The 54,368-nt window shown below is 71.0% G+C and carries 60 protein-coding genes (1 of these 60 running past the window's edge); 28 read left to right on the top strand and 32 right to left on the bottom strand.

The genetic code is table 11. From position 1 onward, the window contains the following. Positions 1–1,013, bottom strand: partial view of an FAD-binding oxidoreductase gene (locus K4B79_RS45930; protein WP_232033431.1) — the 5' portion only. It extends 547 nt beyond the left edge of the window; 1,013 of the gene's 1,560 nt are visible here — the first part of the coding sequence; it begins with the start codon at positions 1,011–1,013; the stop codon falls past the left edge of the window. A gap of 477 nt (positions 1,014–1,490) precedes the next feature. Between K4B79_RS45930 and K4B79_RS45925 the strand changes: the two genes are divergently transcribed. After that, positions 1,491–2,327, top strand: coding sequence for a hypothetical protein (locus K4B79_RS45925; RefSeq protein WP_232033430.1), 837 nt, complete (start codon positions 1,491–1,493; stop codon positions 2,325–2,327). Between the two features lie 117 nt (positions 2,328–2,444). Next, on the top strand, positions 2,445–2,624 hold the full coding sequence (locus K4B79_RS45920) for a hypothetical protein (RefSeq protein WP_067435378.1): 180 nt from the start codon (positions 2,445–2,447) through the stop codon (positions 2,622–2,624). 31 nt (positions 2,625–2,655) lie between these two features. Here the strand turns inward: K4B79_RS45920 and K4B79_RS45915 are convergent, their stop codons facing one another. Continuing rightward, the gene (locus K4B79_RS45915) at positions 2,656–2,994 is read right to left on the bottom strand and encodes a metal-sensitive transcriptional regulator (protein ID WP_232033429.1); all 339 of its coding nucleotides are present in this window, start codon (positions 2,992–2,994) and stop codon (positions 2,656–2,658) included. Between the two features lie 211 nt (positions 2,995–3,205). Between K4B79_RS45915 and K4B79_RS45910 the strand changes: the two genes are divergently transcribed. Then, positions 3,206–3,826, top strand: a complete 621-nt coding sequence (locus K4B79_RS45910) for a DUF47 domain-containing protein (RefSeq protein WP_045555910.1) — start codon at positions 3,206–3,208, stop codon at positions 3,824–3,826. 7 nt (positions 3,827–3,833) lie between these two features. Continuing rightward, positions 3,834–4,832: an inorganic phosphate transporter gene (locus K4B79_RS45905; protein WP_232033428.1), complete on the top strand. Its 999-nt coding sequence runs from the start codon at positions 3,834–3,836 to the stop codon at positions 4,830–4,832. Between the two features lie 545 nt (positions 4,833–5,377). Here K4B79_RS45905 and pstB read toward each other — a convergent pair. The 12 genes from pstB to K4B79_RS45845 all read right to left on the bottom strand — a co-directional run bounded on the left by pstB (position 5,378) and on the right by K4B79_RS45845 (position 18,146). Continuing rightward, positions 5,378–6,154, bottom strand: a complete 777-nt coding sequence (pstB, locus tag K4B79_RS45900) for a phosphate ABC transporter ATP-binding protein PstB (protein ID WP_232033427.1) — start codon at positions 6,152–6,154, stop codon at positions 5,378–5,380. A gap of 46 nt (positions 6,155–6,200) precedes the next feature. Further along, complete coding sequence (gene pstA, locus K4B79_RS45895; RefSeq protein WP_232033426.1) at positions 6,201–7,262, bottom strand: phosphate ABC transporter permease PstA; 1,062 nt, start codon at positions 7,260–7,262, stop codon at positions 6,201–6,203. Continuing rightward, entirely contained in the window at positions 7,259–8,263 is a 1,005-nt protein-coding gene (pstC, locus tag K4B79_RS45890; RefSeq protein ID WP_232033425.1) for a phosphate ABC transporter permease subunit PstC, read from the bottom strand. The genes pstA and pstC overlap by 4 nt, the downstream gene beginning before the upstream one ends. Positions 8,264–8,373: 110 nt before the next feature. Then, complete coding sequence (gene pstS, locus K4B79_RS45885; protein WP_232033424.1) at positions 8,374–9,498, bottom strand: phosphate ABC transporter substrate-binding protein PstS; 1,125 nt, start codon at positions 9,496–9,498, stop codon at positions 8,374–8,376. A gap of 246 nt (positions 9,499–9,744) precedes the next feature. Then, positions 9,745–10,167: an NUDIX hydrolase gene (locus K4B79_RS45880; protein WP_232033423.1), complete on the bottom strand. Its 423-nt coding sequence runs from the start codon at positions 10,165–10,167 to the stop codon at positions 9,745–9,747. A gap of 67 nt (positions 10,168–10,234) precedes the next feature. Further along, complete coding sequence (locus K4B79_RS45875) at positions 10,235–11,386, bottom strand: CHAD domain-containing protein (protein ID WP_232033422.1); 1,152 nt, start codon at positions 11,384–11,386, stop codon at positions 10,235–10,237. Continuing rightward, positions 11,367–13,598, bottom strand: coding sequence for an RNA degradosome polyphosphate kinase (locus K4B79_RS45870; RefSeq protein ID WP_232033421.1), 2,232 nt, complete (start codon positions 13,596–13,598; stop codon positions 11,367–11,369). Before K4B79_RS45870 ends, K4B79_RS45875 begins: the two co-directional genes overlap by 20 nt. Positions 13,599–13,911: 313 nt before the next feature. After that, positions 13,912–14,805 (bottom strand): hypothetical protein, encoded by an 894-nt coding sequence (locus K4B79_RS45865; RefSeq protein ID WP_232033420.1) that lies wholly within the window; start codon positions 14,803–14,805, stop codon positions 13,912–13,914. Next, entirely contained in the window at positions 14,802–15,776 is a 975-nt protein-coding gene (locus K4B79_RS45860) for a hypothetical protein (RefSeq protein WP_232033419.1), read from the bottom strand. Before K4B79_RS45860 ends, K4B79_RS45865 begins: the two co-directional genes overlap by 4 nt. Next, positions 15,773–16,822 carry an ABC transporter permease gene (locus K4B79_RS45855; protein ID WP_232033418.1) on the bottom strand — a complete coding sequence of 350 codons (1,050 nt, stop codon included), beginning with the start codon at positions 16,820–16,822 and terminating at the stop codon, positions 15,773–15,775. The genes K4B79_RS45860 and K4B79_RS45855 overlap by 4 nt, the downstream gene beginning before the upstream one ends. Continuing rightward, positions 16,819–17,709: an ABC transporter ATP-binding protein gene (locus K4B79_RS45850; RefSeq protein WP_232033417.1), complete on the bottom strand. Its 891-nt coding sequence runs from the start codon at positions 17,707–17,709 to the stop codon at positions 16,819–16,821. Before K4B79_RS45850 ends, K4B79_RS45855 begins: the two co-directional genes overlap by 4 nt. After that, positions 17,706–18,146 (bottom strand): GntR family transcriptional regulator, encoded by a 441-nt coding sequence (locus tag K4B79_RS45845; RefSeq protein WP_232033416.1) that lies wholly within the window; start codon positions 18,144–18,146, stop codon positions 17,706–17,708. Before K4B79_RS45845 ends, K4B79_RS45850 begins: the two co-directional genes overlap by 4 nt. A 111-nt stretch (positions 18,147–18,257) precedes the next feature. On the opposite strand from K4B79_RS45845, the gene K4B79_RS45840 reads away from it, so the two are divergent. The 5 genes from K4B79_RS45840 (at position 18,258) to K4B79_RS45820 (ending at position 22,901) form a co-directional block, all read left to right on the top strand. Then, complete coding sequence (locus tag K4B79_RS45840; protein WP_067435337.1) at positions 18,258–18,800, top strand: RNA polymerase sigma factor; 543 nt, start codon at positions 18,258–18,260, stop codon at positions 18,798–18,800. Positions 18,801–18,936: 136 nt separating this feature from the next. Then, positions 18,937–19,773, top strand: coding sequence for a zf-HC2 domain-containing protein (locus tag K4B79_RS45835; RefSeq protein WP_232033415.1), 837 nt, complete (start codon positions 18,937–18,939; stop codon positions 19,771–19,773). Continuing rightward, the gene (locus K4B79_RS45830; protein ID WP_232033414.1) at positions 19,770–20,630 is read left to right on the top strand and encodes an ABC transporter ATP-binding protein; all 861 of its coding nucleotides are present in this window, start codon (positions 19,770–19,772) and stop codon (positions 20,628–20,630) included. Before K4B79_RS45835 ends, K4B79_RS45830 begins: the two co-directional genes overlap by 4 nt. After that, entirely contained in the window at positions 20,627–22,174 is a 1,548-nt protein-coding gene (locus K4B79_RS45825; RefSeq protein ID WP_374208593.1) for an ABC transporter permease, read from the top strand. The genes K4B79_RS45830 and K4B79_RS45825 overlap by 4 nt, the downstream gene beginning before the upstream one ends. A 58-nt stretch (positions 22,175–22,232) precedes the next feature. Then, a complete protein-coding gene (locus K4B79_RS45820) occupies positions 22,233–22,901 on the top strand; it encodes an ABC transporter (RefSeq protein ID WP_232033413.1) in 669 nt (222 codons plus the stop codon). Between the two features lie 579 nt (positions 22,902–23,480). Here the strand turns inward: K4B79_RS45820 and mshD are convergent. After that, positions 23,481–24,407 carry a mycothiol synthase gene (gene mshD / locus K4B79_RS45815; RefSeq protein WP_232033412.1) on the bottom strand — a complete coding sequence of 309 codons (927 nt, stop codon included), beginning with the start codon at positions 24,405–24,407 and terminating at the stop codon, positions 23,481–23,483. A gap of 191 nt (positions 24,408–24,598) precedes the next feature. Between mshD and K4B79_RS45810 the strand changes: the two genes are divergently transcribed. From K4B79_RS45810 to K4B79_RS45800, 4 genes are all read left to right on the top strand, one after another. Continuing rightward, on the top strand, positions 24,599–26,422 hold the full coding sequence (locus K4B79_RS45810; protein WP_232033411.1) for a bifunctional metallophosphatase/5'-nucleotidase: 1,824 nt from the start codon (positions 24,599–24,601) through the stop codon (positions 26,420–26,422). Positions 26,423–26,499: 77 nt separating this feature from the next. Then, the gene (locus tag K4B79_RS45805) at positions 26,500–27,714 is read left to right on the top strand and encodes an LmeA family phospholipid-binding protein (protein WP_232033410.1); all 1,215 of its coding nucleotides are present in this window, start codon (positions 26,500–26,502) and stop codon (positions 27,712–27,714) included. A 143-nt stretch (positions 27,715–27,857) separates the two neighbouring features. After that, positions 27,858–27,980 (top strand): hypothetical protein, encoded by a 123-nt coding sequence (locus K4B79_RS48150; RefSeq protein ID WP_269464765.1) that lies wholly within the window; start codon positions 27,858–27,860, stop codon positions 27,978–27,980. Positions 27,981–28,322: 342 nt separating this feature from the next. Continuing rightward, positions 28,323–30,101 (top strand): ABC transporter ATP-binding protein, encoded by a 1,779-nt coding sequence (locus K4B79_RS45800; RefSeq protein ID WP_232033409.1) that lies wholly within the window; start codon positions 28,323–28,325, stop codon positions 30,099–30,101. A 16-nt stretch (positions 30,102–30,117) separates the two neighbouring features. Here the strand turns inward: K4B79_RS45800 and K4B79_RS45795 are convergent, their stop codons facing one another. The 3 genes from K4B79_RS45795 to K4B79_RS45785 all read right to left on the bottom strand — a co-directional run bounded on the left by K4B79_RS45795 (position 30,118) and on the right by K4B79_RS45785 (position 31,105). Then, positions 30,118–30,357: a hypothetical protein gene (locus K4B79_RS45795; protein ID WP_232033408.1), complete on the bottom strand. Its 240-nt coding sequence runs from the start codon at positions 30,355–30,357 to the stop codon at positions 30,118–30,120. Continuing rightward, a complete protein-coding gene (locus K4B79_RS45790) occupies positions 30,354–30,680 on the bottom strand; it encodes a DUF6247 family protein (protein WP_232033407.1) in 327 nt (108 codons plus the stop codon). Before K4B79_RS45790 ends, K4B79_RS45795 begins: the two co-directional genes overlap by 4 nt. A 113-nt stretch (positions 30,681–30,793) precedes the next feature. After that, on the bottom strand, positions 30,794–31,105 hold the full coding sequence (locus K4B79_RS45785; protein ID WP_232033406.1) for a hypothetical protein: 312 nt from the start codon (positions 31,103–31,105) through the stop codon (positions 30,794–30,796). A gap of 259 nt (positions 31,106–31,364) precedes the next feature. Here K4B79_RS45785 and K4B79_RS45780 point away from each other — a divergent pair, with 259 nt between their 5' ends. The 3 genes from K4B79_RS45780 to K4B79_RS45770 are packed head-to-tail and all read left to right on the top strand — an operon-like array spanning position 31,365 to position 32,667. Then, positions 31,365–32,189, top strand: a complete 825-nt coding sequence (locus K4B79_RS45780; RefSeq protein WP_232033405.1) for a helix-turn-helix domain-containing protein — start codon at positions 31,365–31,367, stop codon at positions 32,187–32,189. Continuing rightward, the gene (locus K4B79_RS45775; RefSeq protein WP_232033404.1) at positions 32,186–32,383 is read left to right on the top strand and encodes a DUF397 domain-containing protein; all 198 of its coding nucleotides are present in this window, start codon (positions 32,186–32,188) and stop codon (positions 32,381–32,383) included. The genes K4B79_RS45780 and K4B79_RS45775 overlap by 4 nt, the downstream gene beginning before the upstream one ends. A 47-nt stretch (positions 32,384–32,430) precedes the next feature. Further along, the gene (locus tag K4B79_RS45770) at positions 32,431–32,667 is read left to right on the top strand and encodes a hypothetical protein (protein ID WP_232033403.1); all 237 of its coding nucleotides are present in this window, start codon (positions 32,431–32,433) and stop codon (positions 32,665–32,667) included. Positions 32,668–32,698: 31 nt separating this feature from the next. Here the strand turns inward: K4B79_RS45770 and K4B79_RS45765 are convergent, their stop codons facing one another. Next, complete coding sequence (locus tag K4B79_RS45765) at positions 32,699–34,771, bottom strand: pectinesterase family protein (RefSeq protein WP_232033402.1); 2,073 nt, start codon at positions 34,769–34,771, stop codon at positions 32,699–32,701. Between the two features lie 132 nt (positions 34,772–34,903). Between K4B79_RS45765 and K4B79_RS45760 the strand changes: the two genes are divergently transcribed. Both K4B79_RS45760 and K4B79_RS45755 read left to right on the top strand, forming a co-directional pair. Next, the gene (locus K4B79_RS45760) at positions 34,904–35,191 is read left to right on the top strand and encodes a hypothetical protein (protein WP_232033401.1); all 288 of its coding nucleotides are present in this window, start codon (positions 34,904–34,906) and stop codon (positions 35,189–35,191) included. Beyond that, on the top strand, positions 35,188–35,586 hold the full coding sequence (locus K4B79_RS45755) for a hypothetical protein (protein WP_232033400.1): 399 nt from the start codon (positions 35,188–35,190) through the stop codon (positions 35,584–35,586). Before K4B79_RS45760 ends, K4B79_RS45755 begins: the two co-directional genes overlap by 4 nt. A 33-nt stretch (positions 35,587–35,619) precedes the next feature. Here K4B79_RS45755 and K4B79_RS45750 read toward each other — a convergent pair whose 3' ends face one another. From K4B79_RS45750 to K4B79_RS45720, 7 genes are all read right to left on the bottom strand, one after another. Beyond that, complete coding sequence (locus K4B79_RS45750) at positions 35,620–36,567, bottom strand: aminoglycoside phosphotransferase family protein (RefSeq protein WP_232033399.1); 948 nt, start codon at positions 36,565–36,567, stop codon at positions 35,620–35,622. A gap of 9 nt (positions 36,568–36,576) precedes the next feature. Next, on the bottom strand, positions 36,577–38,019 hold the full coding sequence (locus tag K4B79_RS45745; RefSeq protein WP_232033398.1) for a HAMP domain-containing sensor histidine kinase: 1,443 nt from the start codon (positions 38,017–38,019) through the stop codon (positions 36,577–36,579). Positions 38,020–38,027: 8 nt separating this feature from the next. Continuing rightward, positions 38,028–38,765, bottom strand: a complete 738-nt coding sequence (locus K4B79_RS45740) for a response regulator transcription factor (RefSeq protein WP_232033397.1) — start codon at positions 38,763–38,765, stop codon at positions 38,028–38,030. A 164-nt stretch (positions 38,766–38,929) separates the two neighbouring features. Then, positions 38,930–39,127: a hypothetical protein gene (locus K4B79_RS45735; RefSeq protein WP_232033396.1), complete on the bottom strand. Its 198-nt coding sequence runs from the start codon at positions 39,125–39,127 to the stop codon at positions 38,930–38,932. 28 nt (positions 39,128–39,155) lie between these two features. After that, on the bottom strand, positions 39,156–40,196 hold the full coding sequence (locus K4B79_RS45730; protein ID WP_232033395.1) for a S1C family serine protease: 1,041 nt from the start codon (positions 40,194–40,196) through the stop codon (positions 39,156–39,158). 141 nt (positions 40,197–40,337) lie between these two features. After that, the gene (locus K4B79_RS45725; protein ID WP_232033394.1) at positions 40,338–41,360 is read right to left on the bottom strand and encodes a LacI family DNA-binding transcriptional regulator; all 1,023 of its coding nucleotides are present in this window, start codon (positions 41,358–41,360) and stop codon (positions 40,338–40,340) included. Positions 41,361–41,445: 85 nt separating this feature from the next. Continuing rightward, a complete protein-coding gene (locus K4B79_RS45720) occupies positions 41,446–42,225 on the bottom strand; it encodes a winged helix-turn-helix transcriptional regulator (RefSeq protein WP_232033393.1) in 780 nt (259 codons plus the stop codon). A 118-nt stretch (positions 42,226–42,343) separates the two neighbouring features. On the opposite strand from K4B79_RS45720, the gene K4B79_RS45715 reads away from it, so the two are divergent. The 3 genes from K4B79_RS45715 to K4B79_RS45705 are packed head-to-tail and all read left to right on the top strand — an operon-like array spanning position 42,344 to position 44,764. Beyond that, positions 42,344–43,231, top strand: coding sequence for an alpha/beta hydrolase (locus K4B79_RS45715; protein ID WP_232033392.1), 888 nt, complete (start codon positions 42,344–42,346; stop codon positions 43,229–43,231). A gap of 37 nt (positions 43,232–43,268) precedes the next feature. Continuing rightward, positions 43,269–43,523, top strand: a complete 255-nt coding sequence (locus K4B79_RS45710; RefSeq protein ID WP_232033391.1) for a MoaD/ThiS family protein — start codon at positions 43,269–43,271, stop codon at positions 43,521–43,523. 2 nt (positions 43,524–43,525) lie between these two features. Continuing rightward, positions 43,526–44,764: a hypothetical protein gene (locus tag K4B79_RS45705; protein WP_232033390.1), complete on the top strand. Its 1,239-nt coding sequence runs from the start codon at positions 43,526–43,528 to the stop codon at positions 44,762–44,764. A 34-nt stretch (positions 44,765–44,798) separates the two neighbouring features. Here K4B79_RS45705 and K4B79_RS45700 read toward each other — a convergent pair whose 3' ends face one another. From K4B79_RS45700 to K4B79_RS45680, 5 genes are all read right to left on the bottom strand, one after another. After that, positions 44,799–45,059: a DUF3099 domain-containing protein gene (locus tag K4B79_RS45700; RefSeq protein WP_232033389.1), complete on the bottom strand. Its 261-nt coding sequence runs from the start codon at positions 45,057–45,059 to the stop codon at positions 44,799–44,801. A gap of 77 nt (positions 45,060–45,136) precedes the next feature. Next, positions 45,137–45,424 carry a DUF1416 domain-containing protein gene (locus K4B79_RS45695; protein ID WP_007382995.1) on the bottom strand — a complete coding sequence of 96 codons (288 nt, stop codon included), beginning with the start codon at positions 45,422–45,424 and terminating at the stop codon, positions 45,137–45,139. Between the two features lie 58 nt (positions 45,425–45,482). Then, positions 45,483–46,322: a sulfurtransferase gene (locus tag K4B79_RS45690; protein ID WP_232033388.1), complete on the bottom strand. Its 840-nt coding sequence runs from the start codon at positions 46,320–46,322 to the stop codon at positions 45,483–45,485. Positions 46,323–46,711: 389 nt separating this feature from the next. Next, positions 46,712–47,437: an LmeA family phospholipid-binding protein gene (locus K4B79_RS45685; RefSeq protein WP_232033387.1), complete on the bottom strand. Its 726-nt coding sequence runs from the start codon at positions 47,435–47,437 to the stop codon at positions 46,712–46,714. Positions 47,438–47,589: 152 nt separating this feature from the next. After that, a complete protein-coding gene (locus tag K4B79_RS45680; protein ID WP_232033386.1) occupies positions 47,590–47,952 on the bottom strand; it encodes a DsrE family protein in 363 nt (120 codons plus the stop codon). 143 nt (positions 47,953–48,095) lie between these two features. Between K4B79_RS45680 and K4B79_RS45675 the strand changes: the two genes are divergently transcribed. The 6 genes from K4B79_RS45675 (at position 48,096) to ygfZ (ending at position 52,882) form a co-directional block, all read left to right on the top strand. Beyond that, entirely contained in the window at positions 48,096–48,860 is a 765-nt protein-coding gene (locus tag K4B79_RS45675) for a hypothetical protein (protein ID WP_232033385.1), read from the top strand. Then, positions 48,857–49,759, top strand: coding sequence for a hypothetical protein (locus K4B79_RS45670; RefSeq protein WP_232033384.1), 903 nt, complete (start codon positions 48,857–48,859; stop codon positions 49,757–49,759). The genes K4B79_RS45675 and K4B79_RS45670 overlap by 4 nt, the downstream gene beginning before the upstream one ends. Beyond that, a complete protein-coding gene (locus K4B79_RS45665; RefSeq protein ID WP_374208592.1) occupies positions 49,756–50,643 on the top strand; it encodes a hypothetical protein in 888 nt (295 codons plus the stop codon). The genes K4B79_RS45670 and K4B79_RS45665 overlap by 4 nt, the downstream gene beginning before the upstream one ends. A gap of 221 nt (positions 50,644–50,864) precedes the next feature. Then, the gene (locus K4B79_RS45660; RefSeq protein WP_232033383.1) at positions 50,865–51,440 is read left to right on the top strand and encodes an FABP family protein; all 576 of its coding nucleotides are present in this window, start codon (positions 50,865–50,867) and stop codon (positions 51,438–51,440) included. Positions 51,441–51,456: 16 nt separating this feature from the next. Continuing rightward, complete coding sequence (locus K4B79_RS45655) at positions 51,457–51,906, top strand: Fur family transcriptional regulator (RefSeq protein ID WP_232033382.1); 450 nt, start codon at positions 51,457–51,459, stop codon at positions 51,904–51,906. Positions 51,907–51,916: 10 nt separating this feature from the next. Beyond that, the gene (ygfZ, locus tag K4B79_RS45650; RefSeq protein ID WP_232033381.1) at positions 51,917–52,882 is read left to right on the top strand and encodes a CAF17-like 4Fe-4S cluster assembly/insertion protein YgfZ; all 966 of its coding nucleotides are present in this window, start codon (positions 51,917–51,919) and stop codon (positions 52,880–52,882) included. Here ygfZ and dtd read toward each other — a convergent pair. Further along, positions 52,879–53,304 (bottom strand): D-aminoacyl-tRNA deacylase, encoded by a 426-nt coding sequence (dtd, locus tag K4B79_RS45645; protein WP_232033380.1) that lies wholly within the window; start codon positions 53,302–53,304, stop codon positions 52,879–52,881. The genes ygfZ and dtd overlap by 4 nt on opposite strands. Positions 53,305–53,462: 158 nt before the next feature. Between dtd and K4B79_RS45640 the strand changes: the two genes are divergently transcribed. Further along, positions 53,463–54,065 carry an RsiG family protein gene (locus tag K4B79_RS45640; protein ID WP_232033379.1) on the top strand — a complete coding sequence of 201 codons (603 nt, stop codon included), beginning with the start codon at positions 53,463–53,465 and terminating at the stop codon, positions 54,063–54,065. The last annotated feature ends 303 nt before the right edge of the window (positions 54,066–54,368 follow it).

Genomic DNA, 54,368 nt, shown 5'->3' with positions numbered 1-54,368 from the left:
CGCAGGGAGACGCTGGTCGCCCGGGCGCCGACCTTGGCGGCGAGGCGGTCGACCGCGTTCTGCAGTTCGCCGTGGGTGCCGAGGGAGAAGGCGGCGACGGAGACCGTCGGGGTGCCGCCGGCGTGGCCCTCCAGGTGCAGCGACGACCAGATCTCGTCGGGCTGGGTGGGGCCCCACTCCTGCCAGGCCCTCATCACCGCGGCCGCCCTCGCCCAGGGCCACGACAGGTACGCCGTCACCGCCTGGGGGGCGGGGTGCGTTCTGTACTGGAGTTCCGTGACGACGCCGAAGTTGCCGTTGCCCGCGCCGCGCAGGGCCCAGAAGAGGTCCTTGTGGTCGGTGGCGTTCGCGGTGAGCTGCTTGCCGTCCGCCGTGACGATCGTCGCCTGCGTGAGGCTGTCGCAGGTCAGGCCGTACGCGCGGGAGACGACGCCGTGGCCGCCGCCGAGGGTGAGGCCGGAGACGCCGACGCTCGGGCAGGAGCCCGCGGGGATCGTGACGCCCTTCGCCGCGAGGGCGCGGTAGACGTCGATCAGCTTGGAGCCGGCGCCTACCACTGCCGTGGTGCCGCTCGCCCTGACGCGGTTGAGTTTCGATACGTCGATGATCAGGCGGCCGTTGCCTGATGACCAGCCGGCGTAGGAGTGGCCGCCGTTTCGGATCGCCACGTGGACGTTGTGGGCGCGGGCGTAGGTGAGGGCCGTGCGGATGTCCTCGGCGTGGGCGATGTAGGCGACGGCGGCGGGTTTGAGGGGGTCGAAGCGGGTGTTGTAGAGCTGGTGTGCCGCGGGCCAGTTGGTGTCGCCGGGGCGGATGAGGGGGCCGTCGAGGTCTCGGGCCAGAGCGGTCCAGGTGGCGGGGGTGGTGCGGGAGGTCTTTGTGGCGGTGGCGGTGGTCCGGGTGGTCGCCGTCGAAGTGCTCGACCCGGAACCGGAGCTGCTGGTTGTTTTGCAGGCCGTTGCGGCTGCGGCCAGGGTTGCTGCGGTGCCGCCTATGAAGGTGCGCCGTTCCATGTTGCCTCCCGTGGGGTTACGTGGAACGAGACGGAGTGCTGGGGGCCGGGGTTCCATGGTGCGGGGTGTCTGTGGCCGGCCGGGGGTGGGGTCGCTCACCGGCGCTTGCCGGGTGCCGCCTCTCTGTGGGACGGGCGCCGCCCTAGGCGGCACGATTGCCCGCAGCTATGGCGGCTCGAGTGCGTTACGTGGACGTGTGTGCCTGGGCGTCTGTTCTTGCCAGGCTTCTTGCTCTTCGGGCCGGGCCTCGCCAGCCGCAGGTGCAGTGGGCCGTGCAGAAGCGGCCCTTCTCGATGGTGGACGTGCGGTGCTCCGGGGTGTCCGGAGGAGGGGGGAGCCTGTCCTGCTGAGCCACGCCGACAACGTTACCCAGCCCGGGTAAAGCGCGGGTATGCGCGTGACGGGGCCACCTACCCGTCGTTATCCGGAACGACAAGGAGCCCGTGACGGACGTACCCGCTGGGGGGCAGGCAGGCGATGGCGGAGCGGCAGAGGCGGACGGGCGGAGCACGGGTGGGGGCGGCGGTCGTCGCCTGTGTGTGTCTCGGGACCACGGGGTGCGCGGGGAGCGCGGAGGGGTCCGCGGACGGACGGGGCGCGGATCCGGTGCAGACCGTGCGGCAGGTCGCCGACGCCCTGGTGGAGGCGGGGAGTTCGAAGGCGCGGACGTCCATGGAGATGGCCACCGGCGGGACGCGGGTGACCATCCGGGGCGAGGGCGTGTACGACTACCGGCGGCAGCTGGGCCGGTTGAAGGTGGTGCTGCCGCAGGACCCGGCGGGGACGAACGAGCACCGGCCGATCACCGAACTCCTCGCACCCGGCGCGCTGTTCATGAAGAACCGGGGCGCGGGAGTGCCCGCCGACAAGTGGGTGCGGGTCGACACCGCCACGCTGTCCGACGGGAACCTGGTCACCGGTGGGGCCACGGACCCGTTCGCCGCGGCCGAGGTGCTGCGCGGGACGCGGTCGGCGACGTACATGGGGGAGACCGAGGTCGCGGGGGCCGCGGTGCGGCACTACCGGGGGACGGCGGATCTCGGCGTGGCGGCCAGGGGCGCTTCCGCTGGGAACAGGGGGCCGCTCGCGGCGGCGGCGAAAGGGTTCGCCACGGCCGAGGTGCCGTTCGACGTCTACCTCGACGACGAGGGACGGATCCGCAAGATCCGGCACCGGTTCAGCTTCGTGAGCGGCGAGCGCAACGGCACGGTGGCGGTCGCCTCCACGACGCTGCTGTACGACTTCGGGGTGCGGACGGACGTACGACTGCCCGCGTCCGGGGACATCTACGCCGGGAAGATCGCCGAGGAATGAGGCCCGCCGCCGGGGGCAGGAGGCCGTGACGGGCGTCAAGAACTAGCCCGTCCGTGCCATGCGCGGTGCGTATGCCGCTCCCTACTCTAGGAAGTCGGTAACGGCAGAGAAGAGGTGATGCGCGTGGCTCCGGTCGGCGGTACGGCAGTTCAGGACCACGTGGCCCTCGCCGAGATCGAACTGTGCGGAGAGCTGATCATCGCGGCCTCGGCGGCCGGCGAGGAACGGCTCAGCCTGGAGAGCATCGACGAGGTGCTGCGCGTGGCCGAAGAACGTGCGGATGCCTCCGGCTTCTGAGCCGGAGGCATCTCCCTGAGGACGGGCCGGCTCAGGTGCGCAGCAGGCGGCCGATCGCCTTCGTCGCCTCCTCCACCTTCGCGTCGACCTCGGCGCCGCCCTTGACGGCCGCGTCGGCGACGCAGTGGCGCAGATGCTCCTCCAGCAGCTGGAGGGCGAAGGACTGGAGGGCCTTGGTGGAGGCGGACACCTGGGTGAGTATGTCGATGCAGTAGACGTCCTCGTCGACCATCCGCTGCAGGCCACGGATCTGGCCCTCGATGCGGCGCAGCCGCTTGAGGTGCTCGTCCTTCTGCTTGTGGTAGCCGTGCACGGTTTCGGCCGCGGGAGTGGGGGAAGGCGCTTCCGCTCCGGCCTCGGTGGTCGTCATCGCGTCCTCCACATCACTGGGCACACTGGGGACATTCATATACCCCTACTGGGTATATCGTACCGAACTTTGCTGGGTATAGGGCCTGCGGAAGGCCCCCGTGCCGACCACTCTGCCTGATGGGCGACACTGGGGGACGGCCCATTAGCCGTGGCCGGATGATGCACTTAGCATCAGCCTGACCGAAACCGATGCACCCCGAGGACCCCTTGTGCGCTTTCGTCTGACCCCCAGGGAGACGAGCTTCTACGACATGTTCGCCGCCTCCGCGGACAACATCGTCACGGGCTCGAAGCTCCTGATGGAACTGCTCGGGGCGGACGCTTCCGCCCGGGCCGAGATCGCAGAGCGTATGCGGGCCGCTGAACACGCGGGTGACGATGCCACGCACGCGATCTTCCACCAGCTGAACTCCTCGTTCATCACGCCCTTCGACCGCGAGGACATCTACAACCTCGCGTCGTCCCTCGACGACATCATGGACTTCATGGAGGAGGCCGTCGACCTGGTCGTCCTCTACAACGTCGAGGAACTCCCCAAGGGCGTCGAGCAGCAGATCGAGGTACTGGCACGGGCGGCGGAGCTGACGGCCGAGGCCATGCCGAACCTCCGGACCATGGACAACCTCACCGAGTACTGGATCGAGGTCAACCGGCTGGAGAACCAGGCCGACCAGATCCACCGCAAGCTGCTGGCCATGCTCTTCAACGGCAAGTACGAGGCCATCGAGGTGCTGAAGCTCAAGCAGATCGTGGACGTGCTGGAGGAAGCGGCCGACGCGTTCGAGCACGTGGCGAACACGGTGGAGACCATCGCCGTCAAGGAGTCCTGAGCACTTCATGGACACCTTCGCTCTGGTAGCGACCATCGGGGTCGCGCTCTTCTTCACCTACACCAACGGCTTCCACGACTCGGCCAACGCGATCGCCACGTCCGTGTCGACGCGTGCGCTCACGCCCCGGGCGGCGCTCGCGATGGCCGCTGTCATGAACCTTGCCGGTGCGTTTCTCGGTTCCGGGGTCGCCAAGACCGTCAGCGAGGGCCTGATCCAGACACCCGAGGGGTCGAAGGGGATGGGCATCCTCTTCGCGGCCCTCGTGGGCGCGATCACCTGGAACCTGATCACCTGGTACTTCGGCCTCCCTTCCTCCTCCTCGCACGCGCTGTTCGGCGGGATGGTGGGGGCCGCGCTCGCGGGCGGTACGACCGTGTACTGGCACGGCGTGCTGGAGAAGGTCGTCATCCCGATGTTCATCTCGCCGGTGGTCGGTCTGGTCGCCGGCTATCTCGTGATGACCGCCATCATGTGGATCTTCCGGCGGGCCAATCCCCACAAGGCCAAGCGTGGGTTCCGTATCGCGCAGACCGTGTCCGCGGCCGGTATGGCCCTCGGGCACGGCCTCCAGGACGCGCAGAAGACGATGGGCATCGTGGTGATGGCGCTCGTCATCGCCGACGTCGAGGACTACGGCGATCCCATTCCGGTCTGGGTCAAGATCGTGTGCGCGGTGATGTTGTCGCTGGGGACGTATGCGGGTGGGTGGCGGATCATGCGGACGCTTGGGCGCAAGATCATTGAGTTGGATCCGCCGCAGGGGTTTGCCGCGGAGACGACTGGGGCGTCGATCATGTTCGCCACGGCGTTTCTTTTCAAGGCGCCGATTTCCACGACTCATGTCATCACGTCCGCGATCATGGGTGTGGGGGCGACGAAGCGGGTGAACGCGGTGCGGTGGGGTGTTGCCAAGAACATCATCCTCGGCTGGTTCATCACGATGCCGGCCGCTGCGGCGGTGGCGGCGTGCTCCTTCTGGATCGTCAATCTCGCGTTTCTGTAAAGCCGGTTTTCTCGCCCCCGCCGCCCCTACCCGTCCCATCCCCAGGGGCTCCGCCCCTTCGACCCCGGCGCCTTTTGGGGTGCCTCGTGAGGTCGTGGGGCGGCTGCGGGTGTGTGGGGGCTTGTCGCGCAGTTCCCCGCGCCCCTTAGGTGGGTGCCTCGTGCGGTCGTAGAGCGGCTGCGGGTGCGTTGTGGTTGGTCGCGCAGTTCCCCGCGCCCCTGAGGTGAGGACAGGCAGCCGGTGATGACGCAGTCGCCCACGGCGGTGAGGGGACGGGGCGGGGGGTGTCCGCCCGCAGCGGCCGGCGTCCGACACGCGGGACCTCTAGGCAGAACAGTTCCGCCGGACCGAGGACGGAGACCCCCCGGCCCGGCCCCGACCCACCCACCGGACAGAAGGCGCTACGCGCACCCCCACCGGGGCCGCACAGCGCGCCGCAGGCATCGACGGAAACGGGCCCGCCCCCCGCGCATCGCGCAGGAGGCGGGCCCTTTTCGGCCTCGCGGTGGCACCGCCATGCAGCACCGCGAGGGGTTCTGGGTCGGTCAGCCGAAGCGGCCGGAGATGTAGTCCTCCGTGGCCTGGACCGACGGGTTGGAGAAGATGCGCTCGGTCTCGTCGATCTCGATGAGCTTTCCGGGCTGGCCGACGGCGGACAGGTTGAAGAACGCCGTGCGGTCGGAGACCCGCGCCGCCTGCTGCATGTTGTGGGTCACGATGACGATCGTGAACCGTTCCTTCAGCTCACCGATCAGGTCCTCGATGGCGAGGGTGGAGATCGGGTCGAGGGCGGAGCAGGGCTCGTCCATGAGCAGGACGTTCGGCTCCACCGCGATCGCGCGCGCGATGCACAGACGCTGCTGCTGGCCGCCGGACAGGCCCGAGCCGGGCTTGTTCAGCCGGTCCTTGACCTCGTTCCAGAGGTTCGCGCCCTTGAGGGACTTCTCCACGACATCCGCGAGCTCGGACTTCTTGTACGAGCCGTTCAGCCGCAGCCCCGCCGCCACGTTGTCGAAGATCGACATCGTCGGGAAGGGGTTGGGGCGCTGGAACACCATGCCGACCTCACGCCGCACGGACACCGGGTCGATGCCGTGGCCGTACAGGTCCTCGTCGTCCAGCAGCACCTTGCCCTCGACCCGGCCGCCGGGGGTGACCTCGTGCATACGGTTCAGCGTGCGCAGGAACGTCGACTTGCCACAGCCGGAGGGGCCGATGAAGGCCGTCACCGAGCGCGGCTCGACGGTCATCGAGATGTCGTCGATCGCCTTGTGGGATCCGTAGTAGGCGGTCAGCCCGCTTACGTCGATTCGCTTGGCCATGATTACGTCACTTCCAGAGTTTCAGATCGGTCGCTGAGTGGCCGCGTCAGCGACCGGTCTTGGGGGCCTTCCAGCGGGCGATGCCGCGAGCCACCAGATTCAGGATCATCACGAAGGCGATCAGCGTCAGCGACGCCGCCCAGGCGCGGTCGTAGGCCGCTCCGGAGCCCGCGCTGTTCGCGTACTGCTGATAGATGTACAGCGGAAGCGACTGCTGCGCACCCTCGAAGGGGTTCGAGTTGATGAGCGAGTTCCCCCACACCAGCAGGAGCACCGGCGCGGTCTCGCCCGCGATACGGGCGACCGCCAGCATGATGCCGGTGGTGATGCCGCCGAGGGAGGTCGGCAGGACCACCTTCAGGATGGTGCGCCACTTCGGGACGCCGAGCGCCAGGGAGGCCTCGCGCAGCTCGTTCGGGACGAGCTTGAGCATCTCCTCGGTGGAGCGGACGACGACCGGCATCATCAGGATCGCCAGGGCCATCGAGCCGGCGAAACCGAAGGGCTGCATCTCGAACATCAGCATGATCGAGAGGATGAACAGACCCGCGACGATCGACGGGATGCCCGTCATGACGTCCACGAAGAAGGTGACGGCACGAGCGAGGTTGCCGCGCCCGTACTCCACCAGGTAGATCGCGGTGAGCACACCGATCGGCGCGGCGATGACGGTCGCGAGACCGACCTGCTCCAGGCTGCCGATGATGGCGTGGTAGATACCGCCGCCGGGCTCGGAGTCGGCGATCAGACCCATCGAGTGGGTCAGGAAGTAGATGTCGAGGACCTTCACACCGCGCGAGATCGTCGACCACACCAGGGAGACCAGCGGGATCACGGCGAGCAGGAAGGCGACCCAGACCAGCGAGGTCGCGATCCGGTCCTTGGCCTGGCGGGGACCCTCGACGCGGGCGGCGATGACGTACGTGCCGACGACGAAGAGGACCGCGGCGATCAGGCCCCACTGGATGTTGCTGTGCAGACCGGCGGCCAGGCTGATGCCGATGCCCACGGCGAGGGAGCCGGCGGCGATGGCGTACGGCGCCCACTTGGGCAGGCGCGCGCCGCGCAGGGTGCTGCGGGGCTTGTCGGCGATGACGGCGTTGCTCATGCGTTGGCCCCCGAGTACTCCTTGCGGCGGGCGATGATCGCACGCGCCCCACCGTTGACCAGCAGGGTGATGACGAACAGGACCAGACCGGAGGCGATCAGCGCGTCCCGGCCGATGTCGCCGGCCTCACTGAACTTGCTGGCGATGTTCTGGGCGAAGGTGCCGCCGCCCGGGTCGAGCAGGCTGGCCTGGATGTCGAAGGTCGGCGAGAGCACGGTGGCCACGGCCATCGTCTCGCCGAGCGCGCGGCCGAGGCCGAGCATCGAGGCGGAGATCACGCCGGAGCGGCCGAAGGGGATGACCGCCATGCGGATCACCTCCCAGCGGGTGGCGCCGAGGGCCAGGGCGGCTTCCTCGTGCATCTGCGGGACCTGACGGAAGACCTCGCGGCTCACGTTGGTGATGATCGGCAGGATCATGATCGCGAGCAGGATGCCGACGGTGAGCATCGAGCGGGGCGCGCCGCCCTGCCAGGAGAAGATGCCGGTCCAGCCGAGGTAGTCGTCGAGCCAGCCGTAGAGCCCGTTCATGTTCGGTACGAGGACCAGGGCGCCCCAGAGGCCGTAGACGATGGACGGCACGGCGGCGAGCAGGTCGATCACGTACGCGATGGGGCCGCTCAGCCTGCGCGGGGCGTAGTGCGTGAGGAACAGCGCGATGGCGACGGCGATCGGGACCGCGATGACCATGGCGACGATCGAGGAGACGATCGTGCCGAAGACCAGGACGGCGATGCCGAACCGGGGCGGTACGACGCCGGTGTTCCACTCGAAGGCGGTGAAGAAGTTGGCCTCGTCCTTGCTGATCGCGATCGAGGCGCGGTAGGTGAGGAAGCCGGCGATGGCGGCCATGATCACCAGCAGCAGGATGCCCGAGCCGCGGGAGAGACCGAGGAAGATCCGGTCGCCGGGTCGGGTGGCGCCGCGGGCCGCGCGCTTCTGCTCGGCCGGCGTGGGCTGTGGGGCGGGGGGAGGAGTGTCGGTTATCTCTTTGGTGTCCATCGGGTTCTCCGGTCTGCGGAGCCGTACGTGGCGTGCGGTTCCTGGCGGCGGTGCACCGGACGAGGCGGTCCGGCCCGGGGTTCGTGGGCCCGGGCCGGACCGCGCTCAGGTCAGCTCAGGCCCTCGATGGTGGTGCGGACCTTGGCGATGATGTCGGCGGGGATCGGCGCGTAGTCGTTCTCCGCGAGGATCTTCTGACCGTCCTCGGAGGCGACGTAGCGCAGGAACGCCTTGGTGGCGGCCAGCGTGTCGGCCTTGTTGCCCTTGTCGCAGGCGATCTCGTACGTCACCAGGACCATCGGGTAGGCACCGTCGGCCTTGGTGTTGTAGTTGAGCTTCAGCGCGAGGTCCTTGCCGGTGCCCACGACCTCGGCCTCGGCGATGGCCTTGGTGGCGTTGTCGACGGTGGCCTCGACCGGGGCGGAGGCGCCGGTGTCGAGGGAGATCGGCTTGATGCCGTCCTTGGCGTACGACAGCTCGAAGTAGCCGATGGCGCCGTTGGTCTCCTTGACCTGCTGGGCCACACCGGAGGAGCCGGACGCGGACTGGCCGCCCTTGGCCTGCCAGGCCTTGCCGCCCTCGTAGGGGAAGTCCTTCTTGGCGGTGGCGATCAGGTACTTGGTGAAGTTGTCCGTGGTGCCGGACTCGTCCGAGCGGTGGAACGGCTGGATCTTCAGGCTGGGCAGCTTGACGCCGGGGTTCAGCTTGGCGATCGCCGGGTCGTTCCAGTTGGTGATCTTGCTGTCGAAGATCTTGGCGAGCGTGGCGGAGTCGAGCGTGAGCTTGTCGACGCCGGAGACGTTGAAGCCGACCGCGATCGGGCCGCCGACCATCGGGAGGTCGATCGCCTGGCCGCCGGTGCAGACCTTCTTGGAGGCGGTGACCTCTTCCGGCTTCAGCGCGGAGTCGGAGCCGGCGAAGGCGACCTGGCCGTTGGTGAACGCGGTGATGCCCGCGCCCGAGCCGGAGCCCTTGTAGTTGATCTGCACGCCACAGGCCTGGGTGAACTGCTTGACCCAGGCGTCGATCGCGTTCTTCTGCGCGGAGGAGCCGTCGGCGAGCAGCTGGCCCTTGGCGTCGTCGCACTTGATGTTGCCCGCGGCGGCGGTCGCGCCCCCGCTGGCGCCACCGCCGTTGCTGGTGTCGTCGGAGCCGCACGCCGTGAGGGCCAGGGCGCCGGAGACGGCGATCGCGCCGAGAGCGAGAGCCCGCCGGTTCTTGCGCTGAAGCTTCACTTGAGGGAGTTCCTTCCAGGAGCCGCCGTCCTGAACCGGCGGCGTGCGAAGACTGGGTGATGCGGCCACGTGTTCGACGTGCGGTCCGCACCGCGTAAGGCCGAAATTAGGCAGATCAGGTGAAGGCGCCGATGGCCGTAAATGAACGAGGGGTGAACCCTGGTGGACGGTGCGGTGAGGTCACGGAACGCTTACGTCGAGGACACGGGGAGATCCCGGACGGACACGCCGCGTGACCGTTTCGGACTATGCCAGGTGCAGCGCTGTGAGCAGGGCGTCCACGAGGGTGCGATCCCTCGGTTGGGTCAGCCGGGCGCGGGCGGCGGCCGGGTGCAGCCAGAGGATGCGGTCGACCTCGTCGTTCGGTGTGAACATGCCTTCCGTGGCCTCGGCCGCCCAGTAGCGGACCTGCTTGGGCCGGCCGTTCGCGAGATAGCGGACCGTCGGCAGCGGGGCGCCCGGCGCGGCCCGGTACCCGGTCTCCTCGGCGACCTCGCGCAGCGCGCCCGCGAGGGGGTCCTCGGCGCGCTTGAGCTTGCCTTTCGGGTGCGACCAGTCATCGTATTTCGGCCGGTGGACGAGGCAGACCTCCAGCTCGCCGTCGGCCGGGGAGCGGCGCCACAGGACGCAGCCGGCCGCCTGGACAGGGGTTTCCCGGGTCTCGGTCACTGGGGTCGCCGCCTCCTTCAGGTGTGGACCGGCCTCAGGTGGGGCCGGCCTCAGACGCTGACCGGCCTCAGGTGTTGACCGGCTGTTTCTGCCACGACTGCTGGAAGGCGAAGCGGGCCGCCTCCACCTCGTGCCGCTGGTCGGCGTGCAGGACGCCGAGGGCGTAGGCCGTCGCGGGGGCGATCCGGGGGGTGCGCGCCGCCTGGGCCGCGGCGGCCGCCGCCTCCGAGGCGTCCCGGTGCCGGTCCAGGGCCTGGCCCGCGTCGAGCAGTCGTACGTCGACGGGGGCGCCGGTGCCCTGGAGGACCTCGCGGGCGTAGCGGTGCAGGCGGAGCAGCAGCCGGACCTGGTGCCAGGGGGCGTCCTGGGGGTGCGGGGCCGGGTCGGGGGAGAGGCCGTGGATCAGGGCCTCCGCGTTGTAGGGGTGGCCGGCGGTGACGAGGGGGAGGGCGGTGACGGCGTCCGTGAGGCGTTCCTCGGCGGCCGTGGCGAGGGGGTGGAGGTCCGTGGTGGGGGCGGTCTGGGTCAGGGGGACCTCGCTGGCCAGTACGGCGATGCAGTCGGCTACCGCGTGGAAGCGGCTTGATCCCAGGGCCTGGAGGGCTGTGCTGTGGGCTCGGGTGCGGGCCAGTGTCAGCTGGCGGTCCAGGAGGGCGCCTGCTTTGGCGGCGCCTACTGTGAGGTTGCCGCGGTCCGGGGCTGCGGGGTGGGAGGGGGAACCGGCGCTTTGCTGTGCCGCTCGCTTTGGGTCGGGCGCCGCCCCAGCGGCACGACTGCCCGCAGCTACGCCAGCGGCAGATGCGGCCGCCCCAGTGCCAACCGTCTGGCTCGGGAACACCGCCCCCGACAGCCGGTGCAGCGCCAGCAGCAGCCGCTCCAGCCGGGACTCGTACGCGTGCTCCATGCCCAGCGTGCCGGAGAGCCAGGCGAGTTCGGGGCGCAGGGACTCGGACCAGTCGGCGTCGAGGAGGGGGCGGAAGGTGTGGAGGCTGGCGCTGATGCGGCGGAGGGAGCGGCGCAGGGCGCGGGCCGCGTCGACGGGGTCCTCCGCGTCCGGCCCGGCGCCGGGCCCCGCGGCCGTCGTACCGCCGGATTCGCGGTGCAGCCGCAGGGCGCGGAGGAACTCCGTGGCCTGGGCCCGCAGGTAGCCCGCGAGGGCGTCCCCGGTCACCGGCCCGGCCAGGAGCGGTTCCGTCGGTTCAAGGTGTTGCTGTGCCACGCCGGCGCCTCCGGGCGTCTATGAGCATCTCCTGGATGTTGCGCAGGGGCTGACCGTCCGCGTCGGTCGCGTGCCGGGTCCACTCGCCGTCCGGGCCGAGGTGCCAGGACGCGGTGGTGTCCGACATACCGGTCTCCAGGAGCCGGTTGAGGGCCGCCCGGTGGGCCGGGTCGGTGACCCGGACCAGCGCCTCGATACGGCGGTCGAGGTTGCGGTGCATCATGTCGGCGCTGCCGATCCACACCTCGGGTTCGCCGCCGTTGCCGAAGCCGAAGACCCGGGAGTGTTCGAGGAAGCGGCCGAGGATCGAGCGGACCCGGATGTTCTCCGACAGGCCGGTGACGCCGGGGCGGACCGCGCAGATGCCGCGCACCCAGACGTCACAGGGCACGCCCGCCTGGGACGCGCGGTAGAGCGCGTCGATGATCGCCTCGTCGACCATCGAGTTGACCTTGATGCGCACGAACGCGGGACGTCCGGCACGGTGGTGCTGGACCTCCTTGTTGATCCGTGCGATCAGGCCGTCCCGCAGGGACTTGGGGGCGACCAGGAGCCGGCGGTAGGTCTCGCGGCGCGAGTAGCCCGACAGGCGGTTGAAGAGGTCGGAGAGGTCCGCGCCCACCTGCGGGTCGGCGGTGAGCAGGCCGAGGTCCTCGTAGAGCCGGGCCGTCTTCGGGTGGTAGTTGCCGGTGCCGACGTGGCAGTAGCGCCGGAGCGTGTCGCCCTCCTGGCGGACCACCAGGGACAGCTTGCAGTGGGTCTTCAGGCCGACCAGGCCGTAGACCACGTGGCAGCCGGCCTCCTCCAGCTTGCGCGCCCACTTGATGTTGGCGTGCTCGTCGAAGCGGGCCTTGATCTCGACCAGGACGAGGACCTGCTTGCCGGACTCGGCGGCGTCGATCAGCGCGTCGACGATCGGGGAGTCGCCGGAGGTCCGGTACAGGGTCTGCTTGATGGCGAGGACGTCCGGGTCCTCGGCCGCCTGCTGGAGGAAGGCCTGCACGGAGGTGGAGAACGAGTCGTAGGGGTGGTGCAGCAGCACGTCCCGGGTGCGCAGGGCGGCGAAGATGTCGGGCTCGGAGGCCGTCTCGACCTCGGCGAGGTCGCGGTGGACGCCCGCGATGAACTTGCGGTACTTCAGCTCGGGACGGTCCAGGGAGGCCACGCGGAACAGGCCGGTGAGGTCCAGGGGGCCCGGCAGCGGGTACACCTCGGCCTCGCTGATCTTCAGCTCGCGGACGAGGAGGTCCAGCACCTCGCGGTCGATGGACTCCTCGACCTCCAGGCGCACCGGCGGTCCGAAGCGGCGCCGCATGAGCTCCCGCTCCAGGGCCTGGAGGAGGTTCTCGGCGTCGTCCTCCTCGACCTCCAGGTCCTCGTTGCGGGTGAGCCGGAAGGCGTGGTGCTCCAGCACCTCCATGCCCGGGAACAGCTCCTCCAGATGGGCGGCGATGACGTCCTCGATGGGGACGTAGCGGCCCGGGGAGCTCTCCAGGAAGCGGGAGAGCAGCGGCGGCACCTTGACGCGGGCGAAGTGGCGGTGGCCGGTGACGGGGTTGCGGACGACGACCGCGAGGTTCAGCGAGAGACCCGAGATGTACGGGAAGGGGTGCGCCGGGTCGACCGCCAGCGGGGTCAGCACGGGGAAGATCTGGTGCCGGAAGAGGGTGAACAGGCGGGCCTGTTCCTTCTCCTGGAGCTCGTTCCAGCGGACCAGGTGGATGCCCTCCTCCGCCAGGGCGGGGGCGACGTCCTCGTGGTAGCAGGCGGAGTGCCGGGCCATCAGCTCGCGGGAGCGGGCCCAGATCATCTCCAGCACCTCGCGCGGCTGGAGGCCGGACGCGGACCGGGTGGCGACACCGGTGGCGATACGGCGCTTCAGGCCGGCCACCCGGACCATGAAGAACTCGTCCAGGTTGCTGGCGAAGATCGCCAGGAAGTTGGCGCGCTCCAGCAGCGGGGTGTTGGGGTCCTCGGCGAGTTCGAGGACCCGCTCGTTGAACGCCAGCCAGCTGCGCTCCCGGTCGAGGAAACGACCCTGCGGGAGCTGGGGACCGTCGAACGGCGCCTCCTCGTACGCGTCGAGATCGGCGTCGAGGTCGGGTTCGAGATCGGAGACGGTGGCCGACACCGTGTGCGGCCGGTGCGCGGCTATGGAGCCCACGGAGGGCTGGGCGTGCTGGACCTGTGCCTGGGTGCTGGGCTGGCTCATGGAGCCATTCTTCCGCGTCAGGAGCGAAACGGGCGCGTCGGACTGCGCGGGCGGGAGCGCGGCGACGTCGCGCGCGTCCCCGTTCCCCGCGGTTCCCTCGGGGGGAGGCGAAGGCTCTGGCACGGCGGGCTTCATTCGCCGAGCCTCGCAAGTCCGTCTGAACCGACGGTTACGGAGACATGGCGTGTGGGATATCGGGGAGCGGCTCGCGGGCGTCCACGTCCACCGGAATATGCCGCAACCGTACGTCCCTCCCCCCGTGGAGGGACGTACGGGGTCCCGCGGCCTCCCGGTACGGGCGGCATGCGCCCTTTCAGGCGGTACGGCGCCGCAGCAGCCGGAAGGCGGCGGTCGTCGCCACGGCCGTCACCGTGAGCAGCAGGCCGGTCTCCATGAACTGGAGGGGCCAGTAGTGCGACCGGGGATGGAAGGCCGTGGACCGCTCGGACCACGCGACGGTGAACGCCGAGCGCGGCAGCTCGCCCCCGCCGGTGCGGGTGACGGTGGGCCACAGGTCCTCGCGGAAACGGGTCATGACGTTGTGGAGGACGAGGCAGGCGGCAAAGGTCAGTCCGGCGGCGGGCAGCGTGCGCCGGACCAGGAGGCCGATGAGCGCGCCGAGGGCGAGGGCCGCCAGGGCGTACGCGACACAGGCCGGTCCCGTGGCGATGAAGACGTCGGGGTGGTACCAGTCCCCGACCAGGTTCGGGTCGCCGTCCCCGCGGGCCCACACATGCAGCAGGACGAGGGTGCCGGTGCCCGCGGTGAGCAGGGCGGCCGGGACGGCGAGCCTGGCGGCCAGCCAGCGCGTCGGTGACACGCCCTGGGTCCAGGCGAAGTGGGCGGTGCCGGTCTCCAGCTCGCGGGCGACGAGCGCGGCGCCCGCCCAGGCGGCCACCGGGAGGACCAGGTGGGCCAGGGCACCGGCGACCAGGGAGATGCCGCCGCCGTACACGTCGTCGGCGGTGATCGCGGCGACCGAGGCGCAGGAGGGCAGACCGTCGGCGGGCGGGACGGCACAGGCGCTCGTGCCTCCGCGGGCCTCGTCGGCCAAGGAGTGCAGCCACACCAGGTACACCGCGGCGGCGGTCACGGCGAGGCCCCACACCACCAGCGCCACGCGGTGCGGGCGCCGGACGGCACGGCCCGTCCCGCCCGTCCCGGACGGCGTACCGCCGGCCGGGACGGGCACGGCGAGGGCGGTCATACGGCGGCCTCCTTGCGAGGGTGCGCGCCGCCGGTGACCCGGCCGAGGACGCGGAAGGCGACGAGGACGGCGACGGCGGCCACGGCCAGGAGGATGCCGGTCTCCACCAGGTGCAGGGGCCAGTAGTGGGACTGCGGGTGGTAGACGGCGTAGTAGCCGGTGACGCCGTGCTCGCGGAGACAGGCGGTGGTCTGGGACGGCGGGCGGCCGTCGCACAGTGAGAAGTCCACGCCCTCCACGCGGCGCCCGCCGAGGAGGGTGCCGTTCTCCACCTGCCAGACCCCGCCGGGCGGGTCGATCCAGTTCGGGGAGGTCAGCGTGACCGCCGGCCACAGGGAGGTGCGGCCGGCCACCAGGACGAGATGGAGCACCACCATCACGGCGAAGGACACGCCGAGCGCGGGCAGACCGCGGCGCAGGACGAGCGCGGTGAGCGCGCCGATCGCGAGGGCGCACAGGGCGTACGCGATCAGGGCGGGGCCGCGGGCGACGAAGACGTTGTCGAAGGACCAGTCGTCGTCCATCAGGCTCCGGTGCGCCCCCCAGCCCCAGCGGAAGGCCAGGATCAGGACGGTGCCGCCGAGCACCAGGGCCACCGCGGGCACGGTGAGCTTGGCGGCCAGCCAGCGGGCCGGGGAGATCCCTTGCGTCCAGGCCAGCCGGGCCGTGCCGTTGTCCAGTTCGCGGCCGATCAGGGCGCCGCCGGCGAAGGCGGCGACGGCCAGGAAGCTGTAGCAGGCGAAGGTGCCGACCAGGCGGATGCGGTTGCTGTAGGCCATCGTGGTCAGGATGCTGCAGCGGTCGTGGCGGGCGCAGTAGTCCTGCTCCCGCAGCGCGCCGTCCGCGGTGACCTCGACCGTCCACACCAGCGCGGCGATCGCGAGCAGCACGAACAGGGCCCACACGATCAGCGAGGTCCGGTGCAGCCGCAGCACCGTGCGGGGCAGCCCGCGCAGGGCGGGGGCGCTCATACGGCGGCCTCCGCACGGGCGGGTGCGGACGCGGTCGTCCGGCGGTGCAGAACCCGGAAGGCGGCGAGGACCAGCAGCGCGGTGACGACGAGCAGGAGGCCGCTCGCCATGAGCTGGAGGGGCCAGAAGTGGGACCGGGGGTGGTACTCGGTGTAGTAGCCGACGGCGTCCACGCGGTCGAAGGCGGCACGGCACTCGGGGCTGTCGCCGCGCCCGCACCCCTGGTCGCCGACGCGGGCACCGGAGGCGGTCAGCACGCCTGTCCGGACGCCGATGCCGGAGCCCTTCACCCCGTCCTGGAGGCTGGTGACCCGCGTCGTGGTGGGCCACAGGTGGGGCAGCGCCATATGGACGCCGAACCACAGCAGGCCGGTCACGCCCAGGCCACCGCCCAGCGCGGCCAGGGAGCGGCCCTGCACCAGGCCGATCAGGGCGCCGGCCGCCAGACCCGCGAGGGCCAGGGCGACGGGCACGGTACCGCCCGCGTAGAAGGTCTCGAAGCTGTACCAGGGCTTGGCGGTGTCGATCCGGCCGTCGCCCGCCGACCACATCGCGTGGTGCAGCAGGACCAGCGCGCCGGTGCCGACGGTGACCAGCACCGTCGGGACGGCGAGTTTGGCGGCCAGCCAGCGGGTGGGGGAGATCCCCTGCGTCCAGGCCAGGCGGGCAGTGCCGCTCTCCATCTCGCGGCCGATCAGGGAGCCGCCCGCCCAGGCGGCGACCAGGAACGGCACCACGAGGACGGCGAGGGTCGTGTACTGGTAGACGTCCTTGTAGAGCAGGATCGCGTACTGGTTGTAGTGGCACGGGTCGGCCGTGCAGGTGGCGTAGTGCTCCCAGGCCCGCGCCGAGCCCTCGGTGAGCGGGCCCCACAGCCACAGCAGCGCGGCGGCGAGGACCAGGACGAGGACCGTCCACACGGTCAGGGCGGGCCGGTGCAGCCGGGTCAGCCACTTCACCAGGTGCGGCGCGGAGGCCGTGGCTGTCGTGGGCGCTTCGGGCGCGGGAGGTGTCGTAGGGGCCGCGGGGGCTGTGGGGGCGCTCATGCGGGGAGCTCCTCGGTCCTGGCCGCCGGCGTGAGCGCCGGAGCCTCGGGGCTGCGCAGATGGGAGAGGACCAGCTCCTCCAGGGAGGGCGCGGTCGTACGCCAGTCGCCCGGGAGCGGGCCCGCCGGGCGGATCAGCGCGCTGACCTGGCGGCCGGTGCCGCGGGACTCGACGACGGTGTGCGGGGCGAGGTCGGTTTCGGCGGGCACGGAGACGCGGGTGTGCGCGGCGAGGAGTTCGTCGAGCTCGCCGGACAGCCGGATCCGGCCGTCGCCGACCAGCAGCAGGTGGTCGCAGGAGTCCTCCAACTCGGCGACCACGTGCGAGGACATCACGATCGTGGTGCCGTACTCGGCGGTCTGCGCCATCAGTACGCCCATCAGCTCGTGCCGGGCCAGCGGGTCGAGGTCGGCCATCGGCTCGTCCAGGAGCAGCAGTTCGGGCCGCTTGCCCAGCGCGAGGGCGAGCGCCACGCGGGTGCGCTGACCGCCGGAGAGCGCGCGGATCCGCTTCCTCGGGTCCAGGTCGCCGCCGGCCACGATCCGCTCGGCGGTCGCCGCGTCCCAGCGGCCGGGGTTGAGGTCGGCGCCCACCCGGAGCATCTCGGCGATGCTCAGCTGGTGGTAGAGCGGCTTGTCCTGGGCCACGAAACCGACCCGTGGGCGCGCCTGGCCCGGGTGGGTGCCGAGGACGGTGACCGTGCCCTCGGTGGGGGCGAGCAACCCGGCCGCGAGGGCGAGCAGCGTGGACTTGCCCGCCCCGTTGGGGCCGACGACGGCACAGACGCGGCCCGCGGGGAGCCGGAAGGCGCAGTCCCGCAGGGCCCAGCCGCCCTTGCGGCCGAAGCGCTTGCCCAGCGCGGTGGCCTCCAACGCCGTCTCGGTCATGAGCGGTCTCCCTGAATCTTCTCGGCCTGGGTCTTGTCGACCTGGCTCTTCTTGGCGGGTCGCGCCGCGAAATGCGTTTCCAGTACGGCGGTGAACAGTGCGGCCACGTCGTCGCGGTCCAGCCCGGAGGTCCGGGCCCGTTCGGCCCACGCGTCCAGCTCTCCCCGCAGGGGCGAGTCCGCCGGGGCGGCGCCCAGCGAGCGCCGCACGAACGTGCCGAGCCCTCGCCGGGCCTCCACCAGCCCCTCGCGTTCCAGCTCGCGGTACGCCTTCAACACGGTGTTCGGATTGATGGCCGTCGCCTCGACGACCTCACGTGCCGTGGGCAACCTGTCTCCCGGTTCGAGGTGGCCCAGCCGGAGCGCCTGCTTGGTCTGCTGGACGATCTGGACGTAGGTGGCCACGCCGCTGTGCCGGTCGATGCGGTACTCGACCACTCGACAACCACCCTTTCACTAATTGAGTAGTGAAAGGGTGGTGGAAGTGGGTCTGGAAAGTCAAGCCGTGTTTTCGTGAACCGATCGAACCGGCTCGTGCGATGAGGAGACGTGAGCGAAACGAGAAGCGACGGGGAGCTGCTGCGGGCCATCGCGGCGGACGGGGACCGGCGCGCCTTCGAGGAGCTGTACCGGCGGTTCGCGCCGTGGCTCACGGCACGGCTGCGTGGGCGGTGCGCGGATGCCTCGGTGGTCGACGACGTCGTACAGGAGACCTTTCTCGCGGTGTGGCGGGGGACCGCCCGCTACCGGGAGGAGGGGGATGTGGCCGGGTGGCTGTGGCGGATCGGGTCGCGGCGGCTGATCGACGCGCTGCGCGGCGACGGGGCGCGGGGCCGGCTCCGGCAGGCGCTGGCCCGGCTGCGGCACCGGGACGAGGCGTCCGCGGAGGAACGCGTGCTCGCGGGGGTGGAGCACGGAGACCTCGCGGGCGCCCTCGTCCGGTTGTCGCCGGAACTGCGGGCGGTCCTGCAGGCCACCGTCATCGACGGCCTGACCACCCGGGAGGCCGCCGTCCTGCTCGGCATCCCGCCGGGCACGGTCAAGACACGGGCGATGCGGGCCCGCAAGCAACTGCGGGAGGCGCTGGCATGAGCGAGACCTGGCATGAGCGAGGCGCCGGCATGAGCGGCGACGAACGGCCGGGCGTCGGCTCCGGTATCAGCACACCCGGCACATCCGGCACATCCGGCACACCCGGCACATCCGTACGACCGTGGGAGGTGCCGGCATGACCTGGCACGTGGACGAACAGGACCTGCGGGCCTATGCGCGGGGCGAGTTGGCGGCGCCGATGCTGTGGTCCGCCGACACACATCTCGCCGCGTGCGGGCGGTGCCGGGGGGTGCTGGCGGACGTGAGCGACCCCGTCGCCCTGGACGCCGGCTGGGAGCGGCTGGACGCCGAACTCGACGCCCCCCGGCTGGGAGTGCTGGAGTCGCTGCTGGTGCGGTGCGGGGTCCCCGACCACATCGCGCGGCTGCTCGCGGCGACCCCGGTACTGCGCGGCTCCTGGCTGGGCGCTGTCGTCGCCCTGCTGGTCATGACCGTCGCGGTGGCCAACGCCGTACCGGAGACCAGCACGCCGACGCTGTTCCTCGCGCTCGCGCCGCTGCTGCCGCTGGCCGGGGTGGCGCTGTCGTACGGACCCGCGCTGGACCCGACGTACGAGATGGCCGTCGTGGCGCCGATGCACGGCTTCCGGCTGCTGATGATCCGCACGCTCGCCGTGCTGGCCACCGGGCTCGGCCTCAACGGGCTCGCCACGCTGGCCCTGCCCGGCTACGGCCTGCGGGCGCTGGCCTGGCTGCTGCCCGCGCTCGCGCTCACCGCGACCGGCCTGGCGCTCACCGCCCGGCTGGGCCCGGTGCTGGCGCCCTCGCTGGTCGGCGGCGCCTGGATCGCGCTGCTGCTGGTCGCGCACGCCGAGCGTGCCACCGACAGCGATCCGCTCGCCCCGTTCACCGCGGCCGGACAGGGCGTGGCCGCGGCGGTCGCCGCGCTCGCCGTCGGCGCGCTCCTCCTGCTCCGTGACCGCTTCGACCTCTTCACCTGGAGTGCCGAATGATCCCCACCGTCTCCGCCTCCGGGCTCAGTCTCCGCTACGGCGGCACGCGCGCCCTGGACGACGTGTCGCTACGGCTGACCCCGGGCGTCACCGGGCTGCTCGGGCCCAACGGCGCGGGAAAGACGACCCTGCTCAGGGTGCTGGCCACGGCCGTGCCCGCCGACCGGGGCGCCTTCACCGTGCTCGGACACGACCCGAGCACCTCGCGCGGCCGGCAGGAGGTCCGGCGCGCGCTCGGCTATCTGCCCCAGAGCCCCGGCTTCCACCCGGACTTCACGGCCTTCGAGTTCGTCGACTACGTGGCGATCCTGAAGGAGCTGACCGACCGCACCGCCCGCCACCGCGAGGTGCGGCGGGTGCTGGAGGAGGTCGACCTCGGTGACGTCCGCGGCCGGCGCATCAAGAAGCTGTCCGGCGGTATGCGGCAGCGGGTCGCGCTGGCCGCCGCGCTCGTCGGCGACCCCGGCTTCCTCGTCCTCGACGAGCCGACCGTCGGTCTCGACCCCGAACAGCGCATGCGGTTCCGGGAGTTGATCGCCCATGCGGGCGAGGGCCGCACGGTCCTGCTCTCCACCCACCAGACCGAGGACGTGGCGATGCTCTGCCACCGGGTCCTGGTGATGGCCGCCGGCACCATCCGCTTCGACGGCACCCCGGCCGAGCTGACCGAGCGGGCCGCCGGCCGGGTGTGGAGCAGCACCGAACGCGCCCCCGGCGCGAAGGCGGGCTGGCGCACCGGCACCGGCACCTTCCGCAACGTCGGCGATCCGCCGCCCGGCGCCGACCTCCTCGAACCCACCCTGGAGGACGGCTACCTGCTCACCCTCGACGGCGCGGGCGCGGAGGTGGCGGCGTGAGCGCGGTCATGGAGGCGACGGCCCCGCCCGTCGCGACCGACGAGAAGCGCCGCGGCCGGGCGGCCGTGCTCGCCCTCGCCCGCTTCGAGGCACGCGAGCTGCTGCTGCAGATCCCGGTGGCGCTGACGCTCGTGTTCTACGTCGGCTACACCCTGTACGGACTGCTCTTCCCCGAGGACGGCATGGACGCCTATCCGGCGCTCCAGGACGTCGACCGCGCCACCCAGAGCGGGCCGTCCGTGCTCCTGGGCATCGCCCTCCTCGTCTGCGTCAACCGGGCCGCCCTGCGCTCCCGGCGGCGCGGCACCGACCGCCACTTCGACGTGCTGGTCATGGAGCCGTGGCGGCGGACGGTGGCCCACGCCCTGTCCGTCGTGCCGTACGCGGTGGGCACCGCGCTGGTCGTGCTCGGCGCGTTCACCTGGCAGGCGCTGCGGCCGGGCGCGGTGGGGCACGGCTCGGTGGCCGAACTGGCGGTGGCTCCGCTGTTCGTCCTGTTCTGCGGAGTCCTGGGACTGCTCATCGCCCGGCTGTTCCCGGCGGTGTTCGCGGCGCCGGTGCTGGTGATCCTGCTCTTCGCCGTGTCCGTGTTCGTCTCGGCGAGCACCGGTGACGCCGAGTGGAGCCGCTGGCTGTCGCCGATCGTCAGTGAGAACAGCAACGAGACCCTGCCCTCCGACCTGATCGGCCGCCCCGCCGCCTGGCACGCGCTCTACCTCGTCGGTCTCGTCCTGCTGTTCGTCACCGGCGCGGTGTTCGCGGGCCACGGCGGGCGCCGGACCTGGCCGGTGAAGGCGGCCCTCGCCGGCACGCTCGTCCTCACGCTGACCGGCGCGGTCGGCCAGGGCCAGGGCGTCTCGCCGGAGCTGACGGCGGCTCGGGAGAAGGCCTCCACCCACCCGGAGAAGGACCAGACCTGCGTCCGGCACGGCCGTTCCGAGTACTGCGCCTTCCCCGAGTGGACCGTGCGCACGGGCACCTGGGCCGGTGTCGTCGACCGCGTCCAGAACCTCGCCGGAGGAAGCGCCGCCGAACAGCCGCTTGTCGTACGGCAGCGGGTGGAGGCGCGCTACGGCCTGGACGGCGACGGCACCATCGAGTCGTCCACGACCCCTCACCAGGTCACCGTCGGCACCCGCTGGGGCGGCAACCGCATCCCCGAGTTCGCGTCCGCCGTCGCCTCCGCGCTGGTCGCCGGCGACGAGGCCAAGGGCGGCGAGCTGTGCGACGGCCGTGTCGTCACCGTCATGTGGCTGGCCGTGGGCGGCGCCTCCGACCCGCTCTCCGACTTCCGGCACGTCCGCCTCGACGACAGCACCAGCGGCTCCGCGATCGTCCTGTCGCCCACCAGCCCGCTGTCCATGTCCGCCGGACAGACCGACGTCGTCCGGGAGGTGCTGTCCTCCCGGCCGCGCGCCGAGGTCACGTCCGCGGTCAAATCCCACTGGGACGAACTCACCGCGCCCGGCGTCAAGACGGCCGATGTGGCCAGGGTGCTCGGGGTCGAGGCGCCGAAGGAGGCGGACGACTGCGTGGGGGAGTGAACGGGGGAGGAACGGGACCGGTGATCGAGGTGAAGGAAGGGTGGGTGCGGTGCGGGGAGTGAGCGGAGCGCTGGTGGGGGCCGTGGCGCGGACGGTGCCGTGGCGGGCGGTGGGCGCGGGGGCGGTCGTAGGACTGCTGGTCGTGGGGTTGCCGCGGATGCTGTCGGGCGAGCCCGATCCGTGGCTGGCGCTCAACCTGCTGCGGGGCGCCGCGCTCGTCTTCGCGCTCGGCCTGGCCTTCCTCCTGGACGACCCGGCCCGGGAGCTGACGACACCGGTCACGACCCCGCGCCGGCTCCGCACGAGCCTGCGGGTCGCGCTGGTCGCCCCGGTGGCCGCCCTGTGGTGGACGGCCGCGCTCGCCCTCGTCCCCGAGGAGGCGCGGCCCCCGCTCGGTGCCATCACCCTGGAGGCCGCCGCCACCGTCACCCTCGCCCTCGCGGCCGCCGCCCTCGCCGTACGCCTCACCGACGAGCCGGAACCCGGCCCCTCCGTCGCCGCCGCCGTCCTCACCACCGCCTGCCTGACCCCCCTCCTCCTGCCCTTCCACTGGGACCTGTTCGTCCCGGTCGACGACCCTCGCTGGGACGCCGCACACCAGCGGTGGGCGGGGGTACTGGCGGGGGCGGTGCTGGTGTGGGCCGCGTGCGGCCCGGAACCGCTGCGGAGGCGGCGCGTGCTGCGCCGCGACCGGCCGGCGGGGGCGCTCGGCCGACCGGGCGCGTGAGGTGGGGGCGTAGGGCCCCGGCACCGGGTGCCCGCCCGGCGGCGGCCATGCGCGCGGGCCCGGCGCCCGGCGCCCGACCATCCGCCTTCGGCCGGCGTCCGTCGCCTGGCCACCCGGTCTTGGTGGTGTCCGGTGGCTGGCCGCTCGCCTTGGGTCGGCGCCCGGCCATCAGCCCGTGGTGGGCGTCCGGCGGTGGGCTCGGCGCAGCGTCAGGTTGGCGTGCTGCGCTTGGTTCGCCGGGGTGCCTGGACGCGAGCGTGCCGGGCTGGCGCCGGGTGGTCGACCATCCGCCTTGGGGCGGCGCCCGGCAACCTGCCCGTGGTGGGCGTCCGGTGGTCGGCCAACAGCCCTCGGGCGGCTCGGCCCAGCGTGTCGCCGGCGGCGCTTGGTTCACCGGTTGCCCGAACGCGAGCCTGTCGGCCCGGCGTCCACCACGGTGCCACCCGGCAGCCAGCAGCCGAGCACCCGTCCTCGCCGCGCCCCGGCCAGCGGCCCCCGAACACCCGCCCTCGCCCGGCGCCCCGCACCCGCCCCCGGTCGGCGCCGCCCCGCTACCCGCCTCGCCCGCTCAGCGCAGCGTCACGTCTCCGTGCGGTACATCAGGTCCGTCTCGTACGTCGTGAAGCCCAGCCGCTCGTACACCGACACCGCCGCCTTGTTGTCGGCGTCGACGTAGAGCATCGCGGTGGGGAGGCCCTGGGCGGCCAGGTGGCGGAGGCCGATCGTGGTGAGGGCCTTGCCGAGGCCGCCGCCCTGGGCGCCGGGGCGGACGCCGAGGACGTAGACCTCGCCGAGGCGTTCGGTGGCGTGGACCTTGGTCCAGTGGAAGCCGATGAGGTCGTCGCCGCGGAAGGCGAGGAAGAAGCCGGCCGGGTCGAACCAGGGTTCGGCGATGCGGTCGTCCAGGTCGCGCTGGACGAGGGAGCCCTGCTCGGGGTGGTGGGCGAAGGCGGCGGCGTTGACGGCGAGCCAGGCGGCGTCGTCGGCGCCGGGGACGAAGGTGCGGACGGTCACGCCCTCGGGGAGGACCGGGTCGGGCAGGTTCAGGTCGGCCAGCGGGCGCCGCATCTGCCGTAGTTCGCGGAACAGGGTCAGCCCGAGGACCTGCGCGAGATGCCGGGCCGCCGAGTGACCGCCGTGCGCCCACACCCGCAGCCGCTTGCCGGACGCGGCGAGGAGCGCGGAGCCGAGGGCGCGTCCGTGGCCGTGGCCGCGGTGGGAGGGGTGGACGACCAGTTCGGCCGCCGGGGCCTCCACGGGGTCGGTGTCCTCCAGCTGGGCGTAGCCGACGAGTTCGGCACCCACGTACAGGAGCAAATGGGACACGCCCTCGCGGGCGCCGCCGCGCAACTGGAGGCGTCCCTGTTCCGACACCGCCTGCTGGCCGTCGTTGTCGGCGGCTGCCGCGAGCAGTCCGAGCACGGCCTCGGTCCGGTCCGGGGAGAGCGCGGAGTGGGTCTCGATCGAGCGGGAGATGGCGGGCCCTGCCGTGTCGTCGCTGGTCATGCGTACGAGGGTAAGGGGAGGTCCGGGCAAAGTGGCGGCAAAGAAGCAACCAGGATGTAACCAGCAAACCTCTGTCGCGCTACGCGCGTTGACTCTAGGCTGCGCCGGGACGGGGGCCAGTCCTCACCGGGATCACCGGGGTCACCTGGATCGCCGGGATCACCAGAACCAGCAGAAGCACAGGGGGGCGTATGCCAGCCATATCCCAGCCGCACCAGCCGGAGTCGGTGCGCCGCAGACGCCGTACGTACCGACTCGTCGCGGCCGCCGCCGGTCTCGCCACCGTCGGCGCGCTCGCCGCGGCGCTGCCGGGGACCGCGACCGCGGGCCCGAGCAAGGGCAAGCCCGGCCACGGGTCGAGCCGTTACCAGGACGTCCAGCTGCTGTCCTTCAACGACCTGCACGGCAACCTGGAGCCCCCGTCCGGCTCCTCCGGCCGGGTCACCGAGCACCAGGAGGACGGCACTACCAAGACGATCGACGCCGGTGGTGTCGAGTACCTCGCCACGCACCTGCGCAACGCGCGCGACGGCCAGAAGTACTCCATCACCGCGGCCGGCGGCGACATGGTCGGCGCCTCCCCGCTGATCTCGGGCCTCTTCCACGACGAGCCCACCATCGAGGCGCTGAACAAGCTCGACCTGGATGTCACCAGCGTCGGCAACCACGAGTTCGACGAGGGCGCCAAGGAGCTGGCCCGCCTCCAGAACGGCGGCTGCCACCCCACCGCCGGCTGCTACACCGACGAGGAGTTCGAGGGCGCCGACTTCCCCTACCTCGCGGCGAACGTCCTGGACGAGAAGACCGGCAGGCCGATCCTCAAGCCGTACTGGGTGTGGAAGAAGAAGGACGTCAAGGTCGGCTTCATCGGCGTGACCCTGGAGGACACCCCGGGGGTCGTCTCCGCCGAGGGCGTCAAGGGCCTGAAGTTCAAGGACGAGGTCGAGACGATCAACAAGTACGCCCGCGTGCTCCAGGCGCAGGGCGTGAAGTCGATCGTGGCCCTCATACACGAGGGCGGGTCCCCGGCCTCGACGGCGTACAACTACGACTGTGACGCGCCCGGCGCCGGTGACGGCATCTCCGGCCCGATCGTCGACATCGCCAAGAACATCACGCCGTCCGTGGACGCGCTGGTCACCGGCCACACGCACGCCGCGTACGTCTGCACGATCCCGGACCCGTCGGGCAAGCCCCGCATGGTCACCTCGGCCGCGTCCTTCGGCCGCCTCTACACGGACACCACGCTGACCTACGACCGCTGGACCGGCGACATCGCCCGTACCTCGGTGAAGTCCGCGAACCACGTGGTCACCCGGACCGTCCCCAAGGCGACGGACATGACCGAGCTGATCGGCAAGTGGAACACCCTCGCGGCGCCCATCGGCAACCGCCCGATCGGCCACATCTCCGCCGACATCCCGAACGCCGGCACCGAGTCCCCGATGGGCGACCTCATCGCGGACGCGCAACTGGCGTACGGCAGGCAGCTGGACCCCGAGACCGACCTCGCGCTGATGAACCCCGGCGGTGTCCGGGCCGGTCTGACCTACGCGGCCAAGGGGGCGGAGGGCGACGGCGTGGTGACCTACGCCGAGGGCTTCACCGTCCAGCCGTTCTCCAACACGGTCAACCTCCAGGACTTCACCGGCGCCCAGCTGATCAAGATCCTCCAGGAGCAGGTCAGCGGCTCCAACGCGGCCGCCCCGAAGATCCTGCTGCCGTCCCAGGGCCTGACCTACACGCTCGACCTGACGAAGACCGGTGCGGACCGGATCGTCGTCGACACCGTCAAGCTCAACGGCACCGCCATCGACCCGGCGGCCACCTACCGCGTCGCGACCAACAGCTTCCTCGCGGGCGGCGGCGACGGCATCACCACGCTGGGCCAGGGCACCAACGACCTGGTCGGCACGGACGACTTGACCGCTCTGGAGCAGTACCTGACGGCCAACTCCTCGGCGTCCGACCCGATCGAGCCGCCGACGACGAACCGGATCACGGTCGTTCAGTAGTCAGTAGATCGTGAGCTGAGTCGCATACCTGCGGTTGAGGTTGCGGGTGGGGGGCACGCGCATGGTCGGATGGACCGATGCGTTCCCCCCACCACATACCGACGCAGGACAGTACGAACCCGTACGAAGGGTTGAATCCGTACGAAGAGTTGGGCGCCCTCGACGACGGGCCGCCGGAGGATTTCCCCCGGCGGGAGCCCGAGGACGAGGGTGACGCCTGGTCCCCGCCCCACCACGGCCGCAGTGGCCGTCGGCGGCGGGGGCGGGGTCGGTTCGGCCGGCTCCCGTTCGCGCTGAAGGCGGTCTGCGGCCTCGTGGCCCTGACCGCCTTCCTCGTTCTCGCCGACCGCTGGGCCGTGCTCTACGCCGAGCACCGCGCCGCGGACGCGCTGGAGGACCGGCTGAGGCTGAGCGCCGCGCCCGAGGTGGAGATCGGCGGCTTCCCCTTCCTCACCCAAGTCGCCGACAAGCGGCTGGACTCGGTGCGGGTCACCGTCCCGGACGTCGCCGCCGACCGGATCTCGCTGGCCCGGGTCTCGGCCACCGCCCACGACGTACGGCTGGCCGGGGACGGCCTGACCGACATACGGGGAGCGGACATTCACGGCGTCGACGGCGACGTACTGCTCTCCTTCGACGATCTGAACCGTGAACTCGGCGCCTCCCAGGTCACGTTCAGCGGGGACGGCCGGGACCGGATCCTGGCCCGCGGCACCCTGCCGGTTGCCGGGCACGATCTGCGGCTGCGGGCCGACGCGCGCATCCGGCGGGACGGCGACCGGGGCATCGACACCGAGGTCGGCGGCATGCGCCTGGACATCGGGGACCTGGCGACCTACCGGCCGGGCAGCGGTGCCTCCGAGGGACTGCATCTCACCCGAGAGTCCGCCGCCGCGCTGACCCGTGAGACCCAGAAGGCGAGGGCGTTGCTGGCGGTCCCGTCGGTGGTGCGGGCGCTGGGCGTGCCCGACGCCACCGTGCGCGACGCGCTGACCTCCGAGGCGGCCCTGTCCCGGCTGACCGGCCGCCCCGACTTCATCCGCCAGGCCATGGGCCTCAACCTCGTCGATCTCGCCCTGGAGAACCCCGAGTTGCTCCAGCGCCTCGGCTTCGACCCCGCCCTCCTCGACGCCCTGCCCCGGCTGACCCGCCCGGTCCTCGCCGACCGGCTCTCCCTCGGCTTCCGGCTGCCCGAGCCGGAACGCGGGGACCTGCGACTGCGGGACGTACGCGTGGAACAGGACGGCATCCGGGTGCGGATCGCGGGCTCGGACCTGGCCGTCGGCTCATAAATTCTGTGTTCATTCCCGAGGGAATTCACATCGAATCTTATTGAGGTCTAAGGTGGATCGGCCTTTTCGGCTTCAGGAATGCCGTAGTGTTTTCCATGTCGAAAGCGAACAGCGCGAACGACGCAGACGCAAAGGAGAGCACGATGAGCTTCCGTAAGGTCACCCCCGTCAAGAAGACCCGCAAGCCCGCTGCCCCGGCGTGCAAGAAGGGTCAGCCGAAGAAGGCCGCGCCGAAGCGCCGTCCGGTCGGCGGCGACAAGGGCTGACGAGAGCCGACAAGTAATTCTCAAAGGTAAATCAAAGAAGCAAGAAGTAATTCACAGCGATTCATGGCGAGTCACAGTCGACTGCAAGGGATATGGATATGAGCTTCCGTAAGATCGCCCCGGTGAAGAAGACCCGCAAGCCCGCCGCCCCGGCCCACCAGAAGGCGGCCCCGAAGAAGCCCGCCCCGAAGCGCCGCCCGGTCGCGCACCAGGGCTGAGGCGGGACGCCACGAGGCGGGGTCACCGGTCAGCGGGTCACGGGCTCGCCGACCGGGGCCCCGCCTCGGCCGTGTCCGGGGCGCGCGCCCTTGGAGACCCGTAGGAAGAGAGGGAGTTGCCGACATGAGGGAAACGGGGGTCCGCGAGGCCTTCCGCCGCTTCTGGCCGCTGACCCGCGGCGACCGCAAGTGGCTGGCGGTGATCGTGACGTGCGTGGTGGTGGCCGCGCTCGCCGAGACCGCCTCGATCCTGCTGTTCGCGGAGCTCACCGACAACGCCCTCCAGGCCGGTTCGCTCGCCGCGTTCTGGGGCCCGGCCGGGGCCTGGCTCGGCGTCGCCGTGCTCGGCGCGTTCGTCGGCTACCTGGGCAACTCGCTCGCCACCTGGACCGCGGAGAGATTCGTCCTGCGCCTGCGCGCGAACGTCTTCGGCCACGTCCAGGACCTCCCACCCCACTTCTTCCAGCAACACCGGCAGGGCGACCTGGTCGAACGCCTCACCGGAGACGTCGAGGCCATCGAGCAGATGGTAGTCTCGGGCGTGGTCGGCACGGTCTCGGCCGCCTTCTCCGCCGTCTTCTACGCCTGCGCCGCCTTCTACCTCCGCTGGGACCTGGCCCTGGCCACCTTCGTCCTGGCCCCCCTCTTCCTCCTGGCCGCCCGCCGCTTCTCCGGCCGTATCAGGGAGGCCTCACGGGACGAGCGCGTCGCCGACGGCGCGATCACGTCGGTGGTGGAGGAGGCGCTCGGCAACGTCGTCCTCACCCAGGCGTACAACCGCCGGGCCGACGAGGAGCGGCGCCTGGACCGCGAGGCCCGCGCCTGGATGAGGGCGTCGGTGCGCGGAGCGCGGCTGAGCGAGATGTACGAGCAGTTCGTCGAGGTGGTGGAGACGCTCTGCGTCCTGGCCGTCGTAGGCATCGGCGTCTGGGAGATCTCGGCCGGCCGCATGACGCTGGGCCAACTCCTCGCCTTCGCCGCCTTCGTCGGCTACCTCTACCCGCCGATCCGCAGCCTCGGCCAACTCGGCCTCACCCTCACCGCCGCCACCGCGGGCGCCCAGCGCCTCGGCGAGATCCTGGACGCGCGCCCCTCGGTCACCGACCCGGAACGGCCGGTCCCCGCCTGGCCGGTGCACGGCCGGCTCGCCTTCCACGGCGTGTCCTTCCGCTACCCGAACACACCCCGCGACTCCCTCCGCGAGGTGACCCTGGCGGCGTCCCCCGGCGAGCTGGTGATCATCACGGGCCCGAGTGGAGCAGGCAAGTCGACCCTCTCCAAACTGCTCACCCGCTTCTACGACCCCACCACCGGCACGATCACCCTGGACGGCGTCCCCCTCCCCGACCTGCCCCTCGACTTCCTCCGCGAGAACATCGCCCTGCTCCCCCAGCAGACGCTGATCCTCAACGGCACGATCCGCGAGAACATCGCCTGCGGCCGCCCCGGCGCGACCGACGCCGACATCGAACACGCCGCCCGCTCCGCCGCCGCCCACGACTTCATCACCGCCCTCCCCGACGCCTACGACACCCCCCTCGCCCCCGGCACGGCCGCCCTCTCCGGCGGCCAGCTCAAACGCCTCACCATCGCCCGCGCCATCCTCCGCGCCGCCCCCGTCCTCGTCCTCGACGAACCCACCGCCGGCCTCGACTCCGTAGCCGCCCGCCAGATCATCCAGCCCCTCCGCCACCTCATGACCGGCCGCACCACCCTCCTCATCACCCACGACCTCAGCCTCGCCCCCGACGCGGACCGAATACTGGTGGTGGACGGCGGACGGGTGGTGGAGACGGGCACACATGCCCAGCTGATGACCCACGGCGGAACGTACGCACGGCTGGCGGGGCCGTCACCGGCGGCGGTGACAGGCACGGACGACACACTGGTGCTACGGCTGTGAGGGGGCGGGCCCGCCGTCAGAGCGCCACGAGATCAACCACGTTGATGACGACGTGGCGGTTGGAGACTACGTAGGTGATGAAGCCGCCGTGAAAGGCCGCCGACCAGCTGTTGTCCCTGTTGCTGATCGCGGGCGCGCCGAACGGGTTGAGGCTGAGCCGCTTTTCGAGCTCCTCCAGGGAGGCGCGTCGGGGTGCGCTCAGCGCGGCCCTGCGCTGAGCCGCGCGGTCGACGTACCTGATCGCGTACGCGCTCACCCGGACCTGCCCGCGTCGATGGGGTGGTTCTCGGCGTCGTAGGTGTTGCCCTCCGCGTCCTGGAAGACCATGCCCTCGGTGTCACCCTCGGTCAGGCGCTTGACCGTCTGCTCGACCTCGTCCAGATAACCGGGCGTCGCGCAGGCGCAGGCGAAGGGGAACCATTTGTCGGTCACGGCGTCGAGCGCGGACCGGTCGAAGTCGGCCGCCGCGCTGAGCCAGTCCTGTTCGAAGCCCCGCAACCAGTCGGGGCGCCGCTGGAGAGCGGTCCGGATGGCCTCGGGAGTTCTCTCGCAGGAGTGGGGATCCACCTCATGAGCCATGATCGGTTTCTCTCCTCCGGCAGGGGCGGCGCGTGGTGACCGGATGTCCACGGTAGAGCCTGCCGGGTGCGGAGTGCTGGAGGAAGCGGGCGATGACGTGGTGAGGCTGATGTTCACGGTTCGCTCCGCGAGAGGCGTTCGCCGCGGCTGGCCGCGATGAGGAGGAGGTCCGCCAGGCACTCCGCGGCCCTGGTGAGCGCGAAGCGTACGGCTCGCTCGCCGGCCCTGCGGTCTGCCAGGAGGGCTTTCGCTCCCGCGAGGACCTGCTTGCCCGACTCCAGCTGAGCCCTCTCCACGTCGTCGGCGAGCCGCGAGAGCCTGCTGTGGTCGCTGTCGGCGCTGAGATAGCAGGGATTGCCGTCAGGAGTGGTCCACGGCAGGAGACGAAGCCCGCGGGGTGCCGACGGCTCTTCGGCGGCGCTCATACGGAGACCCCCTCTCCCTGGTCACGGCGAAGGTCGGTGTCGATCCCATGGGCGGCCAGCCAGAGGGCGCGACGGCGTCGCATGATCTGTTCGCGCTCACAGGGGCAGATGTGGGCGGTACGTTCGCGCATGTCGGCGTTTCTCCAAGTAGGGCCTGACGAGCGGTGATTACCGTTCGCGACTAGATGGTTACCGATGGCGCGTACGCTGCGGAAGAGGTTCGGTGTTGTCTGGCGCGCAGGCAACGGGGAGGGGTGAAGTGGGCGAGAAGGTTGACGCGGAGCCCGTTTCCGGGCGGGCGATGCTCGGGCAGACGCTGAAGGTTCTGCGGGAGAAGTCCGGGAAGTCACTGGGGCAGTTGGCCGACGAAACGGGATACGAGAAGAGCTATCTGAGCCGGCTGGAGTCGGGGGAGCGCCTGTCCAAGGTGACGGTCATGGAGGACTTGGACGGGTACTACGGCACCGGTGACCTGCTGTTGAGCCACTGGAAGGCGGCTCGGCTGGATGCGTTCAAGGACCAGTACAAGGAGTTCATGGCGCTGGAGGCGACGGCGCGGATCATGTGGAAGTTCTCGCTGGGGATTCCGGGGCTTCTCCAGACCGAGGACTTCGCTCGTGGGGTGTTGTCTGGGACGCAGACAACGGCTGACGGCGACGAGGCCGTCGAGGAGCAGGTGGCGGCACGGCTCGGGCGTCAGTTCCTCCTGAGGCAGAAGCCGGAGCCCGAAGTTCGGTTCATCATCGATGAGTTCGCACTCCGGCGCCCCGCTGTCCATGGCGAGACCTGGCATGACCAGCTGCTTCACCTTGAGGCTGCTGCTACGTGGTCCAACGTGACGCTCCAAGTGCTGCCGTTCTCGGCGGGAGCGCACCACCATATGAACGGGTCGCTGACGCTGCTCTGGCAGAGGGAGGGAAGTGCTGTTGCCTACAAGGAGGGCAACGGTTGCAGTCGGTTGATCGAGGATCCGGACGAGGTTCTCCGGCAGCGTTCGTCCTACGATCGGCTCCGCGACCTGGCGCTGTCCCCGTCGGACTCGCTCGCCTTCATCAGGGACGTACTGGAGGAGTACAGATCATGACGGGCACCCCAGACCTCAGCACTGCCGTATGGCGCAAGTCGAGCTACAGCGAAGGGGGGGACAATGACTGCGTCGAGATCGCCGGCGGCCACCCCGGCATAGTCCCCGTCCGCGACAGCAAGGTCCCTGAAGGTAAGGTGCTGGTCTTCGGCGCGACCTCGTGGACGTCCTTCCTGGCGAAGCTCAAGGGCTGACCAACCCCGCCCTGCGCGGGGGGCGGGCCGTCGCCGATGATGTCCCTGTGACCCGTCTGACTCAGCTACCCCTGGTGCTCCACCGCTACAGCACCGTGATCTCCGCCGTCGGTGTCCTCGCCGCCACGGTGCTTCTCGTCGGCGCCGTTCTTCAGTACCGGGACGGGGCGTCCCTGCTGTGGGTGGTGCTGGGTGGGGTGATTTTCCTGAGTGCCGTTCTCACGCTGGTGGGCGATGTCCGCCACTCCCGCAGGAGGCCCTCGGGGGAGTGGCGGACCGAGTGACGTCAGGCGGGTTCCTCAGGACGTCATGACCTCAGGAAGCCGTAGGCGTCCAGTCGCCCAGCCAGTCCGCGATCTCCTGGCCGGTGGCCTGGGTGTCGGTGAGGTGGGGGCGGTCGGAGCTCGCGGGGCCCGCGCCCGGGCCGGTGTTCTTGTACTCGGCGAAGCGGTCGTCCTTCCAGGAGAAGCCGCTCATGTCGGTCCAGGGGGTGGACTTGATCGCGGCGCTCAGAGACGTGTTGCGGACCGTGGTCTGCGGGTCGAGGCTCGCGTCGCCGCCCGCGTGCCAGGGACGGCCGAGGTGGAAGGTGCGGTCGGAGACGTTGCCGTTCACCGTGGAGTTGGCGATCAGGATGCCCTTGCGGTTGGCGGCCGTGGAGGGCGCGGTGACGTATCCGGCCGAGGTGCCGTTCCAGCGCTTCTTCAGGGTGATGACCGACCCGTCGATCACCGCGGTCGCCCGGCCGAAGATGAAGTCGACGTTGCCCACGATGTAGGAGTTCCGCATGTAGACCCGGCCGAGCCGGTCCTTGGCGGCCGTGTCCAGCAGCAGGGTGTCCTGGTCGCCCTCGACGATGACCGAGTCCAGGAACGCCTTGTCGGCGGCGGTGCGCAGGGCGACGGCCTGGTGTCCGTTCAGGGACTGGTTGGCGGCCTCGTCGAAGTCGTTGGAGATGGTCAGGTTGCGGGCCTGGAAGTCGTCCGCCTCGACGGCGACGGTGGCGCTGCCTCCGGTGCCGTAGGTGCCACCGCCCGGCTTCGGCGTCCCCGACGCGTTGTTGTAGACGATCGTCGTGTCCCTACGGCTGCCGCCCGTGCCCTGGATGGTGACGTGCGGCTTGTTGGAGGGGACCTTCACCAGCTCGCGGTACGTCCCCGGCTTCACGGCGATCACGACGCGGGCGGGGTTGTTCGCCGGTACGGCGTTCACCGCGGCCTGCACGGTCGAGTACTGGCCGGTGCCGTCCTTGGCGACGGTGAGGGTGGTCGCGGCGGCGGCCTTGGGGGAGGCGGCGGTGGTGGCGGCGGTCGTACCGATGGAACTCCGAGGCCCCGCACCGGACTTGAGGATCCCCGGAACGTCGGCCGTCTTGTCGAGCGTGTAGCCGTAGTACGTCTTCGGGTCGAAGGCCGTGCCGCCGCTCTCGTTGCGGCCGGTCGTGGAGACGAAGGTGTTGCCCTTCTGGACCAGGCTCGCGGTGCCGTCCTTGATGACGGGGTTGTTCATGCCCTGGAAGTAGGAGTTCTCCAGGAGCATCCGCGTCTTGCCGCGCGCGTAGTTGCCGTACGACGATTTGATCGTCGTGCCGGCCACGTCCTCCAGGAGGTTGTTGTACAGGTGCGCGTGGGCGGCGTTGTCGGTCGACGGGTTGCGCTGCTCGGTCTCGCGGATCCAGTTGTGGTGGATCGTGATGTCGGTGACGACGTTGTCGGTCCAGCCGATGCCGAAGGCCTTGTTGTCGTTGCCGAGCTTGTTCCAGGAGACGGTGACGTTGGTGGTGTCCTTGCGGACGTCGATGAGGCCGTCGGCCATGTTCCGCAGGTCGTTGTGGTCGATCCAGACGTGGTGGGCGCCGTCCATCTGGATCGCGTCGAAGTCGTGGTCCTTGTCGTTCCACACGCCCTGGTACGCGTCCCGGATGGTCAGGTTCCGGATGATGACGTTGTGGACGCCCGACCCGAGGAAGAAGCCGCCGCCGACGATGTGCCCGGAGGTCCCGGCGCCGACGATGGTCTTGTCCGACTGGACCTTGATCTCTTTCCCGACGGGATTCATGGCGATCGTCGCGGCGACGACGATGACGTACGGCTCGGCGGCCGTCGCGTACTTCTCCAGGTCGGCGAGTGTCTTCACGGTGACCGTCTTGCCGCCCCGGCCGCCGTAAGTGCCGTTCTGGCCGAGCGAGTTGACGGAGGCGAAGCCGTCGGCGGTGTCGGCCGCCCAGGCGGGAGCGGCGGCGCCCGCCGCGGCCGCCTCCGACTGCGCGCCGACGCCGAACACCGTGCCGTACGACATGATCCCGGCGGCCGTCAGCGCCAGGGGGACACCGGCCGCCAGGGCCGTCCTGCTTCTGCGGTGGCGGGCCTTGCTGCGGATCTCACTCATGCGGGTTCCGTTCCGTGCGGGGGATGGACCGCTGGGGAGTCGCCGCCGGGAGGGAGGAGGTTGCCGACACGATCGGGAGAAGCGGTGGGAAAAGTCGGCGAGGGGGTGCTGGGGCGTGACTATGGTTGAGCTATGGCAGACACCACCACTATTCAGGTCTCCAAGGCCGCCCGTGATCATCTCGCCCAGGTGGCGAAGGAGCGGGGGATGACTTTGGGGCAGCTTGTCGAGGAGCTTGCTGTTCAGCAGCTCACGGCCGAGCAGATCGCAGAGCGCGTGGCCACGACTCGGAAGGTCCTGCGCGAGCGCATGGGCTGCACGCTCTCGGACGAGGAGTTCGATCAGGGTCCCGACGTCCTGGCCAATGTGTACGCGATGGCCGCCGAGAAGATGCACGCTCTCCGAGGACAGGCCGCGTGATCATTCTCGACACCAGCGCGGTGGTCGCGCTCGCTCAAGGACATCGCGCGCTCCACCACCTCGCCGACAATGTGGCCCACACGCCGGGCGACTGGCTGCACGTTCCGGCGCTGTGCCTCATGTACGCGGAATCGCAGGAGAAGGGCCTCGCGAGCGACGTACTCGCGCTGCCCGGTGTCATGGTCGACCCCCTGACCCAGGCCGCCGCGGCCACGGTCGGCGCGATGTACAGGGATGGCTGGGGTGGTACGGACGTCTGCCACACGCTCTACGTGGCGACGCCGCACCAGGAGACCGGCGGCATGTCGATCATCCTGACCGGGCGGGAGGACGACTACCCGCCGGGCATGCTCACCGTCGACATCGACTCCCCCGGCATGCTCGGCCTCCACTGACCCCGCCACCCCGCCGTCCAGAGCCGGCCCCCTTCACTCCGTCAGCAGCTCCGCCAGCTCCTCCGCGAACCGCACGATCCCGTCCAACAGCCGGCCGTCGCGGGTGACGCGGGCGACGCGGAACCCGTGGCGGCGGCCGTGGAAGGCGGCCTGGACGGCGTGGAACTGGGACCAGCGGCGCACGCGTTCCCGGTCCACCTCCGCCGCCTCGGCGAAGACGTCGAGGATGCGATGGACGGCCTTGGGCAGGTCGTCCGCCTCGATGAGGGACAGGCCCCGGGACTTGAGCAGGGTGCCGCCGTCGTAGGCCGGGTCGCCCGCATAGCCCTTGGGGTCGACGGCGAGCCAGGGCTCGCGGTCGGCACGGAGGATGTTCCGGGCGTGCAGATCACCGTGGAGGACGGTATCCGGCTGTACGGAGCCCAGGTCACGGACGGTCGCCAGCGCCGCGTCCAGCGCCCGGCGCGACAGCGAGTGGGGCAACTCCCCGGCGTCCGCGAGCAGTTCCCGCTCCCACTCGCCGGCCCGCGCCGACAGCCGGGGCAGTCCGGGCGGTGCCGGTACCGCCAGCCGGCGGTTGAGCCGGCCCGCGACGGTGACGATCCCGTCCTCGTCCCCGGCGCCCAGCTCGTCCAGAGTCCGCGTCCCGGCCCGCTCCAGCAGCATCGCGAACCGCTCGTCGTTCCGCTCGTACAGCCGCACGGCCCCCCGCCCGCCCCACACCGTGAACGCGTCCGGCTCGTGCACATTGCCGGGATGCGGGAACGACACCTTCAGTACGGCGTCCCCCGCCCCGCCGGACCGCCGCACCGGCACGATCAGCCCGACACCCCCGTGCATGACCTCACCGTCCGGCACGCAGTCCCAGCGGTTCAGCAACTCCTCGACCAGGGACGGCAGTTCACGGAGCCAGTCGGCCGCCTTGGCCGTGGCCTCCCGCTCGACCGTCGTCGTGACGAAGCTCTCCGGTACCGCGATCATCCGGGCACCCTACGACAGTCCCTCCGCGGCGGTCGCGGGCGCTTCCGGGGGAGGGGTCGGTGCGCCGGGGAGCCGTACCGTCGCCACCGTGCCGCCGCCCTCCGCGCGGGTGAGGGTCACTTCGCCGCCGGCCTGTCGGATCGTGCGGGCGACGATGGACAGGCCGAGGCCGGAGCCGGGGAGGGCGCGGGCGCTGGGGGAGCGCCAGAAGCGGTCGAAGACGTGGGGGAGTTCGTCCTCGGGGATGCCCGGACCGTGGTCGCGGACCGTGAGGACACCCTCGCCGAGGCGCACCTCGACGCCGCCGCCGTCCGGGCTGAACTTCACCGCGTTGTCCAGGACGTTGACCACCGCGCGCTCCAGGGCCGCCGGTTCCGCCCGGACGTACCAGGGGTGGAGGTCGGCCGTGATGGTCAGCTCGGGGCCACGGAGACGGGCCCTGCGCAGGGCCGACTCGACCGTGTCCTCCAGGGAGACCACCTGCACGCGTTCGCCGCGCTGGCCCTCCGAGCGGGACAGCTCCTGCAAGTCGCCGATCAGCGCCGCCAGTTCGGTCATCTGCGCCTTCACCGAGGCGAGCAGCGCCTTGCGGTCCGCCTCGGGGATCGGGCGGCCCGTCTCCTCGCTGCGGGTGAGGAGTTCGATGTTGGTGCGCAGGGAGGTGAGGGGGGTGCGCAGTTCGTGGCCGGCGTCCGCGATCAGCTGCTGCTGCAGTTCCCGGGAGCTGGCCAGGGAGGACGTCATGGAGTTGAAGGAGCGGGAGAGGCGGGCCACCTCGTCGTCGCTGTCCTCGTCCACCGGGATGCGAATGGTCAGATCCTCGGTGCGGGCCACGTGCTCGACGGCCTCGGTGAGCTTGTCGACGGGGCGCAGGCCGGCCCGGGCGACCGCCAGCCCGGCGGCTCCGGCGCCCACGACTCCGACCCCGGAGACGAGGAGGAGGATGAGGGCGAGTTCGTTGAGGGTGGACTGGGTGCCCTTGAGGGGCGTCGCGAACAGTACGGCCACTCCCCGTCCGTCGTTCGTGTCGACGCCCAGGTACAGCGTCAGCACCCGGACGGCGTTGCCGTTCTCGTCGGTGCCGTTGCGGACGAAGCCCACCTTGGCGTTCGCGCCCTTGATGACGTTCCTGTCGGCCTCCGTGACCTTGACCGTGCCCGACGAGGTCGGGTCGACACAGGGGGCGCCGCTTTCCTTGATCGCCTGGACGTAGTCGTTCCGGCCGGGGGACTGGCTGTTGTCCTGCGGGGTCTGCGTACACCGCTGGAGGAGGGCCTGGACCGTGCCCGGCCGCCGCATCATGTCCTTCAGGCTCGCGTCGACCTGGTCGTACAACTTCCCCTGCACGATGAACCAGCACGTCACCGAGACCGCCGCCACCGCGAACGCCACCGCCGCCGCGACGAGGAGGGCCAGCCGGGAGCGGATCGGCAGGGACCGGTACCGGCGCATCACATGCCTCACTCCGCGCCGCCCTGGCGCAGCACATACCCCACCCCGCGCACCGTGTGCACGAGCCGGGGTTCGCCGCCCGCCTCGGTCTTGCGGCGCAGGTACATGACGTAGACGTCCAGGGAGTTGGAGGAGGGCTCGAAGTCGAAGCCCCACACGGCCTTCAGGATCTGCTCGCGCGTGAGGACCTGCCGCGGATGGGCCATGAACATCTCCAGGAGCGTGAACTCCGTGCGGGTCAGTTCCACGGGACGCCCGCCCCGCGTCACCTCACGGGTCGCGAGGTTCATGCGCAGGTCGGCGAAGGTGAGGGCCTCGTCGTCCTCGACGGCGTTCGAGCCGGAGGCCGCCGCGTAGGAGCTGCGCCGCAGCAACGCCCGGACGCGGGCGAAGAGTTCGTCCAGCTCGAACGGCTTGACGAGGTAGTCGTCGGCGCCCGCGTCGAGCCCGGTGACCCGGTCGCCGACCGTGTCGCGGGCCGTCAGCATCAGGATCGGCGTGGTGTCGCCGGTGCCGCGGATCCGGCGGGCGGCGGTGAGGCCGTCCATGCGGGGCATCTGGATGTCCAGGACCACCAGGTCGGGCTGGTACGCGGCCGCCTTCTCCAGGGCGTCCGCGCCGTCGACCGCGACCTCCGTGTCGTAGCCCTCGAAGGCGAGGCTGCGCTGGAGGGCCTCGCGCACCGCCGGCTCGTCGTCGACGATCAGGATGCGCTGGGTGTCACGGTCACCATCGGCGGGGCTCATGGGCTTGGGATTCCTCGGGATGCGGGGGCCGGCAGAGAACGGAAGGGGCTGAAACGGGGCCGAACGCTCTCAGCCTCGCACGATTCCCGGTCGGCGCTGTAGGAGGAGCAGGAGGAGACGGGGGGTACGAGCAGGAGGGAGGGAGCCACTGGGGCCCCGGGTGATCAGCCGCGCAGAGCGGCACGCCGGCGGCGGCGCGCGGCCGCGGCCGTCGCCCGGCGGCCCGTCCCGGCGGCGAGGGCCACCTCGGGTGCCCGGGGCGCCGGCGCGTGCAGCTCGTGCGCCACGGCGAGGGCGAGGGCGAGACCGGCCGGGTCGCCGCCGGCCACCGTGTGCGAGACCTGCTGGATCGTCTTGGTCATGACGTGCTCCTCACGAGGCGTGCCGGTGTCAGCTGTCGGAACCGCCGGCCCGCAGCGTGGCCAGGTCGGACTTGACGGTGTTGATCGGGATGGCGAAGCCGAGACCCTGGCTGCCCGCGTCGGACGAGCTGGCGGCGGAGGAGTACATCGCCGAGTTGATGCCGATGATGTTCCCGTTCATGTCGATCAGGGCGCCGCCGGAGTTGCCGGGGTTGAGCGAGGCGTCCGTCTGGATCGCCTTGTACGTCGTCGTGGACGAGCCGGTGTCGCCGTTGAACTGCTGACCACCGAACTCGAACGGCCAGCCGCCGCCACCCTGCTGTTGCTGCTGCCCCTGGCTCTCGTCCGTGGAGACGGTCACGTCCCGGTTCAGGGCGGAGACGATGCCGCTGGTCACCGTGCCGGTCAGGCCCTCGGGGGAGCCGATCGCCACGACCTCGTCGCCGACCTGGACCCCGTCGGAGTTGCCGAGGGTGGCCGGGGTCAGGCCGGAGGCGTTCTCCAGCTTGATCAGGGCGAGGTCCTTCTTGGCGTCGGTGCCGAGCACCTTCGCGGTGTAGGTCTTGCCGTCGCTGGTGCTCACCTTGACGGTGGTGGCGCCGGTGACGACGTGGTTGTTGGTGATGATCTCGCCGTCGTCGGTGATGATCACGCCGGAACCGGTGGACTCACCGGCGTTCGAGGTGGCGTTGATCTCGACGATGCTCGGGCTGACCGCCTTGGCGACCCCGGAGACCGTGCCCTTGGCGGAGGACGGCACCACGTTGGTGCTGGTGCTGCTGGAGGCGACCGTGTCGCTGCCGGTCAGCTCCTGGATGCCGTACGCGGTGCCGCCACCGACGGCCGCGGCGACGATCGCCACGGCGGCGAGGAGGGCGAGCGGGCCCCGGGTGCGCTTCTTCGGCGCGTGGGCGTGGGTGTGGGTGTGTGCCTGGGCGGCGGCGGGCGCCGGGGCGTGGGCCGGCGGGGGCGGCCACTCCGGGTTCACCGGAGTGGAGGCGTACTGCTGCTGGGGGTACGCGGTCTCGGGGTTCTCGTCCTCACCACTGCCGCGGAAGCTCTCGGTCATGACACCAACGATGTCCGGCGACCATGAGAGCTTCCTGAGTGCCGGCTGAGAACCCCGGCAGAAGCTGGTTCGCCCGATATAAAGACGGTTCTCGCAGCTTACGGGGGTCTCTCAGGGAACCTTCAGGAAGTCCCCGGCGCCCTACGCGCACCCACAGGACTTCCGTACCACCAACCGGGACGGGAACTGCTTCAACCGCTCCCGCCGCGACCCCGCCACCCGCAGCCCGTCGTCCAGGACGAGATCCACCGCGGCCCGGGCCATCCCCGACCGGTCCGACGCGATCGTCGTCAGCGGCGGATCCGCCAGCGCGGCTTCCTTGATGTCGTCGAAGCCGGCCACGGCCAGCTGGCCCGGCACGTCCAGCCGCAGCTCCCGCGCGGCACGCAGCACGCCGATGGCCTGGTCGTCGGTGGAGCAGAAGATCGCCGGAGGCCGCCGCGGCCCGGAGAGGATCTCCAGGGCTACGCGATACGCGTCGTACCGGTTGTAGGGCGCCTCGAAGAGCCGGCCCTCCGTGGACACCCCCGCCTCGCGCATCGCGCGCCGCCAGCCCTCGACGTGGTCGGAGACGGGGTCGCCGACGGACGGGGTCTCGGCGGTGCCGCCCACACAGGCGACGTACTCGTAGCCGTGCTCCAGCAGGTGCTGTACGGCGAGCTGGGCGCCGCCGAGGTCGTCGGTGACGACGGCGACGTCGTCGATGGCCTCGGGGCGTTCGTGCAGCAGGACGACCCGGGCGTCCCAGGCCTCTATCTCGGCGGCGGCCAGGTCGTTCAGCGCGTGCGAGACCAGGATCAGCCCGGAGACCCGCATCCCGAGGAACGCCCGCAGATAGTGGACCTCGCGCTCGGCGACGTAGTCGGTGTTGCCGACGAGGACCATCTTCCCGCGCTCGGAGGCGGCCTGCTCGACCGCGTGGGCCATCTCCCCGAAGTAGGGCTGGCGGGCATCGGGGAGGATCAGGCCTATGAGATCCGTGCGGCGGGACGCCATCGCCTGGGCGACCCGGTCGGGGCGGTAGCCCAGTTCCTTGATCGCGGCGAGGACACGCTCGCGCGTGGCCGGGGCAACCGGCCGGGGTCCGTTGTTGATGACATAGCTGACGACGGCGGTGGACGTCCCCGCCAGTCGCGCCACGTCATCCCTGGTTACCTTGGCCACGGCCGGAGTCTACGCGGATGGACCAGCCCTGGGCAGGGCGGAAGGACGGCTCCCTGTACCCAAGCGATGCCCGCCACCGGCCCCGTTACGCCTCGGCCGGGATCTCGGTCTCGTCCAGAGCGGCCGTCTCGTCCGCATCCTCCGGCTTTGGCCGCCCCGCCGCGGCCTTGGCCTCGTCGCCGACGCGGTCGCCCTTCTCGGGCGTAACGAATCGATAACCGACGTTCCGGACGGTCCCGATCAGCGACTCGTGCTCGGGTCCGAGCTTGGCACGCAGCCGGCGTACGTGGACGTCGACCGTCCGGGTGCCGCCGAAGTAGTCGTAGCCCCAGACCTCCTGGAGCAGCTGGGCGCGGGTGAAGACGCGGCCCGGGTGCTGGGCGAGGTACTTGAGGAGCTCGAACTCCTTGAAGGTCAGGTCCAGGACCCGGCCCTTGAGCTTCGCGCTGTAGGTCGCCTCGTCGACCGAGAGGTCGCCGTTGCGGATCTCCATCGGGGAGTCGTCGTTGACGATCTGCTGCCGGCCCATGGCGAGCCGGAGGCGGGCCTCGACCTCCGCCGGACCGGCGGTGTCGAGCAGGACGTCGTCGATGCCCCAGTCGGCGGTGACGGCGGCGAGGCCGCCCTCGGTGACCACGAGGATGAGCGGACAGCCCGGCCCCGTGGAGCGCAGGAGCTGGCACAGACTGCGGACCTGCGGGAGGTCACGGCGTCCGTCGATGAGGATGACGTCCGCACCGGGGGTGTCGACGAGGGCGGGGCCCTCCGCCGGAGCCACGCGCACGTTGTGCAGCAGCAGTCCGAGGGCGGGCAGCACCTCCGTCGACGGCTGGAGGGCATTGGTCAGGAGTAGCAGAGAACTCATACGACTGGTTCCTCCTCGGTCCCGGCGAGGTCGCGGCTTTCGTATACGGGGGTACCGAAAGCACAAAAGGACCCGGGGGCTGCGTTGCCCGAGTCCTCTGTTCAGGAGAATAGCCCACATGGGCATGGATCCGGCAGGTCGTGTGGTGCGTTCCACCGCACGTCCACACTCTGAGACGAGCAGACGCGCACCTATCCGGACGTTTCTGTACACGGTCGACGGCGTGACGATCGATTCCGTATACGATCCGCCGGCCGTCGTATACGACGCCTCCGCGCCACCTCCGCGTGACCTGGTGTTCGTGATCGCGCACGGTTTCACGGGCGATGTGGATCGTCCTCATGTTCGCCGGGTGGTGAAGACGTTCACGCGGTACGGCGCCGTGGTCACCTTCTCCTTCCGCGGCCACGGGGCCTCCGGCGGGCGCTCGACGGTCGGCGACCGCGAGGTGCTGGATCTGGCGGCCGCGGTCGCCTGGGCGCGCGAACTCGGCCACGCGCGCGTGACGACCATCGGCTTCTCCATGGGCGGCTCGGTGGCCCTGCGGCACGCGGCCCTGTACCGGCCGGAGGGCGGACTCGACGGCGGACCGGACAGGGCGGGGCGCACGGGAGCGCACACCGACGCCGTGGTCTCCGTGAGCGCTCCCGCCCGCTGGTACTACCGCGGCACGGCCCCCATGCGCCGCCTCCACTGGCTCGTCACGCGCCCCGAAGGCCGCCTGGTGGGCCGCTACGGCTTCCGTACCCGTATCCACCACCGGGAGTGGAACCCCGTACCTCTCTCTCCCGTCGAGGCGGTGCCACGGATCGCCCCCACCCCTCTCCTCCTCGTGCACGGCGACCGGGACGGCTACTTCCCCGTCGACCATCCCCGCATGCTCGCCACCGCCGCCGGTGACCACGGCGAACTCTGGCTGGAGCCCGGCATGGGCCACGCGGAGCACGCGGCCACGGACGAGCTCCTGGCCAGGATCGGTTACTGGGCCGCCGCACGGGGCGGCTAGCCTGACGGGGTACACAGCCGATCGATTGAGGAACCGCATGCCAAAGGTCACGGTGCGCTACTGGGCCGCCGCGAAGGCCGCGGCCGGCATCGCCGAGGAGCCGTTCGACGCGGCCACCCTCGCCGAGGCGCTGGACGCGGTGCGTGAGCGACACCCCGGTGAACTCACGCGCGTCCTGCGGCGATGCTCCTTCCTCGTCGACGGTGACCCCGTGGGCACCCGCGGACATGAGACGGTACGGCTGGCCGACGGCGGCACGGTCGAGGTGCTCCCGCCGTTCGCAGGAGGGTGACGATGACCGACCAGCCGTATCAGGGGCAGTATCCGCAGGGGCAGTATCCGCAGGAGCCGTACCCGCAGGAGCCGTACCCGCAGGGGCAGCAGCCCCAGGAGTACGACCAGTACCAGCAGCAGGCGTGGCCGGGGTACCAGGGGCACGAGGGGTACGAGGATCCGCAGGCCGCCCAGCAGTACACGCAGCAGTGGCAGGGGCAGACCTGGGAGACCCAGGTCCACCAGCCGGTGCGGCAGCAGGCCGCGGCGGCCGAGACGGCGTATCTGCCGCAGCAGACGCCGGCCCAGGCCGCGTACCAGCCGCCCTACGACCCGTCGCCCTACGGCAACCCGCATCAGCAGGCACAGCAGCAGCCGCCGCAGGCACAACAGCGGCATCAGCAGCCGCGGCCCGCCCAGACGCCGCCCGCAGCCGCACCGCCCGCCCCCGACGGCGCCGCCGCCTCCTCCTACGGCCCCGCCACCGTCGCCGGCAACGCCCGGATCACCGACGCGCAGCGGGCCCGGCTCGAAGGCCGGTCCCCGATCATCGAACCCGGCATGCAGCCCGCCGCGCTCACCGCGCTCCTCGGCCTGCTCCTGTCCGGTACGGCGGCCGTCGGGTCGTACGCCCTCCTCGTGCCGCTCGTCGTCCTCCAGGCCGTGACGGCCGCGGGCTGGTTCCGGCTGAACGGCATGTGGCCGGCCCGGCAGGGCATCGCGCTGGCGTTCCTGGGGGCGCTGGTGGCGGACGCCGCGCTCCTGGCGGCCGGCCGGGAGAACGCGCCCGCCGCGATCCTCGGCACCCTCGGCGTGTGGGTGCTGCTGACCCTCGTCCTCCAGCTCCGCTCTCACGCCGACCCGGACGAGCGGATGTACGGCCTGATGGCGACCGTCGCCTCGGCGGCCCTGGCCATCGTCGCCACCGGTCACCTCGCCGCCGACCCGGACGCGGTCACCGTCGGCGCCGCCGCCGTCGCGGTCGCCGTACTGGCCCGCGCGCTGCCGCTGCCGACGCCGGCCTCCGTGGTCGTGGCCCTGCTCGCCGCGGCCGGAACCGGCATCGCGGTCGGCGGCATGACGGACTTCGGTACGAAGGGTGCCCTGCTGGGCGCGGGCGCGGCGGTGTGCGCGCTGATCGGCCACCGGGTCGCGAGCTACGACTACCCGTCGCGGTTCGTCCACTTCACGGCGGGCGTCGCGCTGCCGCTGGCGGCCTCGGCACCGGCGGTCTACGTCCTGGGACGGGCGATCGGATAACCCGCAGGGGGCCGGACAGGCGGCCTTACCGGCCTTACTGCGGCCGCTTCTTGCCGTCCAGCTCGTCCCACCACTCGTCGGACTTCGGGTCGCCGGACGGGTCGTCCCACCAACGGTCGTCGGGACCGCGCCGGTTGGCGACCATGGCGGCGACCGGCGGGATGACCATCGCCACCACGCACATCCCGACGGCCACCGGCACCGACCAGATGCGGACGACTCCCCAGGCCAGGACGAACAGCCCGATACAGGTGCCCATCATGGCGAAGTACACGTGACGTCGCCGTGCGTACATATCTTCAGGGTAGGCCCGGACACGGCGAAGGGCCGCACCCCGGTCAGGGATGCAGCCCTCGCTGTGCCCGACCGTCGTCAGACGGCGATCGCGACCTCCGCGAGGCCGCCCTGCTGGGCGACGACGGTACGGTCGGCGGTGCCGCCGGGGACGAGCGCACGCACGGTCCAGGTGCCCTCGGCCGCGTAGAAGCGGAACTGTCCGGTGGCGGAGGTGGGAACCTCCGCGGTGAACTCGCCGGTCGAGTCCAGCAGGCGGACGTAGCCCACCACCGGCTCGCCGTCGCGGGTCACCTGACCCTGGATCGTGGTCTCACCGGGCTTGATCGTCGAGGCGTCGGGGCCGCCGGCCTTCGCTCCACACATGTCTTTCTCCAAGAGGGGTCTGACCGGAAGGAAGGCCGGTCGGGTGGGACGTGCTTGCTTACTTGTTGGCGCCGAGCTCGATCGGAACGCCGACCAGGGAGCCGTACTCGGTCCAGGAGCCGTCGTAGTTCTTGACGTTCTCGACACCGAGCAGCTCGTGCAGGACGAACCAGGTCAGCGCGGAGCGCTCACCGATGCGGCAGTAGGCGATGGTGTCCTTCGCCAGGTCGACCTGCTCCTCGGCGTAGAGCTCCTTGAGCTCGTCGTCCGACTTGAAGGTGCCGTCGTCGTTGGCGTTCTTCGACCACGGGATGTTGCGGGCGCTGGGCACGTGGCCCGGACGCTGCGACTGCTCCTGCGGCAGGTGGGCCGGGGCGAGCAGCTTGCCGGAGAACTCGTCGGGCGAGCGCACGTCGACCAGGTTCTGCGAGCCGATGGCCGCCACGACGTCGTCGCGGAAGGCGCGGATCGCGGTGTTCTGCGGCTTGGCCTTGTAGTCGGTCGCCGGGCGCTCCGGGACCTCCTCGACCAGCTCGCGGGCGTCCAGCTCCCACTTCTTGCGGCCGCCGTCGAGGAGCTTGACGTTCTCGTGGCCGTAGAGCTTGAAGTACCAGTAGGCGTAGGACGCGAACCAGTTGTTGTTGCCGCCGTAGAGGATCACCAGGGTGTCGTTGGCGATGCCCTTCGCGGACAGGAGCTTCTCGAAGCCCTCCTGGTCGACGAAGTCGCGGCGGACCGGGTCCTGGAGGTCCTTGGTCCAGTCGATGCGGATCGCGTTGCGGATGTGGTTCTTCTCGTAGGCGGACGTGTCCTCGTCCACCTCCACGATCGCGATGTTCGGGCTGTCGAGGTTGGCCTCGACCCAGTCGGCGTCGACCAGGACGTCGCTGCGGCTCATGCTCGTTCTCCTCCGGGGCAGTTGCGGCGGGGCGTGCGGAAGGGTGCGCGGGGCGCACGGATGCCCTGGGAGCACCAGGGCGGGGGATGCGGAGGCCGATGCCGTCCGCTCAGAAGGGGCGACAGAGCATGGCGGCGACGCGGCACAGGTCTACTGCCCGCCGCTTCGTGAGATCCGCCTGTCGCTTCATAGTGGTCGATCGTAGGGACGGACATACCGGCATGTCACCGGTGTGTCGCATGCTGAGATGCGATCGTCCGGAATATGGGATGAAGAACCCGCCCGGGCCGTGCGGGCATGGCTTCCGGGCGGGCGTGGTCGTCATCACAGCTATGGAACGGACGTCGGCGTCTCGCCTTTCGGACACCCGCCGTCCATCGACCGCGGTTCTACCCAGCCAGCTGGACGTTCGAACCCTTCACCGTGATGTCCACACCGTTCCGCGCGGCCTGCACCGTGTCGAGCTGGATGCCGCCGGGCAGCCCCTCGATCTTCTGCTCGAAGTCGGTGATGGAGCGCACCTCGTTCTCGGCCGCCTGGACCCCGCCGAAGCTGGGGATCGAGTCGGCGTGCACGCGAACGGTGTCCCCCTCGACGGTGACGGTGCTGAGCACGGAGACCGGCTGCTGGAGGGCGCTCACCTTGACGTCCACCTTGATCTTGCCGTTGCCGCCGTCCGAGAGGCCGACGACCTTGGCGGTGAGGCCCAGCGGCAGTTCGGTCTCCTCGGACGCGGCCGTCTTCAGCAGCTCGGCGTAGGTGATGGTCGCCGTGCCGGAGGCGGCGTTGGCGGTGGCGGAGCTGTAGTCGCCGGAGAACGCGACGCCCCGCATGTTCGCCTTCAGGTCGTCGATGCGGATCTTCTGGCCGCCGGTGCCGGTGTCCGCCTCGTAGTCCTTCATGCCGACCCGCACGTCGTCCAGCTCACCGCCGGCCACCTGGGTGAGGAACGGGAAGCCCTCTATCGACACGTCCGGCGTCGAGGCCAGGCCCTCCTGGGTCTTGAGCCGGTCCGCGACCTCGCCCTCCGCGAAGTTGACCGCCACGCGGTCGGCGACGACGAAGAGGCCGCCGAGGATCACGGCGACGATCAGAAGTATTCGCAGGGCGCGCATGCGGTGGGTCCCCCCAGAGGCGGCGGTGTTCTCGACGGACGGGTGGCCGTCGAGCGTGAGAGTAACCCCGCGGGACCCGCCCCCCGGCACTTTGTCGATCAGCTGTGACAGGGGGGGGGCGGCGGTGGGGGGCGGGGCTCGTGCTCCGGGGCTCAGTACACGAGCGCCTGCGTCTCGTCCCCCAGTGCCTCCTGTACGAAGACCTGCGCGCCGGCGATCCGTACGCCCTCGATGACGTCCTTCTCCGTGATGTCCCGGCGGGCCGCGCACTGCGTGCACAGGGTCACGCGGCCGCCCGCGAGGAGGGAGTCGAGCAGGTCCGGCAGCGGGGCGGCGTGCGGGAGTTCGAACTCGGCGGCCCTGCCCGGCAGCGCGAACCACGCCGACTCCCCGGTCAGCCACAGCGAGACCTCGACGCCACTGGCCACGGCCACCGCCGCCACCGTGAACGCCTGGGAGCAGCGCTCGGGGGCGTCGGCCCCCGCGGTCACCTTGATCACGAGCCTCTTCTTCATGCGGCGAAGCGTAGTGCGGCCGGGATCGCCGTCTCCGTTTCGTGATCGGTTTCGCTACAACCGCGGGTGTCGGCCGTGAGTCTCCTGTGAGCGCGCGTACGGAACGCGCGCCTCATGTCGTAGGGGACCCAGTGGAAGTACCCGTGGAAGTACCCGAAGCAGTACCCGAACCGGAAAGACCCGTCGCGTCGCGGCCGCGCCGCCGCGGCCGTACGGCGCTGCTGATCGCCGGGGCCGCCGTGCTCGGTGTCGTCGCCGGCACCTGCACCGGCTATCTCGTCCAGGCCGACCGCGAGCCGACGAAGCTGCCGTCGCTGTCCCAGCCGACGCTGGCGCAGGCGAAGGGGGAAGGGGAGGGGCCCGAGCCCCTGTCCGCCGCCCAGGACCGGCGGGTGCGGACCGACGGCGACCTGCGCAGGCTGCTGCTGAAGAAACCGGGCGGGGCGAAGGACGCCTCGTGGCTGTCCGCGGACGACGGCTGGATGGACCTGGCCGCGTACGCCGGCACCTACGAGAAGCCGGACGAGGTCTTCGGCGAGCTCGTCGGCGACGAGTTCCGCCGGGCGGCCGCCACCGGCTGGGAGGCCGGCGGCAACAGCACCGTGGAGATCCGGCTGATCCAGTACCGCCAGGAGGAGGCCGTCGCGGCCACCGAGCGCGTGGAGAACAACCAGTACTGGGCCGAGGACGAGGACGACACCGACAGCTGGACCGTGCCGGGCACCGGCAACGGCATGGTGTACGTCCACAACAAGCCCGAGACCAAGGCCGGTTACCTGCCGATGTACACCGCGGAGGCGTTCGCCTGGCGCGGCGACATCGCCGTGGAGATCTGGATCAACGACAGCAGCCCGATCGCCAAGAAGAAGATCATGGACCTGGCAAAGCGGCAGATGGAGCGGCTGTGAGCGAGAACCACAACGAGCCGCGCGAGGCGCCGGAGCCGGCCGCCGGCCAAATCGGTGAAGCCGGCCAGGTCGGCCAGGTGGGCCCGGTCGAGTTCACCGCGCCCGCGACACCCACCGCCGGCTCGCCCGCCGCCGCCCCGCCCGTCAAGAACCCCGCCCGCCGTCGTCGTATCGCCACCGCGGCCGGGTCCGTGCTGCTGGCCGGGGCCGTCGTCGCCGGGGTCGGCTTCACAGCCGTCGCCGTGAACGGGGCCGACCGGGACGCAGGCGACACCGTCTGGAAGTTCCCGAAGCCCACGGCCGACGCCGAGAAGGCGCCCACCGCCGAGGGGCTCGCCGGTCTGCTCGTGCCGTACGGGACCGACGGCTGGGTCAGGGGCCCGGACCTCGGCGCGTACGGCTCCGACGCGCAGCTCAGCGGCGCCCAGGCGACCGCGCTGCGCAAGGAGTCGCTGAGCGCCCTCCCGCGCACCCAGCGCAAGAGGCTGGAGAAGCAGATCGACCGGCAGAAGCTCACGGGCATGGCGATGCGCAGCTACCTGAGCGGGCAGCCGTACGCCCTCGACAACAACGACGGGATCTACACGGTCAGCATCGTGCTGGCGCAGATGGAGTCCCGGGCGGCCGTGAAGAACATCTCCACCTTCCAGCAGGAGTTCCTCGACGCGCTCGACGTCTTCCGCAAGGGCCCGGAGATCAAGGGCCACAAGAACGCCGAGTGCTTCCTGCCGCCCAAGGACGCCGACACCGACCTCGACAGCGTCTTCTGCTCGGCCTACCAGGGCGACGTCCTGGTCACCGCCACCGCGGACGGCGTCAAGCCGATCGACGCCAAGGGGGTCGCGATGCTGCTGAGCGAGCAGCTGGACCGCATATCCGAACCGGGGGAGGCGGTATGAGCACCGACCAGCCACAGACCACCGACCAGCCGCAGATCATCGACGGCGAGCCGCGCGACACGGAGCCCGCTCCGCCGTCCCCGCCCCTCATGGCGCCCCCGCCCCCGCCCGCCCCCGCCGCTCCCGGGGACCGCCGCGTCCTGCGTGCCGTCCTGCGCTGGACGGCGGCCGTCGTGGTCTTCGCGGCGGTCGGCACGGCGTCGGCGTACGGCATCACGCGGATGGAGCGGACGGACGTACCGGGACTCGCGACGGAGTCGGACGGCCGGTGGGCGTACCCCGAGCTGACGAAGCCGCCGCTGCCGTCCGGCAGCCCGGAGCCGTTCGCCGAGGTCAACAGGGCCGGCGCGCACTACGCCGACCTGCGCGCACTCCTCCTGCCCGCGCCCGAGGGCGCCACGGAGGACAAGGCGCTGCGCGGGTCGGACGGCTGGCTGGCGACGAAGGACTTCCTGGCGGAGTACGCGACGGAGGAGCGCGACGAGTTCCGGCAGGAGCTCACCGACAACGGCCTGCGGCACATCGCGGCCCGCGGCTGGACCACCCAGGACGGCACGCACACCCGTGTCTACCTCCTGCACTTCGACACGGCGGCCGTCGTGGACGAGCTGTACACAGGCCTCGCGGCGGCCGACAGCCCCGGCCACATGCTGGACGGCAGCGAGGTCCTCGCCTTCGACGACCAGTACCCGGAGGTGGCGCGGGCCGACGACGTCGAGCGCTCGGTCTACGTCGAGAACAAGCCCTACGGCGCCGAGCAGGTCCGCCAGGCCTATCTGTCCGCCGGTGACGTCCTCGGCGTGATCGTCCAGTCCCGGAAGGGCGCGACCGAGGCGGTTCCGTTCCAGCAGACGGTGACCCTGCAGAGCCAGCTGCTGGGCTGACCCCCGAGGAGTCCCGGGCCCCGGCCGCGTAAGCTGGGGCCCGGCTCTTGCTGTACCGCCCCATGACGATCGTCCGAGGAGCACTCCGTGCTTGAGGTTTTCTTCGAAGCCCTGCTGGTCCTGGTCTGCGTAGGCGTGCTCGGTTTCGCCTGGCTGACCGTGAAGAAGCTGTACCAGGGCCAGCGCTGACCCGTCTGACCCACGTCTAGGAACCGCCACTCATGATCGAGATTCCGTCCGACCTCCACAAGGACCTCGTCCCGCTCGTCTTCCTGCTCGGCAACTGGGCGGGCGCGGGCGTGCACGACTTCCCGGGCTCCGAGAAGTGCAACTTCGGGCAGGAGGTCAGCTTCACCCACGACGGCCGGGACTTCCTGGAGTACTCCTCCCGGACCTGGGTCCTGGACAACGACGGCAACAAGGTCAGGCCCCTGGAGACGGAGTCCGGCTTCTGGCGGGTCGACGCCGACCGCAAGGTCGAGGTGACGATGGTCCGCGACGACGGCGTCGTCGAGATCTGGTACGGCGAGCTGGCCGACAAGAAGCCGCAGATCGACCTGGTCACCGACGCTGTCGCCCGCACCGCGGCCTCCGGCCCCTACACCGGCGGCAAGCGCCTGTACGGCTACGTCAACAGCGACCTGATGTGGGTCGGCGAGAAGCAGACCCCCGAGGTCGAGCTGCGCCCGTACATGTCGGCGCACCTGAAGAAGGTCGTCACCCCCGAGGACGTCGAGCGCTGGGCGAAGGCCCTGCCGGACGACATGCCGGACGACGGCATCGCTTTCTTCAAGTAGTCCTAGACTCGTCGGTGTGGTGAGCACCGACTGGAAGAGCGATCTCAGGCAGCGCGGTTACCGACTGACGCCGCAGCGCCAGCTTGTCCTGGAAGCCGTGGACACCCTGGAGCACGCGACCCCCGACGACATCCTCATCGAGGTGAGGAAAACGGCGTCGGGGGTCAACATTTCCACCGTCTACCGCACGCTGGAGCTGCTGGAGGAGCTGGGCCTGGTCAGCCACGCCCACCTGGGCCACGGCGCGCCGACGTACCACCTCGCCGACCGGCACCATCACATCCACCTGGTCTGCCGCGACTGCCAGAACGTCATCGAGGCGGACATCAAGGTGGCGGCCGACTTCACCGCGAAGCTCCGCAAGGAGTTCGGCTTCGACACCGACATGAAGCACTTCGCGATCTTCGGCCGCTGCCAGGACTGCTCTCTAAAGGTTTCAACAAAGGCTTCAACTACCGAGTCGTAGGCTTAGGCGTATGAAGAGCCCCCTGCTGTCCCTGCCCGGCGCCGTCCCCGCCGAGGGCGTGGACGAAGGCGTAGCCGCGCACTACGGCGATCTGTTCCGCGAACAGCGCGCCCTCGCCGACGGCACCGGCTTCGTCGACCTCTCGCACCGCGGCGTCGTCACCGTCACCGGTGACGACCGCCTCAGCTGGCTGCACCTCCTGCTCACCCAGCACGTCAGCGACCTGCCCACGGGAGAGGCCACCGAGGCGCTGATCCTCTCCGCGCACGGCCACATCGAACACGCGCTGTACCTCGTCGACGACGGCACCACGGTGTGGGCGCACGTCGAACCCGACACCCAGGACGCGCTGATCGCGTACCTGGAGTCGATGAAGTTCTTCTACCGCGTCGAGGTCACCGACCGCACGGCCGACTTCGCGGTCGTCCACGTCCCCGCCGGCTCCATCGCCGAGGTCCCCGAGGGCACCGCGGTCCGCGAGACGCCGTACGGCCGCGACCTCTTCCTCCCCCGCGCCGACCTGGAGTCCTACGCCGAGAAGGCGGGCCCGCCCGCCGGCATCCTGGCCTACGAGGCCCTGCGCGTCGAGCACCACCGCCCCCGCCTCGGCTTCGAGACCGACCACCGCACCATCCCGCACGAGCTGGGCTGGATCGGCACCGCGGTGCACCTCCAGAAGGGTTGCTACCGCGGCCAGGAGACCGTCGCCCGCGTCCAGAACCTCGGCAAGCCCCCGCGCCGCCTGGTCTTCCTCCACCTCGACGGCAGCGAGGTCCACCTGCCCCCGGCCGGCACGGACATCCGCCTCGCCGACGACGGCCCCGAGGGCCGCAAGATCGGCTTCGTCACCACATCCGTACGCCACCACGAACTCGGCCCGGTGGCCCTCGCCCTGGTCAAGCGCAACATCCCACTGGACGCGCGCCTGATGGCCGACACGACGGCGGCGGCGCAGGAGGTCGTCGTAGAACCCTAGATCTCGACCAGGACGGTGAACGGGCCGTCGTTGGTCAGGGACACCCGCATCCGGGCGCCGAAGCGCCCCGTCGCCACGGTCGCGCCCAGGGCACGGAGCTGGGCGACGACCTCGTCGACGAGGGGCTCGGCCACATCACCCGGTGCGGCGGCGTTCCAGGTGGGGCGACGACCCTTGCGGGCGTCGCCGTAGAGGGTGAACTGACTGATGACCAGCAGCGGGGCGTCGATGTCGCTGCACGACCGCTCGTCGCCCAGCATGCGGATCGACCACAGCTTGCGGGCCAGTTGGGCCGCCTTCTCCTTGGTGTCCTCATGGGTCACGCCGACGAGGACACACAGCCCCTCGCCCTCGATCGCGCCCACCGTCTCGCCGTCCACGACGACGCTCGCGCCGTCCACCCTCTGCACCACTGCACGCATATGACCATCATGCCGTGCCGCGCGGAGCCCCCCTTAGGGGGCTTCTTTTTGATCCTTAACCGGCCATCTGGGGCCGATCGGGGGCACTCGGTCACATAGCGGCCACTTGGGGTGGCACGATGCTTCCCACACGCCGGTCGAGGGGACGGTAGAGGCACATGAGCACACCGAGTACCGAGGGGCGGCTGGGATTCCAGCGGCCGCCCGTACAACGCACCGACAGCCCACTGCTGGCCACCGACCCGCCCGAGCCCGACCTGACCGTGCTGAGCCTGCCCGAACTGCGCACCCTGCGCCGGGACGCCCAGCGCGACGAGGCCGACCTCAGCTATGTGCGGCGCCTGCTCCAGGGCCGTATCGACATCCTGCGCGCCGAACTCGCGCGCCGCTCCCCGGCGGAGACGTCGCCCGCCTCCCTGGTCGAGCGACTCCCCGAGGCCTCGGTCTTCGAGCGCCTCCCGGAGATCCTCACCGACGCCCCGGCCCGCCACCGCTCCTCCGCCCGCCACGTCACGCTCGGCACGCCGTACAGCGAGGAGTACCGCCTCCTGGCCGCCGAGATGCTCGCCGAGGTCGAACTCTCCGACCTCGGCGCCCGCACGGACCTGGAGCTCAACACCGCGATGGGGCGGCTCGTCCGCTACGAACAGCAGGTCTCCCGGCGCCGACAGCGGTTGCAGCGGACGGCGGACGACTCCAGTGCGGAGATCGCGCGGCGGTATCGGGAGGGGGAGGCGCAGGTGGACGACCTGTTGCTGTGAGGTCGGGTGCGCCTGTGGGGGTGCGGCGTGAGGTCGTAGGGCGGCTGCGGGTGCGTTGTGGCTGGTCGCGCAGTTCCCCGCGCCCCTAGGGATGTCGCAGTCGCCGTCGGGCGTAAAGCACCCTTGGCCGTTGGCGTCGTAGCCGCCGACGGCGAGAAGGGGACGGGGCGGGGGGTGTCCGCCCGCAGCGGCCGGCGTCCGACACGCAGGACCTCTTGCCGGAACAGTTCCGCCGGACCGAGGACGGAGACCCCCCGCCCCCGCCCCCCCCCCCCCCCCCAACCCGGGGCCAACCCCCCCCCC

The sequence above is a fragment of the Streptomyces lincolnensis genome (assembly GCF_021173675.1).
GTDB classification, from domain to species: Bacteria; Actinomycetota; Actinomycetes; order Streptomycetales; family Streptomycetaceae; genus Streptomyces; species Streptomyces lincolnensis_B.
This window is presented reverse-complemented; position numbering and strand designations above follow the sequence as displayed.

What these genes read in the sequence shown, in the direction of transcription:
- K4B79_RS45925 (WP_232033430.1), top strand. Translation starts at nt 1,491, where the DNA reads ATGGCGGAGCGGCAGAGGCGGACGGGCGGAGCACGGGTGGGGGCGGCG.
- K4B79_RS45920 (WP_067435378.1), top strand. Translation starts at nt 2,445, where the DNA reads ATGCGCGTGGCTCCGGTCGGCGGTACGGCAGTTCAGGACCACGTGGCC.
- K4B79_RS45915 (WP_232033429.1), bottom strand. Translation starts at nt 2,994, where the DNA reads ATGACGACCACCGAGGCCGGAGCGGAAGCGCCTTCCCCCACTCCCGCG.
- K4B79_RS45905 (WP_232033428.1), top strand. Translation starts at nt 3,834, where the DNA reads ATGGACACCTTCGCTCTGGTAGCGACCATCGGGGTCGCGCTCTTCTTC.
- pstB (WP_232033427.1), bottom strand. Translation starts at nt 6,154, where the DNA reads ATGGCCAAGCGAATCGACGTAAGCGGGCTGACCGCCTACTACGGATCC.
- pstA (WP_232033426.1), bottom strand. Translation starts at nt 7,262, where the DNA reads ATGAGCAACGCCGTCATCGCCGACAAGCCCCGCAGCACCCTGCGCGGC.
- pstC (WP_232033425.1), bottom strand. Translation starts at nt 8,263, where the DNA reads ATGGACACCAAAGAGATAACCGACACTCCTCCCCCCGCCCCACAGCCC.
- K4B79_RS45870 (WP_232033421.1), bottom strand. Translation starts at nt 13,598, where the DNA reads ATGAGCCAGCCCAGCACCCAGGCACAGGTCCAGCACGCCCAGCCCTCC.
- K4B79_RS45865 (WP_232033420.1), bottom strand. Translation starts at nt 14,805, where the DNA reads ATGACCGCCCTCGCCGTGCCCGTCCCGGCCGGCGGTACGCCGTCCGGG.
- K4B79_RS45860 (WP_232033419.1), bottom strand. Translation starts at nt 15,776, where the DNA reads ATGAGCGCCCCCGCCCTGCGCGGGCTGCCCCGCACGGTGCTGCGGCTG.
- K4B79_RS45855 (WP_232033418.1), bottom strand. Translation starts at nt 16,822, where the DNA reads ATGAGCGCCCCCACAGCCCCCGCGGCCCCTACGACACCTCCCGCGCCC.
- K4B79_RS45850 (WP_232033417.1), bottom strand. Translation starts at nt 17,709, where the DNA reads ATGACCGAGACGGCGTTGGAGGCCACCGCGCTGGGCAAGCGCTTCGGC.
- K4B79_RS45835 (WP_232033415.1), top strand. Translation starts at nt 18,937, where the DNA reads ATGACCTGGCACGTGGACGAACAGGACCTGCGGGCCTATGCGCGGGGC.
- K4B79_RS45830 (WP_232033414.1), top strand. Translation starts at nt 19,770, where the DNA reads ATGATCCCCACCGTCTCCGCCTCCGGGCTCAGTCTCCGCTACGGCGGC.
- mshD (WP_232033412.1), bottom strand. Translation starts at nt 24,407, where the DNA reads ATGACCAGCGACGACACGGCAGGGCCCGCCATCTCCCGCTCGATCGAG.
- K4B79_RS45810 (WP_232033411.1), top strand. Translation starts at nt 24,599, where the DNA reads ATGCCAGCCATATCCCAGCCGCACCAGCCGGAGTCGGTGCGCCGCAGA.
- K4B79_RS45805 (WP_232033410.1), top strand. Translation starts at nt 26,500, where the DNA reads ATGCGTTCCCCCCACCACATACCGACGCAGGACAGTACGAACCCGTAC.
- K4B79_RS48150 (WP_269464765.1), top strand. Translation starts at nt 27,858, where the DNA reads ATGAGCTTCCGTAAGGTCACCCCCGTCAAGAAGACCCGCAAGCCCGCT.
- K4B79_RS45800 (WP_232033409.1), top strand. Translation starts at nt 28,323, where the DNA reads ATGAGGGAAACGGGGGTCCGCGAGGCCTTCCGCCGCTTCTGGCCGCTG.
- K4B79_RS45790 (WP_232033407.1), bottom strand. Translation starts at nt 30,680, where the DNA reads ATGGCTCATGAGGTGGATCCCCACTCCTGCGAGAGAACTCCCGAGGCC.
- K4B79_RS45785 (WP_232033406.1), bottom strand. Translation starts at nt 31,105, where the DNA reads ATGAGCGCCGCCGAAGAGCCGTCGGCACCCCGCGGGCTTCGTCTCCTG.
- K4B79_RS45775 (WP_232033404.1), top strand. Translation starts at nt 32,186, where the DNA reads ATGACGGGCACCCCAGACCTCAGCACTGCCGTATGGCGCAAGTCGAGC.
- K4B79_RS45765 (WP_232033402.1), bottom strand. Translation starts at nt 34,771, where the DNA reads ATGAGTGAGATCCGCAGCAAGGCCCGCCACCGCAGAAGCAGGACGGCC.
- K4B79_RS45760 (WP_232033401.1), top strand. Translation starts at nt 34,904, where the DNA reads ATGGCAGACACCACCACTATTCAGGTCTCCAAGGCCGCCCGTGATCAT.
- K4B79_RS45750 (WP_232033399.1), bottom strand. Translation starts at nt 36,567, where the DNA reads ATGATCGCGGTACCGGAGAGCTTCGTCACGACGACGGTCGAGCGGGAG.
- K4B79_RS45745 (WP_232033398.1), bottom strand. Translation starts at nt 38,019, where the DNA reads ATGCGCCGGTACCGGTCCCTGCCGATCCGCTCCCGGCTGGCCCTCCTC.
- K4B79_RS45740 (WP_232033397.1), bottom strand. Translation starts at nt 38,765, where the DNA reads ATGAGCCCCGCCGATGGTGACCGTGACACCCAGCGCATCCTGATCGTC.
- K4B79_RS45735 (WP_232033396.1), bottom strand. Translation starts at nt 39,127, where the DNA reads ATGACCAAGACGATCCAGCAGGTCTCGCACACGGTGGCCGGCGGCGAC.
- K4B79_RS45730 (WP_232033395.1), bottom strand. Translation starts at nt 40,196, where the DNA reads ATGACCGAGAGCTTCCGCGGCAGTGGTGAGGACGAGAACCCCGAGACC.
- K4B79_RS45720 (WP_232033393.1), bottom strand. Translation starts at nt 42,225, where the DNA reads ATGAGTTCTCTGCTACTCCTGACCAATGCCCTCCAGCCGTCGACGGAG.
- K4B79_RS45715 (WP_232033392.1), top strand. Translation starts at nt 42,344, where the DNA reads ATGGGCATGGATCCGGCAGGTCGTGTGGTGCGTTCCACCGCACGTCCA.
- K4B79_RS45710 (WP_232033391.1), top strand. Translation starts at nt 43,269, where the DNA reads ATGCCAAAGGTCACGGTGCGCTACTGGGCCGCCGCGAAGGCCGCGGCC.
- K4B79_RS45705 (WP_232033390.1), top strand. Translation starts at nt 43,526, where the DNA reads ATGACCGACCAGCCGTATCAGGGGCAGTATCCGCAGGGGCAGTATCCG.
- K4B79_RS45700 (WP_232033389.1), bottom strand. Translation starts at nt 45,059, where the DNA reads ATGTACGCACGGCGACGTCACGTGTACTTCGCCATGATGGGCACCTGT.
- K4B79_RS45695 (WP_007382995.1), bottom strand. Translation starts at nt 45,424, where the DNA reads ATGTGTGGAGCGAAGGCCGGCGGCCCCGACGCCTCGACGATCAAGCCC.
- K4B79_RS45690 (WP_232033388.1), bottom strand. Translation starts at nt 46,322, where the DNA reads ATGAGCCGCAGCGACGTCCTGGTCGACGCCGACTGGGTCGAGGCCAAC.
- K4B79_RS45685 (WP_232033387.1), bottom strand. Translation starts at nt 47,437, where the DNA reads ATGCGCGCCCTGCGAATACTTCTGATCGTCGCCGTGATCCTCGGCGGC.
- K4B79_RS45680 (WP_232033386.1), bottom strand. Translation starts at nt 47,952, where the DNA reads ATGAAGAAGAGGCTCGTGATCAAGGTGACCGCGGGGGCCGACGCCCCC.
- K4B79_RS45665 (WP_374208592.1), top strand. Translation starts at nt 49,756, where the DNA reads ATGAGCACCGACCAGCCACAGACCACCGACCAGCCGCAGATCATCGAC.
- K4B79_RS45660 (WP_232033383.1), top strand. Translation starts at nt 50,865, where the DNA reads ATGATCGAGATTCCGTCCGACCTCCACAAGGACCTCGTCCCGCTCGTC.
- ygfZ (WP_232033381.1), top strand. Translation starts at nt 51,917, where the DNA reads ATGAAGAGCCCCCTGCTGTCCCTGCCCGGCGCCGTCCCCGCCGAGGGC.
- dtd (WP_232033380.1), bottom strand. Translation starts at nt 53,304, where the DNA reads ATGCGTGCAGTGGTGCAGAGGGTGGACGGCGCGAGCGTCGTCGTGGAC.
- K4B79_RS45640 (WP_232033379.1), top strand. Translation starts at nt 53,463, where the DNA reads ATGAGCACACCGAGTACCGAGGGGCGGCTGGGATTCCAGCGGCCGCCC.